This is a genomic window from Candidatus Limnocylindrus sp. (assembly GCF_040397235.1).
Taxonomy (GTDB): Bacteria; Chloroflexota; Limnocylindria; order Limnocylindrales; family Limnocylindraceae; genus Limnocylindrus.
Map to the genome: position 1 here is coordinate 60,724 of NZ_JBBAWH010000005.1, position 45,587 is coordinate 106,310.

Sequence of the window (45,587 nt, forward strand, 5' to 3'; positions counted from 1 at the left end):
GCTCGCGCTCGACCGCATCCGTCGCACCGATGTTATCTAGTGCCAACTGGCGCAACTGGTCAGTTGCAACGGGGAATGGGAGGCGAATCGCCTCGGAGATGCGCGCGACGAGGGTGATCAGCAACACCGGCATTGGGATGATGATGCGGCGCTTCCCAAGGGCACGCGCCACCTCACGCGTGATCTCGGCATACGTCCAGTAGCGCGGACCGCCCAGTTCGAACGATGCCTTGATGCTCCCCTTCGGTGCATCGAGCACCTGCACGATGGCGCGGGCAACATCACCAACCCAGACCGGCTGAAAGCGACTCTTCCCGTTGCCAGGAACTGGCACCGCTGGCGCAGGAATCTTGACGAGCGCCGCAACGATATTGAAGAAGCCGTCGCGCTCCCCCCAGATGAGGCTCGGCTTGAGGATCGTCCAGTCGAGCGATGAGGCGCGAACGAAGCCCTCGCCGCGCGCCTTGGAGCTGGCGTAGTGCAACTCCGGTCGCTCCAGCACGCCGAGCGCACCGAGATGAATGAGCCGCTTGATGCCGGCCGCCTCGGCCGCCGCAACGATCGTGGCGGTACCAACGGCGTTGACGCGCTCAAGGTCGGCGCCGTCGTTCCAGTCGCGTGCTAGTGCCACCAGGTGCACGACCGCATCGCAGCCAACCATCGCCGCGTCGAGTGACGCACGATCGTTCACCGTTCCAATCCTAGTTTCGAATTTGCCGGGCGAGGCGGCGACGCGCGCCTGCAGGGCAGTAGCCCGTGCGTCGCTGCGTACGAGGGCGGTAACGGAGTGTCCGGCGCCGAGGAGTGCTGGCAACACGTGACTCCCCACGAATCCCGTTGCACCGGTGAGAAAGACTCGCGCCATAGAACCCCCTCTTCGCTTCCGGGACCTCTCCGGGCCACCGCTCCACTCTATGATGCACCGATGATTGGCGCACTGCTCGCGGGTATGTTCGCAGGCTACGCAATCGCTGTCCCCGTCGGCGTGATCGCCGTGCTCATCATTGAGACGGGGATGATGGGCGGCCTCCGTCGCGGGCTTGCCGCCGGCGCAGGCGCTGCGACCGTCGACCTACTCTTCTGCTCGTTGGCGCTCGTTGTTGGCGGCCTCCTCAACCAACTTCTTGCCGCTGCCCTGATGCCACTCCAGCTCCTCTCGGGCGGAATTCTGATCTCGATCGGGGTCCGCGGGCTCCTCTCGCTGCGCACCTCAAGCACCAGCGCCGATGCGGCCACCGACCCGCGTGTGCGTGGCAGCGCCCGACAGCTCTACCTCCGCTTCATCGCCCTCACCGCGATGAACCCTGCGACGGTCCTCTACTTCTTGGCGCTCGCCATCGGACTCCCCGGTCTCGGGAGCGACCCGATCAACGCCGTCGCCTTCACCGTTGGCGCGGCGGGGGCGAGCCTCTCGTGGCAACTCTTGCTGGGGGCGATCGGTGCCGCTGCAGGCCGCATCCTTCCGGAGCGCGCGGTCACCGCAACGCGCATCGTCGGCCAGGTGCTGATCATTGGATTCGGTACGAGCATCGCCGTAACGGCGCTGCGCAGCGTCGCTTAGCCGATCACCACGTTGCGCTCCGCGGCAAGGTCGCTGCGCATCGGTCGATCAATGAGCACCCGAATGCGATAACGCACCGTCAACTGCGCTCCGTTAACTCCGTCGAACACAGGTGGGGCGTCACTCGGAATCTCAAAGGTGACGAGACTCCCCTTCGCTAGGTCACTCGTCTGCAACTCTGCTGCGGCGATGCGCACGTCCGGCGCCATCTTCACGTCAACATACAGTTCGACACGTGCGCCGCGGCCACCAGAGGCGCTCGGCCAACGAACGTTGACCTGCAGCGCGCTACCCGGAGCGATCGGTGGTGCCGGTTCAACATCCATGGAGACCTCGCCCTCGGACCAGGCGGCCATCATTGCCGACGGCCCAAGCGACATCACGCCGGAGCGCAGCAGGTCTGGGTTCTGCGCAATGTTGATCACGGCGGCCACGCGCTCGTCACCGCCTGCAGCGATATCCCACTCCACCTGCAGCGTCCACACGACCATGTAGGCACCGAGATGCACCGAGGGTGGCCCGAGTTTTGGAGCGGGAGCAAGGATCTTGAGGTCAATCTCGTCGCCCGGGGCCAGCGTTGCTGGCACGGCGATCTCCATCAGCGGCACGTTGGCGAACTCGCTAGCAAGCACTTCAACCCAAGTTGTGGTGATTTCCTGATCGCCGTTCTTCTGTGTCTGCATTTGCGTGACCTCGCGCACCAGGTGTCCCTTTACAGAGACGCGCGTCCCTCGCGCCTTGATCTCTTTGGTCGCGCGAACACGAAGACGGGCATGAATCTCACCACCGACCAGGCTCCCAGGCGTCACCTCTATCGAGCCCGAGAGCGCGTCGGTGCACGGCGTCAGGAGCTCAGCCCCGGTCAGGAATGCGAGTGGGTGTGCGCCGTCGCGTGCCGCCAACGCCTCGCCGTTCAGTCGGTCGAGTGGGGCGGGGAGCGAACCCGTCTTCCCTGCGTGGCGCTCCCGGCCCGCTGCGCGCCAGAGGTCGAGGAAGCTGTCAGCCACGTGGGACACCGCTCGCAGTAACTGCAGCAAGGATGCCCGCCATCTCTGCCGCATCGCGCGCGACCCAGGTCGGCCGCTGCGCCGCCGGTAGGTCGTCAATCTGTACGGCGCCAACGCCTGCGCCAACGCCCGTCATCAAGAGAATGGAGCGACACCCCGCCGCGTTCGCCGCAGCGATGTCGGTCGCGGGAGAGTCGCCGATCATGATCGCGTCGCGAATGTCGCTCCCGTCGAGCGCCGCCGCCTGAAGCAGTAGGTCGGGCGCCGGCTTGCCGATCGCCGAGGCGCGCACACCGGTCGCCGCCTCAAGCGCCGCCACCGCTGCACCCGTGCCCGGCACGAGGCGACCAGGATCGGGGTAGTTGGCGTCGCGATTCGGCACGATCAGCGGGGCACCGGCGCGCACGGCGTCGGTGGCAACGGCAAGGTCGTGCCAATCAGACTCGCGATCGAGGCCCACTGTCACCGCATCCACTCCCCAAACGGCGAGTGACTCTGGTCCATCGAACTCGGCGGTGCGGCATGCGTCGAGCCCAGCGTCGCGCAGCTCAGCGGCGAGGCCCTCTGCCCCGTAGACCAAGATGTGGCGATAGCCCTCATCAACAAAACGCTGCGCCACAGCTGAGGCGGCGGTGATGATGCCGTGCGTTGAGAGCGGAGCACCACACGCCTCGATGCGTGAGCGATACTCAACACGGCGCAGGAAGCTGTTGTTGGTGACATAGATCACGCGGTCACCAACGGCAACACGCTCGGTGAGGAGTGGGCCAACGCCAGGGACCGGCTCACTGCCGCGGTAGACAACCCCGTCAAGGTCAACACAAAGGAGCATGAGGCGATGGTAGATCAGGAGCGCGTCACCCTACGCAACGCGAAGCGCCTGCTGGTGGACGGCAACAACCTCGTTGGCGGCCGGGATGAGGGGCGCCTCAATAACCTCGAGGCAAAGCTGCGTCGGACCATCACCCCAGGGGTCGCGATCGAGGTCTTCCGTGATGGGGGTGCCCGCTCCGCCGACGACAAGATCGTCGAGGCGATCGGCGCACCAGATCCTGGCTCAGCGGACCGCATCGTTGTCATTACTGACGACCGCGGCCTTGCCGCGCGGTGCACCGCCCTCGGGGCCTCCGTCGTCAGCGCCCGCTACTTCCGCGACGCCATCGGCGGCCCGCCGCGTGCTCCTCTCGCTGGAACGGGCGCACGCCCCCCAAGCATCGGCGGATCCGGCCCGAGGCGTGCGGCGCCGAGTAAAGATGAGGGTGACTCCGAACGACGCTGGCGCCCGGGGCGTGGCGCGACCCAGAAGCGCGGCCCCTCAACGCGTCCGCCGCGCCCCCGCTAGGATTCATCTATGAGTGAAATTGGTGCTCGCATCGCCGAGTTCTTCGCCTGGCTCAGCACGATCGTCCCCGCCTTTGTCACGCCAGACTGGGCCGCCCTGATCGGTCTCCTCCCACTATTTGTCGCCCCCCTCGTCCTGCTCTGGCTCCTTTACACGGGTGGCATCTGGACGCTGGTCGGCATCACCAAGCGCGGCGCGCAGCTCAAGGTCGGCGCACCCCTCCCCACCCCCGCCCCGCTCGGTGCCGATGGGCGACCGCTCTTCCCCGCCGGACGCCCGTACGCCACCAGTGAGGCGGCCATTTACCCAAATGGGAGCACCCGCTCACTCCGCGGCGAGCCGCTGCTGATCGCCTGCCCTAGCTGCCTCGCGGTTCGAGTGGCTGAGCGCAGCACCTGCGATGCCTGCGGCCTCGAGTTGCGCGCCCGAACGCTGATCGCCGTGGAGCGCCCCGCTGGACCGCCTCCTGGCGGCGCGGCTCGCGCCTAAGTGGCAACCCTCTCCTTCTATCTCGTTGTCGTTGGGGCGATTGCCCTCGTCGGCGCCTTCGCCCTCTATGTCGTGCACCTTGTCCTCGTAGCTCAAGGCGACCGCGCCGTTACGCCACGACTCGCTATCGCCGCAGCATCAATGCGCGGCAACCTCGCCGAGCAGCTTGATGGTGGCGCGCCGACCTCCGCCGAATCGACGAGCCCGATCAGTGCGATCGCGGGTGCGCTCGCAATCATTGCAACTGGATCGCTCGGCGTTGCGCTGATCGCACGCGCCATCGTTGTGGGCCGCGGGCCGTGGGGAAATCTCTACGAGTTCACGATCTCATTTGCCTTCGGCATTTGCGCCGCAGCGATCTTCTTCGATCGCAAGCGACGTCTGCCAGCGCTCAGCACTATCGCCTACGGTGTGGCACTCGCACTGCTCGCCTACGCGACGACGCTGCCGAATGCGGTGGTTGATCTAGTGCCAGCGCTACAGCATCCGTTTCTGCTCACCATCCATGTCGGTATGGCAATGCTCAGCTACGGCATCTTCGCCTTCGCATTTGCGGCAGGCGTTGCCTATCTGCTGCAAGGCGACACCGATCGCTTCAGCTGGTTGCCGCCAGCAAAGCGTCTCGATCTTGTTGCGTTCCGCGCCGTCGCCGTCGCCTTCCCCCTCTTCGCCGGAATGCTCATCCTTGGATCGATCTGGGCCTCGATCGCCTGGAGTCGCTTCTGGGGGTGGGATCCGAAGGAGACTTCGGCCCTCGCCACCTGGCTGATCTACGCCGTCTACCTGCACGCCCGCAGCCAGCGCGGCTGGCAGGGTCGACCCGCCGCCCTCCTCCTGGTCATCGGCTTTGTCGCGGTACTGCTGACCTACTCGGGGAACCTCTGGTTCACCGGCCTCCACACCTACTCGGGGCTGTAACAAGGCCCCTCCCTGGCCTAATCAGCCCAGCTGGCGGCCCGCCTGAGCGCGGGCCAAGCGCAGGTCGTGCGGCGAATTATGTAACAAAGTCAGATTGCAGCCAAACCACAACATGTGCGGTAACACTCCCCTTTAACACCACCATATGTAGTGGTTGAGGGGTTGACGCCACACCAGAGTGGGCGTAGGATTCGGCTCCCGCTGCTACACGGCAGGGGCTCTGTGCGCCCAATCGTTGGTTGGGAACGGATGTGGTGGCCTCACATTTTGAGGCAGAAGAGGGAGAGAGACATGGCGGGCTTGGTGGACGCTGCGAAGGCGGCAACAAAGGCAACGATCGAGAAGTCAACGGCGCAGCCGTTGCCACCGTTGAGCTTTGATGGCAAGGGCACAAAGGGCCTCGCCTGGGATCGACGCTGGACCACCGCCGGCACGCATCCATACGACGAAATTCAGTGGGAGATCCGCACCGCATCCATCGGCAACGAGAGCGGTAAGAGCGTCTTCGAGCAGAAGGACGTTGAGGTGCCCGCCTCATGGTCACAGCTCGCCACCAACGTTGTTGTCTCTAAGTACTTCCGTGGTCATGTTGGTAGCCCAGAGCGCGAGACGAGCGTTCGCCAGCTGATCGGTCGTGTAGCCGGTCAGATTGATGCATGGGCTGAGCAGCAGCATTATTTCAAGTCCGATGAGGACCGCGGCGCATTCATTGCCGAGCTGACCCACCTGCTCGTCAACCAGAAGATGGCCTTCAACTCACCAGTCTGGTTCAACGTTGGCGTTGAGAAGCGCCCACAGTGCTCGGCCTGCTTCATCAATGGTGTGCAGGACTCGATGTCATCGATCATGGACCTCGCGAAGACCGAGGCGATGCTCTTCAAGTTCGGTTCGGGTGCAGGTTCCAACCTCTCCCCAATTCGCAGCGCCAAGGAGAAGATGAGCGGTGGTGGCACCGCCTCTGGCCCTGTCTCGTTCATGAGGGGCTTTGACGCCTTCGCCGGTGTCGTGAAGTCCGGTGGCAAGACGCGCCGCGCCGCGAAGATGGTCATCCTCGATGTGCAGCACCCTGACATTGAGCAGTTCATTGACTCGAAGGTCAGCGAAGAGAAGAAGGCCTGGGCACTCATTGAGGCGGGCTACGATGCCAGCTTCACCGGTGAGGCCTACGGCTCAATCTTCTTCCAGAACGGTAACCACTCAGTTCGCGTCAATGACGAGTTCATGAAGGCTGTTGAGAGCGATGGCACGTGGCAGACACGCGCCGTCGTGAGCGGCGAGCCGGTAGAGACGCTCAGGGCACGCGACGTCTTCCGCAAGATGGCGGAGGCTGCGTGGGTCTGCGGCGACCCTGGCATTCAGTACGACACGGCGATCAATGACTGGCACACGTCGTCGAACACGGACCGCATCTATGCGTCGAACCCGTGCTCGGAGTACATGTTCCTCAACGACACCGCCTGCAACCTGGCCTCGCTGAACCTCATGAAGTTCGTGCGACCAGATGGCGAGTTTGACGTGGAGTCCTTCAAGTACGCCTCGCGGCTGACCCTGCTCGCGCAGGAGATCATGGTGGACAACGCCTCGTACCCAACGCCGATGATCGATGAGAACAGCCACCGCTTCCGCCCACTCGGGCTCGGCTACGCCAACCTCGGCGCGCTCTTGATGAGCCGCGGCTTGGCGTACGACTCCGACGAGGGGCGCGCCTACGCAGGCGCGATCACCTCGATCATGACCGGCGAGGCATATGCGCAGTCGGCCGAGACGGCGGCGGCACACGGCGGACCGTTCATTGAGTACAAGAAGAACGAGAAGCCGTTCCTTCGCGTGATCGGCAAGCACCGTGATGCCTCGCGCCAGATCCCAACGGCAACGCTGCCGAAGGACTTGGCGAACGCGGCAACCGATGCCTGGGATCGAGCGCTCGATCTCGGCACGAAGCACGGCTTCCGCAACGCACAGGTGTCGGTCTTGGCGCCAACCGGAACGATCGCATTCATGATGGACTGCGACACGACCGGCATTGAGCCAGACATCGCCCTGATCAAGTACAAGAAGCTCGTCGGCGAAGGCTTCCTCAAGATCGTCAACCAGACGGTCCCAGAGGCGCTCGTGAAGCTCGGCTACAACGCCGAGCAGGTCGCCGCGATCCTCAAGTACATTGACGAGCAGGAGACGATTGAGGGTGCCCCAGGCCTGAAGGACGAGCACCTCTCGGTCTTCGACTGCGCCTTCAAGGCGAAGAATGGCCAGCGCTCCATCCAGTACATGGGCCACGTGCGCATGATGGCGGCGGCGCAGCCGTTCCTCTCCGGCGCAATCTCGAAGACGGTGAACATGCCAGAGGCTGCCACCGCCGAAGAGATTGAGAGCGTCTACCTGGAAGGGTGGAAGCTTGGCCTCAAGGCGATCGCGATCTATCGCGACGGCTCGAAGCGCTCGCAGCCGCTCAACACCAGCAAGAAGAAGGACGAAGCGGCAATTGCCGAAGTCGCCTCTGCGATCTTGCCTGGTGCCGGTGCAGCGCGACGACGCCTGCCAAAGGAGCGCACGGCGATCACCCATCGCTTCGAGATCTCCGGCCAGGAGGGATACCTCACGGTCGGTCTCTATGAGGATGGACAGCCGGGCGAGATCTTCTTGAAGATGGCGAAGGAGGGCTCCACCGTGAGCGGCCTCGTCGACAGCTTCGCGACCTCGGTCAGCGTGGCGCTGCAGTACGGCGTGCCACTCCGTGACCTGGTCAACAAGTTCGCCCACGTGCGATTCGAGCCAAGCGGATTCACCGGCAACGCCGAGATCCCACTGGCGAAGTCGATCGTGGACTACGTCTTCCGTTACCTCGGAAGCCGCTTCCTGCCAGCCGGCGATCGCGAGATCCTCGGCCTGCAGGAGCGCACCGATGGCGGTCCGGTCCTCGGCGCCCTCCCAACCACGGTTCGCGTGGGTGCGGTGGAGTCGTGCGGTCCGAACTGCGCCTGCGGCAAGGGCGGCGGCGCAACGGGGTCGGTCTCGGCTCCCATTGCGATCACAACCCCAGCGCCAGTAGCTGCTCCAGCCGCACCTGCGGCAACGGGCGGTGTGCTGGCGGTCGCTGGGCTCGGCTTCCAGAACCAGTCCGATGCACCGGCGTGCATGGAGTGCGGCGCGATCATGGTGCGCAACGCAGCCTGCTACAAGTGCATGACCTGCGGTACCACGAGCGGCTGCAGCTGATCTAACGCGGAACCTGGTGCAGAGCACGCCCCAGTCGCCTTTGGCGGCTGGGGCGTGCTGCTACAACTGAACGGAGAGGAGGCCCCGATGCGCAACGCCAAAGGGAGCCAGGCTCGTCTCGCCATCGCCACGCTCCTCGTCGTCGCCTTAGCGACCAGTGCCTGTGCGGAGCCGGTCGCCGAATCGCCGAGCCCAACCGCCAGCTTCATCCCCAGCGGCACGATCGACTGGCAGAGCTGTCCGGTCGCCGACCCGGTCATTGGCGGCAACCCAGAACTCCTCTGCGCCACAATCACCGTCCCGCGCGACTACCTGACGCCCGATGGCCCAACGATTGACATCGCTGTAGCCCTCCTTCCAGCCGCCGACCAGGCGAACAAGGTCGGCCCACTCCTTCTGAACTTTGGTGGCCCTGGCGCATCGGGCATCAACATCCTCGCCGAGTCGGGTCGTGGCGTGGTGCCAGCCGAGATCGGCAATCGCTTCGACCTCGTCTCGTGGGACCCGCGCGGCGTCCAGCGCAGTGCGCCCGTCGAGTGCCTCAGTGACACGGAGATGGACGACTATGCGGCAACGCCGGGTATCACCGATCGGCCGACCGCAGCGGACTGGGCCTCAGCGCTCAACGACGCGCAGTGGTTTGCCGACAAGTGCAAGGCGGGCACGGGCGAGATGCTCGCCTACATCGGCACCACCGCTTCAGCACGCGACATGGAGAGCATTCGGATCGGCCTTGGCGTAGCCAAGTTGGATTATCTCGGCTTCAGTTACGGCACCGCACTCGGCGCGGTCTATGCAACCCTCTTCCCCACCTCAACCGGCCACATGATCCTTGACGGCGCCGTTGACATGGCGCCGACCGACGAGTCCGAGTACGGCGAGCAGGGTGTCTCGCTACAGGGGGCACTCAATCGCCTCTTCGCCTGGTGCGATGCCGATGCCGCCTGCCCATTCGGCGACGGCTCATCGCGCGCCGCGTTTGATGCGCTGATGAACAACCTCGATGACCAGCCGATTGAACTCGAAGATGGACGCAAGCTGAACTCTGTGCTCGCATGGACTGGCGTGATCATGACGCTCTACAACCGCGACTACTGGGACTACGCCGTGCAGGGGCTCGCAGGGGCGAGCGAAGGCGATGGATACCTGCTGAGCCTCCTCGCCGACGCGTACATGGATCGTGGCGAAGACGGCACGTATAACTCAAACATCATGGAGGCCTTCCCGGCGATCAGCTGTATTGATTCACCAACCACGCCATCAATCGCGCGCTACAGGGCAATCTACGAGAAGTTCGTCAGCCAGGCGCCAGACTTCGCCGCAGGTCACGCCTCCAGTGGCCTGCTCTGCGGCGTATGGCCGTATACGAGTGCCGACCCGCTACCGACGCTTGTGAATGGCGCTGGTGCCGCACCGATCTTGGTGGTAGGTACCACCGGAGATCCTGCGACGCCATACGCCTGGTCGCAGCGCATGGCAGATCTACTCGAGAGCGGCCACCTGCTGACCTACGTCGGCGAGGGACACACCGGCGTTGGTGGCAAGAGCGCCTGCATTGACGAGGCGGCCATCGCCTTCCTTGTGAGCGGCACCCTGCCCCCTGAGAACACGCGCTGCAATGACTGAGCGCCTCATCGTGGGCGTCTACGGTTCGGCGCGCCTCCCTGACAGTGATCCGCGGTGGGTTGCCGCCTTCGACCTTGGTGCGGCGCTCGCCGAGGCCGGGTTCACGGTTGCCACCGGCGGCTACGAGGGGATCATGGGCGCCGCCTCCCGCGGGGCCAAGTCAAAGGGGGGTGAGGTGCTCGGCTACACGGTGACTTCGTGGGATGGCCTAGAAGCGAATGAGGCGGTCACGCGCCGTGTTGACTCCGCCGACCTCTTCGACCGGCTGCGCCTCTTCTCGGAGGCGGATCTACTGATCGGCCTTGATGGCGGGGTTGGCACCCTCGCCGAGATCGCCGTTGCCTGGAACCTGCTGCAAGTCAGCGATGCGCGGCCACTCTTGCTTGTTGGCGATGCTTGGGTAGAGCTCGTGGATCTCGTTCGGCGTCGCCTGGTGGTTGGCCCCGCCGACCTTGATGTCGTGCACGTGCTGCCGAGCGGCACCCCCACCAGCTTGGTGCTGGCTGAGGCCCGCCTGCTGATCGGGGCGCGACTTGGCCTTGGCGCCCCCTGGGAGGCATCGCACCCCGCACCCTCTCCCGCGGAGCGATAGGATCCTCCAGATGTTGAACCAACCTGCCCCAGCCCCGACGAGTGACGAGAGCACCTCAGTTGTGGTCGCTTCAACGCCCGTGGCTGAGATTGATCCGGGCCTGGTGATGACCTGCTGCGCCAATTGCGGCAAGCAAATGATTGATCGCAAGTGCAAGATGATCTGCGAGTGTGGCTACTTCCTCTCCTGCTCGGACTACTACTGAGATGAGCGAGAAGCAGAAGAGCGGGATTCCGAAGAACCCTGGTCGTCACGAGCTTGGCATGAAGGCCACGATGCTCTTCCCGAACCGCGAGATCGTTGAGCACTCGTATGTGCCGATTATCTACACCGCCTGTCGCACCTGCTACTCCGAGCTGCCACCAGAGGAGATCTATCGCCGCGCCGCAGCGGGTGAGATCGATCCAGCGAAGCAGCGCGAGTTGGTCAGCCGCGTCATTGAGTCGGGTCACGGCAGCACCATCGAACACATCGTCTTCACATTTGCCATTACGGGCGTCACCCGAACGCTCAGCCACCAACTCGTACGCCATCGCGCCGGCGTGGCGTTTGATCAGCAGTCGCAGCGCTACGTGACCTTCAAGAAGGCGGCGACGATGCTCCCTGGATCTATCGCCGAGGCCGATGAGACGGTCCGTGCGCGATTCGAGGAGGCGACCCAGGGTGCGCTCGGCCTCTACGGCGACCTCGTGGCGGCAGGCATCCCCGCCGAAGATGCGCGCTTCGTCTTCCCCAACGCCACGCGCACCAACCTGATCATGACCGTCAACCTGCGCGCACTCATCCACATGTCGGGGCTACGCCTCTGCACCATGGCGCAGTGGGAGATTCGCCGCCTCTTCCAGCTCATCCGCCACGAGGTGTTTGCGGTGAGCCCGTTCCTTGGTAGCTTCCTCGCCCCTAAGTGCGTGCCGCTCGGCTACTGCGATGAGTCGGGAAACAAGGACGGCCACTGCCCAATTCGACCGCATAAGGATGAGGTCCTCGGCGCATGGGCGGCGAAGGCTGCCGAAGCGAAGGTGAAGGGTCGCGCGCTCCCACTGGCTGAATAAGCCGCGAGCCGCCACGCAGCTCCCAGATGGGAGAGGATGGGGGCAATGAAACCCGCCACCGCCTCAAATAATCCCCTGAAGCGTCCACCCCTACGCGCCGCGCTCTTGACTGCGGCCTTCCCTGGACTCGGTCACCTCGCGCGTGGTGATCGGCGCCGTGCCTCACTCTTCGCCGCACCGGCACTCGCCATCATCGGGGCGACGCTGGTTCTGCTGCTCCTTGGCGGCACCACGCAACTCTTGATCATCCTCGTGACCCCAGGTGCCCTCCTCCTCCTGGGGGTGCTCAATCTCCTTCTCGCCGCGTGGCGCCTCGGTGCCCTCGCGCACCTGCTCCGCGGTGCACGGTTGCCGCGGCGCGAGCGCGTGCTGGTCGCCGCTGCAACCCTGCTGCTCGTTGTGGCGCCTCACCTCACCGTGGGCCGCTCGCTGATCGCGTTCGATGAGCTCCTGAACGAAACGTTTGCTGACACATCACCAACGCCTTCGGCGAGTTTCGATCCCACCGCCTCAGGTGCGGGGAGCCCATCCCCAGATGCATCGCCCGTGGCGAGTCCTGGCAGCTCGATAGGACGCGGGAGCGGAACCGGCACGCTCCCCTCCCTCACCGTCACGACGCCGTGGGCGCGACCTGGAGAGATCCCGTGGGGTGATGACGGCAAGTTCGATCTGCTCCTGCTCGGCTCCGATGCGGGCTCAGACCGCTGGAGTCGACGCATGGATGTGATGCTGCTCGTTGAGGTCGATGTCGCCACCGGACGGGTGGCAATGTTTGGCTTCCCACGAAACATGATGAGAGTGCCGCTCCCCCCTGGTGCGGCGCGCAACGCCAGCCCGTGCGGCTGCTTCCAGAAACTACTCAACGAGGTGTACACCGACGCCACCTTCTACTACCCACAGCTCTGGCCCGGCGAGGGGAACATCTCAGGGATCGCCGCAGTCCGCGCAACAATCTCTGAGCTGGCGCAGCGGCCAATTGATGCGGTTCTAGTCGCCGACCTCTGGGGCGTGATCAAGGTGGTTGACGCGATGGGCGGCATTGACATGAACGTTACGGAGCCGATCTACGACAAGAACTATCCGGATCCGGTGCTCGGCTCGATCCAACTGCGTATTGATTCTGGCCAGCAACACCTCAATGGGCGGCTCGCTCTAGCCTACGCCCGAAGTCGCCACCAAGATTCAGACTACGGCCGCATGCGGCGGCAGCAGGCACTACTGCTGGCGATTCGCGATCAGCTCGGCGCTGCAACCATCTTGAACGCCCCGGCACTTGCTGCGGCGGCGAAGGGGTACGTGTGGACCGATCTCCCGCGCTCTTCGTTGCCGAATCTCGTTGACCTCTTCTCGCGCGCCGCCACGGCGCAGGTCCGCCTCTACCGCTTTGCGCCGAGTGCCTATCCGGCATATCTAGACGCGGCCACGATCGCCAAGATCAGAGGGGTAATTGCGAACGCCTTCCCAGCGGTGCCATCACCGTCACCAAGCCCATCGGATTCGCCGTCGATGAGTCCTGACGCATCGCCGAGCGCGCCAGAGAGCACTGCTCCGTAGGGGGTAAGAGTTCACCCGAGAGGCCATCCGATGTTGGGGGCGACGCTTGCACGCCGATTCCCCTCCGCTGTGAGATCGGATCGAGTCGCCCCGGCCGTAAAGCCGAAGCTCCCAGGTGACCCTCCGCTCCGCCGCTACGAGTTGCCTCGCACTTTGGTGGTCATTCACCAGCACCGTCAGTTGCCTGTCGGTTCGATCCCGTCATCGCCACAGTTCGTTCCGCCTGGCCGATTGCTCGGTCGGCGGGTTCACCGCTGGCCCCTTCGGGCTACGAGTAGCATCGCGGGGAGGGACTCGTATCAGAAGGTACTTATCAACGAAGTAGTGCCTAGCGCTGCGGGAGTTCTCCACCGTTTTCACCGAAGTGGGCGGAATTGTGGAAAAGTGCCGCCCTACTCGTCAGCGGCGCCCGTGGCGGCGCGGATGACCTCAACGATCGACGAATCGGCAAGGGTGGTTACGTCACCGAGGTTTCGCCCTTCAGCAATGTCGCGCAGGAGGCGCCGCATGATCTTCCCGGAGCGGGTCTTCGGGAGCTCAGGCACAAATTCGAGATGCTTCGGCTTGGCGATTGCGCCAATGTTCTTTCCCACGTGGGCGCGAAGCTCTTCAAGCAGGGCGGGCGTTGGGTCGATCCCCCTCTTCAGAATCACGAAGCCGACGATCGCCTGGCCGGTGAGCGGGTCACTCTTTCCCACCACCGCAGCCTCGGCGACGGAGTGATGGTCGACCAGTGCGGACTCAACCTCAATAGTGCTGATGCGGTGCGCTGAGACGTTCATGACATCGTCCACACGCCCAAGGAGCCAGTAGTACCCGTCGGCGTCACGACGGGCCCCATCGCCTGCGAAGTACGAGCCGGGGAATCGGCTCCAATACGTCTCTTTGTAGCGCTCTGGGTCGCCCCAGATGCCACGCAGCATCGACGGCCACGGCTTGGTGAGGGTGAGGTAGCCGCCCGAACCGAGCGGAACACTCGCCCCTGAGTCGTCAACGACATCCGCCGAGACGCCAGGGAGCGGGAAGGTCGCAGAGCCAGGCTTCGTGGTGGTAACGCCAGGGAGCGGGCTGATCAGAATCGAACCGGTCTCCGTCTGCCACCAGGTGTCGACGATCGGCGTGCGGTTGCCACCAATCATCTCGCGGTACCAGAGCCACGCCTCGGGATTGATCGGCTCACCCACGGAGCCGAGGAGTCGCAGCGAGCTGAGGTCGTGCCCCTGCGGATGCTCATCGCCCTGACGCATGAAGGCGCGAATCGCCGTTGGCGCGCAGTAGAGGATCGTGACCTTCAGCTCTTCGACGATTGACCACCAGCGATCCCACGCCGGCGTGTCGGGGGTTCCCTCGTACATCACCTGCGTTGCGCCGTTGCTCAGCGGGCCGTAGACGATATAGCTGTGTCCGGTCACCCAGCCAACGTCGGCGGCGCACCAGTAGACATCGTCGGGCTTGATGTCGAAGACGGCGCGATGCGTGAAGGTGGCGCCGAGCAGGTAGCCGGCGCTGGTGTGCATGATCCCCTTCGGCTTCGCCGTTGTGCCGCTCGTGTAGAGCAGGTAGAGCAGTTGTTCGGCGGGCATCGGATCGGCCGGGCACTCAGCCGGCTGACCTGGTACGAACTCGTGCCACCAGTGGTCGCGACCAGCCTGCATCGCTGTTGTTCCGGCGGTGCCTGGCTGGCGACGCTGGTAGACCAGAACGCCCGTAACGGATGGGCTGCTCTTGAGCGCCTCGTCGGCGATCGGCTTCAGCTCAAAGAAGTTTCCCTTGCGGTAACCACCGTCGGCGGTGATCAGCACCTTCGCGGTGGCGTCGTTGATTCGGTCGGCGAGCGCATTCGCGGGGAAGCCGCTGAAGACCACGCTGTGTGCTGCGCCGAGGCGGGCGCAGGCGAGCATGGCGATTGCGACTTCAGGGACCATCGGCATGTAGATGGCAACGCGGTCGCCCTTGGCCACGCCGAGCGCCTTCAGCGCGTTCGCGGTCTTCTGCACCTCGCGCAACAGGTCGTTGTAGGTAACGGTGCGGCGGTCACCTGGCTCGCCGATCCAGTGGAAGGCAACCTTATCGCCACGACCGGCGGCAACGTGGCGATCGACGCAGTTCTCCGACACGTTGAGCTCACCGTCATCGAACCACTTCGCAAATGGGAGCTCCCACTCCAGGGTTTTGGTGAAAGGCTTCCGCCAGGTGAGAAGTTCGCGTGCCTGCTCGGCCCAAAAGGCAACCGGGTCGGCGCTGGCACGCTCATAGAGATCGGCGCGCGCATTTGCCTCCGCAGCGGTTACCGCGTCGGGTGGGAAGGAGAGGCCCTCAGCTTGGAAGGTTTCGATCCCGTGCTGCTCTGGCGCGTCGCCCACTAGCCGGCGGCCTCGTCGTCGTCGGTTACCTCGTGTTCCTGCTCCTCAACATCGCTGTCCTTGAGGTGCGGCACGATGCCGGCGCGGCGCTGGCTGCCGCTCCAGCCCAACTTGGTGCTGATCTGCTGTGCGGCGTCTCGCGCCGCAGTAACGAGGGCAGGAAGGGTCCCAGGAGTGACTCGGGTGGCTGCGCCCCATACGACAACAGTGGCGATCACGGCGCCGCGCGCATCACAGATCGGCACGGCGACGGCGGAGATTCGGTCGTCCCACTCGCCGATCGCCACGGCGTAGCCGCGGCGGCGAATGGTGGCGAGCTCTTCAAGGAGGGCACGCGGTTCGGTAATGGTGCGTGGTGTATAGCGAACTAAACCGCGTCGAGCGATCGAGAGGACGGTGCGCTCTGGGAGTGAGGCGAGGAGCACCTTCCCTGAGGCGATAGCGTGCATGGCGAGTGGTCGCCCGGTGATGTCGGGCATCGGTGTGAGGTTCGGTCCGTCAATCTGGCAGATCGCTACCGATGCAGCGACACCGTCGAAGACTTCGAGGCTGACCGTCTCGTGGGCGACTTTGGCGAGTGCCTCCATTTCGGGGAGGGCGATCGCGCGCAGGTTGAGGGTGCGCTCGGCGGATTGTGCGAGGCGAATGATGCCGACGCCGAGACGGAAGTGCCCACTCTCAAGGTCCTGCTCCACGAGGCCGCGGCGCTCGAGGGTGGAGAGGAGTCGGCTCACTGTGGACTTGTGCAGATCAAGGGAGTGAGAGAGGTCGGTGACCGAGGCGGAGCCGTCGGCGTCGGAGAGGCAGACCAAGAGCGCGGCGGCGCGATCAACGGAGCGAACGGCGGCGTCGTCTGCGCCTGGCGCTACGGCGCCGCTGACATGGTCAAGACCCTCATCAGGGCTCTGGGCGGCGCGGCCGCGTGCCTGCTCAGTACTCATCGGATGGTGTTCCTCCCTTGGGGGCGGATGATCCGCCCGCAGGGCGCTCTCGTCAATGGGAGGCCGTATTCGTGCTCAGCGCGACGCGCGCGAGACCTCTAAGATGGTGTCAACAGGGGGCGCTGCCTCCATGGTGAGCACCCAGGAGGTTCCATGGCGCAGGGGGGTCGACAGGCAATCATCGTGGGGAGCGGCTTCGGCGGCCTCTCCACGGCCATCCGCCTCCTCTCCGACGGCTGGCAGGTCACCATCCTGGAGGCCCGCCCCGAGATTGGCGGCCGCGCCTCGCGCATCCAGGAGGGCGGCTACACCTTCGACACTGGCCCGTCGCTCATCACCATGCCCTGGCTCTTCGAAGAGGTCTACGCCGCAGCTGGCGAGAAGATGTCGGACCACGTCACGCTGCGCCAACTGCAGCCGGGCTACCGCATCTTCTGGACGGGCGAAGATCGCCACTTTGACTTCGGTAGCGACCGCGAGCAGCTGCTCGCCGAGATGCGCAAGTTCTCGAACGACGACGCCAATCAGCTCGAGGCGTTCCTGGCCGCATCGGGCGCGATCCACCGCGAGGGGATTCTCGTCTCCGGTCGCCAGAACTTCTTGAACCTTAAGGACTTCGTCAAGCTCCTCCCGACCATGGCGCGCCTTGATGCAATTCGCTTCCTCCAGGGATGGGTTGGCAAGTTCTTCAAGGAGCCACATGTGCAGCAGGCGTTCGGCTTCCACTCGCTCTTCATCGGTGGCGATCCATCGCGCGTTCCCGCCATCTATTCGGCACTCGCCTACCTGCAGATCGCCGATGGCATCTGGTACACCGAGGGTGGCGTCTACAGCATCATCGAATCGTTCGGCAAGATCATCGCCAAGATGGGCGGCGTGATTCACATCAACAGCAAGGTGGATCAGATCTTGCACCGCAACGGTCGCGCAACTGGGGTTCGCACCGCCGATGGCGAGGTACATAACGCCGACCTCGTCATCTATAACGGCGATGTGACGGCGCGTGATGCCCTTCTTCCAGACGCTCCCGATGCATTCCCATGGCGCCTGCGCCCACTGCGCACCACCATGTCGGCGCACATGCTCTACCTGGGCACCAACAAGAAGTTTGAGAAGCTCCTGCATCACACCCTCGTGGTTGGTGATGACTATTACGGCTTCATTAAGGACGTCACCCGCGAGCGTCGCATGCCACGCAGCAACGCCGTCTACATCCATGCGCCATCGCGCACGGAGCCTGAAATGGCACCGCCCGGTGGCGACTCTATCGCGATCCTGCTCCCCGTGCCGAACCTGCGCTCGGGTGATGACTGGACTGAGGCGGAGCCGCGTATGCGCGACCGCACCCTGGAGTGGCTCGAGAACTGGGGTCTGCCTGGGTTGCGCGACTCCATCGTTGTCGAACGCTCGTGGACGCCGCTCACCTTCCGCGACGAGCTGCTCGCCCCTGACGGGAACGCCTTCGCCGTTGAGCCATCACTCGAGCAGTCGGCCTACTTCCGACAGCCGAACCGCGACCGAACCATCGCCGGCCTCTACTACGTGGGTGGCGGCACGCACCCAGGCGCAGGGATGCCAGGCGCGCTCCTCACCTCCCAGGTAACCCAAGATCTGATTCGCGGGGACTACCCTGCCCCATTCACGTCGCGTGCCACCGGCCCGACCGGAAATCTCGTCCGCCCGTAGCGGCATGACCCCCCAGCGCGATCCGCGCGTGGCGGCACTCCTCCCCGAGGCCCAGGCAACCATCAACCGCGTCGCACGCAGCTTCGCCCTCGCGGCGCGCTTCCTTCCAAGGCAGGTTCGCGACGACATCAACCTCCTCTATTTGGCGCTGCGCCACCTCGATGATCTAGTCGACCTTGAGGCGCCGACTGGCTCCGTAGGGCGCGCCGAGGCCGCGCAACGCCTAGCGGCAATTCGTACCTGGCTCAGCAGCGGAGCAATCGACAGCGCTGATGGCGATGAGCTAGCGATCTTCGTCGACCTGCAGCGTCGCAGCCCAGGGCTCCCCACCGATGCGATCGGCGCCTTCCTTGACGGCATGGAGGGCGATCTCGCCGGCCCTGCGATGGAGAGCGATGCCGATCTTGATCTCTACTGCTACCAGGTTGCAGGCACCGTTGGTCGCCTGATGGCGGCGCTCCTCGGTGTGCACGCTGGCGACGATGCGCAGGCAGATCGTGCCGCCCGTGCCCTTGGTGCGGCAATGCAGCGCACGAATATCTTGCGCGACATCGACGAGGACCTTGCCAACGGGCGTGTCTATCTCCCCGCGAGCGCCCTACGGCGCGCTGGACTCGACCCTGCAGCAACGAGCGGCCCGACCTCACTTCGTGATGGTGATCGGCGCGCGCTCTATTTGGCCGAGATTGCTCGAGCCGATGCCGACTACGAGGTTGGCACTGCAGGGATCCGGTACCTACAGAACGGCGGCCGATCAATTCGCGTGGCGGCGCACCTCTATCGCGAGATCCTGCGACAAATCGAGCGCGACGGCTTCGGCCTGCGGCGGCCTCATCGGCCGGTGGTGGGACGAGCCCGCAAGGCCGCTGCCCTGGTGCGCGCAGTGACGAGCTCCTAGAGGGACCCCTACCTCAGTGCGCGCGGGCGTAGCGCGCGAGGAGCGAGAGCGAGACCACCACGATCGCGGTACCGAGCAGTTGGATCGGGGTCGTCACATCGTTCAGGAAAACCACACCACCAACCAGCGCGACCACCGGTACCAGCGTGCTGAATTGGCTCACCGTTGTCGTAGGGATGCGTCGCGTCGCTTCGAGATAGAAGATGAACGGTGCAGCGCCGCCGAAGACGCCAGTTGCAACTGAGACGGCCCACTGGATCTCGGTTGCTGGCAGTTGAAGGTCGCCGTTAAAGATCGTGACGCGCACGATCAGGAGGGCGAGCGAGGCGAGTGCCGCCACCAGCAGTTGCGATGCGACAAGCGGCAGCACCGGCATGGTGCGCACCAGCTTTGAGGAGATGAGCACATAGGCGGCGCCGCAGAAGAGTCCGAGTGTGGCGAAGATGATCCCCTCCGGCTTGAGCGTGCCCGCGACACCAGCGCCGCCGACCACGAGGGCCACGCCGAAGATCGAGACAACCATGAGGATGGCGGCCTGACGACTCACCCTCTCGCCGAGATATGGGGCGGCCAGAATGGCGATCAACACCGGATTCAGTGACGAGACGAGGGCGACGAAGGCGCCGCTCGAGAAGATGATGCCGACGTTACCGAGGGTGTACGCCCCCCACGGCTCGATGATCCCGGTCGAAGATGCCCGCAGCAGCCCTGGGTGTCGGAAGCCGCTCAGCTCGCCACGGATTGCACCGAGCACGAGCAGCACTAGAAAGCCGACGCCAAGCTCAATAACCAGGAACGTGTCGTTCCCCACCCCCGCCGAAAGGACGTAATCCGACGTTGTCGAACCGAAGCCCCACGCGAGTGAGGCGCCGATCGCGCAGAGGATCCCGACCGTTCGCCGGGAGGTTCCGCGAGCCGCGCCCGCGGTCCCCCCAGCGTTGCTCATGCCTTCGGCTTGACCCAGTTCGGCATCTCGGCCTCAAAGACCGGGAGCGGAATCTGGCCGTGTCCAATGGCGTGATCGTGGAAGGACTTGATGTCGAACTTGTCGCCATCGCGCTTCTCGATCGCGGCGCGCGTGCGTTGAATGGCACGCTGCCCAACCTTGTAGCAGAGTGCCTGCGCTGGCCAGGCGATGTAGCGATCGGTCTCAATCTCGGCGTCGGTTCGCGGCAGCCCAACGGACTCCATGAACGCCACACCCTTATCGCGGTCCCAGCCGAAGGCGTGGAGGCCAGTGTCAACGACGAGGCGCGCCGCGCGGTGCGCCTGACCCTGAAGCATGCCGAAGCGCTCCATCTCGCTGCGATAGAGGCCGAGCTCGTCGGCGAGTCGCTCCGAGTAGAGGCCCCAACCCTCAACGTAGGCGTTCCCCGCAAGGTGCGAGGCGTGCTTGCGCAGGTCTGGCAAGAACTCCAACTCCATCTCGAGTGCGATCTGGAAGTGGTGGCCTGGAATGGCCTCGTGATACGTGGTTGGTGCAAGGGCGTGCAGGAAGCGCGACGGCAGGTCGTAGCCGTTCACGTAGTACGTCCCTGGACGCGAACCATCAGCCGCAGGGCTGAAGTAGTAGGCGGCGGGTGCATCCTTCTCCTTGAAGTCTTCGACCGCCTTCACATCGCAGCCAGCCTTCGGGAAACGCCCAAAGACCTTCCCCGCTTCGGCGTACCCGCGATCAATGTCTTCCTTAATGCGCACGATGAGCGCCTCTTTCGACGCGGCGACGTTCGTTGGATCGCTCTCGGCGGCATCGCGTAGTTTGTCGATGGAGCCGCCGAAGCCAAGCTTCGTCGAGATGACCTTCATCTCCTCCTGGATATCGGCCCACTCCTGCAGGCCGATCTCGTGGAGCTCCTTCGGATCGAGCTGTAGGCCGGTCCAGCTGCGGATGGCCACCTTGTAGAGCTCGGCGCCGTTTGGTGCGGAGCAGAGGCCCGGCACCTCGCGCGCCTTGGTGCGGTAGCTACCAGTGATCGCCTCGTAGTAGCGCTTGATCTGCGGGTCGACATACTCGGCCACGATCGTGACGAGCTCGGCTCGCTCCGCGTCACCGGCAACGTTAGCGGCGGTGACGATCGGTGACTGTTCGGTTGGAATGGCCATCAAGCCGTCGAGCTGGGCGATCAGTCGCTCGGTCGAGATCTTGGAGGCAACAAGGCCACGCTTCTCCGCCTCATGCACGCGTGCGATCGCCTCGTCCATGAACTTCGGGAAGGCCTTGAGTCGGCTCACCAGCTTGGCGAACTTCTCTGGCGTCTTCGCATCCTGGAAGGTGACGATCTGCGGCAGGAGTGTCTGCACGCCATCCATGTGGTCAACCGAGGAGAGAAGGTCCATGCGGTGATCGTCCTTCTCAATGGCGATCGAGCCACCGACGGCGATCAGGTCGCGCGTGATCTTCCACTCGATGTCGAGCCCCTCGTCGCCAATGGCCTTAGCCGCTTTGGCGTACTTCTCCCACATGGCGCGGTCGCGCAGTCGCGCAGCGTCAGAGGTGTCGTCGAGCGCACCGTCGTTCACCTCAATGCCGAGGAAGGTTCCCCAGATTGGAGAGTGCGCGAGCATCTCTTTCCAGAGGTCGTCGGCGAGGGTCTTAACGGCCTGGTCGTTCGCGGATAGTGGCTTCGACACGATCTGGGCTCCTCCCCGGGACTCCGGGACTGCTGCGCCCAAGTGCTGGGCGCCTCCCGCTCAGGATACGGCTTGTGCCCCTTCTCGGGGGCGACGGGGGCGCAGGGCGAGGTGCAGGAGTAGCCCGAGTGGTCCGAACATGAGGGCGAGCGTCAACGCCGCAATACGGAGCGGCGCGCCCACACCTCGACTGAGGCCATCGAGCCAGATGAACCGCCCAGCGATAAGGTCGAAGGCAAGCACATGGAGCCACACAGCGAGGCTCCCCTCTGGGGTTGCGAGTGACGTTGAGATTGCACTCAGTGTTGGATTGAGCAGGGTTCCGAGAATGGCACCAGCGCTGGGAATTACCAGGGCTGCATAAATGAGTCCAATCGCAACAACTGGCCACGGCGTCAGCATGGTGCGTCGGGTGATCTCTGCGGTTGGGCGTACGGCCATCAGGAACCAGAATGGCCCAACGCCAATCGTCGCTGCAAGGAAGAGTGCGCTCAAGATGTCAGCTGAGAGGTTCACGATCAACTCCTTCTACTGCTTCGCTATTGGCAACGCCCCAGCCCATCGAGCTGAGGTCAAGTTGCGCCGCATCTCGCGCCGGCGGTTCGACGCCAAGATGCCCCTCAAGATCGGCGAGCCGCGGTGCCGCGAGACGAGAGAGTGCTGCGACTCGATCGGCCGCCAAGAGGTGCCAGTTCCCCGTCTCCCACGCAGCACTCAGCCGCTCATCGCGCGCCAGGCGGAGTTGCAGCAGCGGTACGAGCGCTGGCGCAAGAACGAGGAGCCGCACGACCTCGCGGTCGCTCGCGATGAGCGCGTGACGCTGCAAGAGCAGTTCGCCAACGGGGAGAGGGCCAGTAACGACCTCGCAGAAGAGCACAGCACGACCGCGGCGGTAGAGCACCGCGTCTACGGCGTCATAGGCGGCGCGATCGGAGCGAAGGCGCAGCGGTGGCGAGCTTTCAATTGGATCAACCGTGGCCCGCGCCCCGAGGGCGCGACCGGCAACAACCGTAGATGCGAGCGCAGGTGCGACCGAAACATGTAGGCCCATGCGGGGGCCAAGCTCCAGCAGCCCCGCAACGATAGTGAAACGTTCACTCGTGAGATCCGCTCGTGATGCGCGCGCCGTTCGAGCGCCATCAACCACGCTCGTATACGCATCCAGCATCGCGCTGCGAGGCTCTGGGCTAACGCCGACCAGATCGGCATCGAGTGCCACAAGGGCCTCGTCAACGCCGTCGCCTGCGCTGAGTGCGTCGACGAGCGCGAAGGCGGCGGCATCGGCGCGATCAGAGGCTGGGGTGGCCAAGCGCTCACGCTCCGCGCGCCCCTCAACAAAGATGCGTCCATCAGCCACGGCAATGAGTTGATCGAATGAGCCGGCGGGGCGGAGCTTCGCATGCAGATCGGCAACGCCGCGCAGCTCTTCGGCAAACGCTGCTGCATCGAGCAGCTCCCCTGCCGCATGTGCTGCACCAGCGCGCGCCGCTGCGTAGGCGGGGAGGATCTGTCGCGGCGTAGCAGGCTCGCCATGAGCGACCACAAGGTCACTCATGAGCGCGATCTGACTGCGGGACTGCAGGACCTTTGCCGGTGGCTCGCTCATTCGCGCCGTCACGGTGAGTCCGGGGGTGCGGCCGTCGTCGAGACGCCGGGCCACGCTGCCTGCAGCGCCCGCAAGGCTGATCGCCGTTAAGACGCCGGCCAGCTGTTCAGCGTGATCATCAAGATCGATCACGAGGAGCGGGTCGTGACGCATCAGTGGATTCATCGCCACGAGGAGTCGCGCCAGGGCGGCGGCGATCGTTACGGCATCGTTTGATTGCAGCGCGGCGAGGAGTGGGTCGGGCTCACTCTGTTCGCCAGCCCAACGCGCGGCAATCGCGCGGTCGACGAGTTCATCGGCGCTGCCGCCCACGGTGACGCGCAGGAGCGCGACACGAATTGCAGGGGTGCGCGTCACGAGCGTTGCCAGCGACGTGCGCGCGGCCGCTCCGCCGCGCAGAACGATCGTGCCGCTCCCTGGGTAGGTGAGCGCGGAGAGGTCGCTACTCATGGTGAGCTGTGGCGGCACCGGCTGGGCAGTCAGGTAGATTCGGCGACGGGTATCGATGGCATCGAGAAGCGCCTGCCATGGCGCGATCTCCCACCAGGTTCGCCCGGCGCGCTGTGGTCGAGCCATCGCCGCCGCCGCTTCGGTCAACGTGAGGCGCAGTGCCCCCAGCATCACGGCGCTCTCGCTCGAGCGCTCTAGGGCACTACTCAGCGCATCAAGCGAGCGCAACTGTCGAGTGCTCCAGCGTGCCGCAGCGCCGTCAACGACGCCAGCGAAGCGACTATCAACTCGGGCACGAACCGCAGGCTCGAGCAGCCCAGCAGAGGCGACCTCGTTCGGCAGCATGGTCGCGGCGTCACCACCACGTCGCCCGAGGGCACGGCAGGCGGCACAGGTGGCGCGACGCGCCGCTGGTTGCGCACGCTCCTGGTCCGCATCAAGCGCCTCCTCCCAGCGCCAGGCGGCGACGCGCACGGCCTGCCCACAGGCGGCACAGCTGCTCTGCCATCCGGCCTCGAGCGCCTCCGATGCCGATGCCAGCAGCTCCGCTGCGGCCGCCTCATAGGCGCGCACCGTTGGGGGGCGAAGCTCGGCAGAGATCGCCCACTCATCCACAGCATCGCGCGCATGAAGGAGGCTGCGATGCTCACGTGAAACGCTCGCCAACGCCAAGGCGCTACTGCGCGCGGTGAGATCAACGGTCAGTTGATCGCGTGCTGATACGACGGGAGTCGTTGCGGACGGCGCGAGTGCGACGGTGAGTCGGGCGGCGCTGCGATCCACGTGAACGCTCTCCGCCTATCTGCGACTAATCGTCGTTGCTGCCAGCCTCTTCGCTGTCAGGAAGGAATGCGTCGTCAGAGGTCTTCTCTGGCGGCGCAACGCTCGGTCGCTCGGCGACTGGCGTCTCATCTTCGTACGAATCCTCATCATCGTCGCCGAAGCCCTCGTCATCGCGGAAGAACGAGCCCTTCGTGTATGGTCGCTCATCGCTGTTACGGGTGGCCGTTGGGAAGGAGACCTTGCCAACATTGCCAGCGCTGACGTGCTTTTCACGAATGATGATGCGAATGTCGCCACCGCTGATTGAAGTGATCCCCGATGTGTAGCTATTGCCATCACCGATCAGTTTGACCAGTCGTGCAGCGATGCGTGGCTCGACGCGACCGATCTCAACACCGTTCGCCTTGGCGATCAGCCGATTGCCAAGAACGATCAGCTCGACCAAGTCGCCAGGATTTACCTGCGCGAGCGTTCCAGCATCGGCAACATTCGTCAGCGCAGCGAACCCGGTGGTGCCCGCCTCTTGAATAAAGATGCCGGCGGGCGTTGTCGCCCCCTCGGTGCTCGCGGTGGTCTTCTTGCCGACCTGCTTAATGAGGCCCTTCAGGCGCTCAAGGTTGCGCTCGGCAATGCGATTGAGTGGATCGAGCGCGAGGGTTGCCTGATACTCCCTCTTTGAGCCGGCGAGGTCGCCCTGCTCCCAAAGGCACTTGGCGAGACGGTTCTGCGCTTCGACGCGCTCCTCAACCTTGATGGCGTCACCGAGGTCGAGGATTGCCGTGTTCGCCTCACTCGCATCTTTCCAACGTCCTTGAGAGGCGGCCTTCAACGCGATTTCAGCCTGCTCCTTGGCGGTGCGGCTCGGCTTCTGGGTGGTTGGGGTCTCGTTGGCGAGGGTCACGGGCTCCTCCTCAATAAAGCGCATGCGGGCTGATGCCCCCCGCTATGCCGTTGGCGAAGGATAGCCGATCGCTAGCGACCGACCCCGATCCAGAGGAGGGCGACCCCCGTGGCGACCGTGAGCGCAAGGATTTCGAAGATGAGCCGCGGGTCACGGCGCTCCCCTTCAGGGGTTGCCGCCCAAATCTCACGGGCATAGAAGAGGACGGCGAGACCCGCCGGACCAGCGAGCCGTGCGACGCCAACCGTGGCGAAGATGATGGATGCGACGCCGTTCAGGGCCGCAGCGCCGAGGGCGTCACGCACGATCGCCGAGGTCCGCTCCCGTCGAAGGCTCGACATGCCTGCGGCAAGGAGGGCGGCCACTGCGGCGCTCCCGATGCCAACGGCAAGGATGGCGAGCGACCCAACGGGGTCTGGACGCGCCGATGGGGTGCTGGGGAGCGTCACGATCCCTGGAACCAGGGCGGAGATGCCGATCGAGGCGGCGAATAGGACGAGAGTGAATACCGCCAGGCTTGCGACACGATCGCGGTGGAGCGAGCCGCTGCCGCTCCGGCGCAGTCGCAGCTCCCATTCGACGGCGGCACGCAGGATGCCGATCCCCGCGGCAATCGCGATCACGGCGCCGATCCCCGTGGGGACAAGGCGCACCACACCAGCAATGGCGAGGGCGATCAGGCCGCCGAGCACCACCTCAGCGCCCATCGGCAGGTCGCGTTCCTCGGCGCGGCGGACGGCGTTCACCCCGACCGCACCGAGCAGCGCGGCGGCGGCGCCAGCCAAGACGGTTCCAGGGCCGGTCGCAAAGTGGGCGACCCCGGCAGCGACAGCAACGGCGACGATCGTCTCCGCCCAGGGGCGCGAGACCTCGACCTCACCAAACTCTGCCGCCGTATCGGTGAGGGCGGCGAGGCGTGCGGCGGCGAGGGAGGGGGCGCGACGGCTGGCCGATGTCGATTGGCTCATACGGTCAGGGTAGCGCGAGCGGGGGCTCCCGCGTAGACTCCTCGTGACCGCAGAAGCCGGCGCACAGCATTGGAGGGCAGCATGCTCCACCTCTCACGACTCATCGGGCAACCCGTGCGCGACAGCAGCGCCGACACGATCGGCGTGATCGACGACTTGATCGCCGCCGTTGGTACGAGCCACCCACCAATCACGGGGCTCGTGGTCCGAACTGGGCGCCGTCGCATCTACCTCGGCTGGGACAGCGTGGAGCGTATGGATGCCGCGGGGGCCACAATTTTGGCGACGCGCGTCAACATCAGCCGCTTCCGAAGGCGCGAAGACGAGATCCTCCTTAAGGGCGACCTGCTCGACAAGCAGATTGTTGACATTGATGGCCGTAAGGTCGTGCGCGCCAATGACGTGATCCTCGACTTTGTTGAAGGGGCGATGCGCCTCGTTGCCGTTGACGTTGGCACCGCCGGACTGCTGCGCCGACTCGGCCTCCCTGACTCCTGGATCAATCGTCTTTCAGGCGAGCAGTCGCGCGTCGCCTCGTACATTGATTGGGAGGATGTTGATCCGCTCGGCTCCACCATCGCCAGCGTACGTCTGCGCGTGCCACACGCCGGCCTCTCTGAGCTGCACCCGGCCGACCTTGCCACCATTGTTGACCAGCTGACGCCGCGTGACCGCGCCGACATCTTCAACACCCTTGACGAAGAGGTTGCCGCCGAGGCGCTCGAGGAGTTGGAGCCAGAGACGCGCACCGACCTGCTCGAAGACTTGGAGCCGGAGCGTGCCGCGGACCTGTTGGAAGAGATGAGCCCCGACGAGGCGGCCGACGCCGTTGCCGAACTCTCGCCGGTCAGCCGCAAGGAGATCTTGCGCCTGATGACGAAAGAAGAGCGCGAGGATGTGCAGGAGCTCCTAGCCCACCCAGAGAAGAGCGCCGGTGGCCTGATGACGACCGAGCATGTGGCGTTGCGTCCGCAGGCAACCGTCGCAGAGGCACTCGCCGCCATTCGCCGTCACGAGCCCGACGCCGAGGTCGCCTTTGCCGTCTACATCGTGGATGGTCGTCGCCGACTGCTCGGCGAGGTAACGCTGCGCGACCTTGTGCTCGCCGCACCGAACACGTCGGTTGGTGAACTGATGGAAGATGATCCGGTCACGGTTGAGCTGCTCGCCCACTCCGATGAGGTGGCACGCGTGGTGACCCGCTACGGTCTCGTTGCCGTCCCAGTGGTCGACGCCAACCACCGCCTGATGGGGGTGATCACGGTGAGCGACGCGCTCTGGGATGTGCTCCCTGAAGAGTGGCGCCGCGAGATGCCGCGCCGCCTGCACGCCGACAGCTTCGCTGCGGGTGGCCCAATAGAACTCCCAACCCGTTCAACGACAAAGCGCGGAACAAAGGCGCAAGCGAAGCCGCGCAAGAGGGGCTCGGCGAAGCATGCTTAATTTGGGCCTTCGTGAAACGTTCCGCCGTCGCCGTGGTCCACTCGCATTCTTGGCAGTCGTTGGGCCGGGCCTGATCGCCGGCGTTGCGGGGAACGATGCTGGCGGCATCACCACCTACGCCACCCTCGGCTCTCAGACCGGGCTGCGCTTCCTCTGGATCCTGCCACTCACCGCACTGCTCCTTGCCCTGGTGCAGGAGTCGGTGGCCCGACTCGGCGTTGTCACTGGGCAGGGGCTCTCAGACCTGATTCGCGAGCGCTTCGGCGTGCGCTGGGCACTCTTCGCCATGATCGTCTTGCTCCTCGCTAACCTTGCCAACACCGTAGCGAACGTTGCCGGTGCCGCCTCCGCGCTAGCAATCTTCAACGTGCCGATCTTGCTGACCGCGCCGCTCTCGGCACTCGCGGTGTGGGTGCTCGTGGTCTACGGCAGCTATCGCAGCGTCGAGCGCATCTTCCTGTCACTCACCGCCGTCTTCTTGGCCTACATCGCCGCCGCACTCTTGGCGAATCCAAACTGGGCCGCCGTCGCCTCATCCCTCACCACGCCAAGCCTCGCCGGAGTTTCGGGGGCTGAGATGCTGCTGCTGGTGGCGGTCGTTGGTACAACGGTGACGCCGTACATGCAGTTCTACCTGCAGTCTGCTGTTGCTGAGAAGGGGATCGGCGTCGAGGAGCTTGGCGCTGCCCGCGCCGACGCCATCCTCGGCTCCATCTGGACGAACTTCATCGCCGCCTGCGTGGTGATTGCGACGGCGGTCGCACTCGGATCACTTGGGAAGCCGATCGGCTCGGCGGCGGATGCGGCGGTCGCACTCGAGCCGCTCGCCGGCGAGTTCTCGAAGATTCTCTTCGGCGCCGGCCTCTTTGGCGCGAGCCTTTTGGCAATGGCGATCATGCCGCTCACCACCGCCTTCGCCCTCTCCGAGGCGTTCGGCTTTGAATCGGGGGTCGACAAGCGCCTGCGCGAGGCGCCGATCTTCTACGGCATCTTCACCGCGATCTTGGCGATTGGCGCCATCGTGGTGATGCTCCCTGGGCTGAATCCGATCGGCGCGATCATCAGCAGCCAGTACCTGCAGGGGCTCTTCCTGCCGATCGTGCTCGCCTTCATCGTGAAGCTCTCGAGCAGCAAGTCGCTCCTCGGTGAGCACGCCTCGCCGCGCTGGTTGCGCCTGGTTGGCTGGGGCTCTGTTGCGATCCTCGCCACGCTAAATGTGGGGATCGTCTTGGTCAACATCCTCGGCCTCGCCGCCTAAGCGCCCCGTTCCGCGCTACGGCGCGACTGGTGGGCCTTCGTTGAGGTGATCTGCGACCGGCCCAAAGTAGGGGGCGAGCCACACCTTGGTGCAGCTGATCGTTGCCGCGAGTTTCGCCGCGGTTGGCGCGAATCGCATCTTGGCGCCCGCGAGCGCACACTTCTTCGCGCTGTCGGTGCCGCCCGTCATCAGGAGTGACTTCCAGCCTCCTGCAATATCAGGGCCGAGCAGAAGGGCGGGCTTCGCATAGGCAATCACATTGAAGATCGCCTCAACGTTTGCAGTCGTAATGGTGCCGCGCACCAGTGGTGGCCCCTTCTTGTACCAACGGAGATTCATCAAGGAGGCGAGTGCCGCCGCACGGAATCGGTCCGCCTCGAGGACCCGGAGTGTGATGCCTGCGACGATTCTTGGATGTCGCAGTGCGCGTGGTCCAACCTCATCATATTTACGCGATCGCCCAAATCCGGTCCACAGGTTACTCGGCACGCGGAAGGAGCAGCTCTCGTTTGTTGCCGCACTCAGCGGGATCGTAATGTCGCAAGAGCCCTCAACGAAGTATGGGCTCGTGGTGCGCACCGTCTTGTTTGTGCTTGGCTCCTTGCAGTTGGCGTAGCTCCAGCCGATCACCTTGCTGCTCGGGTAGTTGTCGGCACGGCCCGGTCGCAAGAAGAGGAGGTCGCCATACATGGCGTTTGAGGCAAGGTTCCGATCGAGGTAGCTTGATCCGCTCCCCTTGATCTTGCGCAGGGTGTCCGTGCGGCAGGCGGCGAATCTCGTCTTCTCGTTGAGTTGCACGATCGTGTCAGCGGGGGCGATGCGATCGAGCACGGCCCCCATGATGTCGGAGGTACCGAACGTCGTCAGGGTCCAATCATCAATTTCAATGCCGAGCCCCCAGGCGATGTTCTGGGCCATTAAGTCTGCCGCAACGATGCTGCGCTCCCAGGCGAGCTTCTTATCCCACGCGGTTCGCTGGCTGGTGGTCATGTTGGAGCGGGCACACTGCTGTGCCCGAACGATCATGGCGTTGATCTTGTCGGTGAAGATCTTGGAGCCGGCGCGGCAGAACGACTTCGCCAGTGCTGGCTTGAGCGGGAAGCCGTAGAGATCCCGCGGAATGCTGTACGCGGCGGTCTGACCGCTGAATGGATCGACGGTGAGGAGCATGATCACATCGGTGCGCTCAGAGCCGAGCTGATCTCGGGACACGCGCGCCACCTTGTCGTTCGCCGGGGACCAGGTCCAGTCTGTGGCGTTCACCACACCTTCGCCGCAGCGCTCCGCGGTCTTGTCGATCAGTGAGCCAGCACAACGCTTATCGCTACCCAAAAAGAGGAGCGTGTAGCGGCCGTCGGTGCCGAGGATGTTGGTCGGCGTGGCGGCAGCGGGGCTCGGTGGCGTGCTCGCCCAGATGACGGTGGCGGTGAAGATCGTCGCCAGCAGGGCGACGGCAAGGGCGTACGGGCGGGCGGTACGGATCACTACATCATCACCAGGCCACCGTCGACGCCGAGCACCTGCCCGGTGACGTACGAGGCCTCGCGCGATGCAAGGTAGACCACCGCGGCGGCGATCTCATGCGGTTCGCCGAAGCGACCGAGTGGAGTTGCGCTCTTCACGCCCTCCTTGATCGCCTCTGGAAGATCGGCGGTGAGTTCGGTGACGATGAAGCCTGGCGCCACCGCGTTGACGGTGATGCCGCGGCTGGCGACCTCGCGCGCGGTCGCCTTGGTGAGGCCGATCATGCCGGCCTTCGCCGAGCTGTAATTCGCCTGGCCGGCGTTCCCCGCCTGGCCCGAGACGCTGGTGATGTTCACGATGCGGCCACTCTTGGCGCGCAGCATCTCGCGCACGGCGGCCTTCGTCATATAGAAGGCGCCCGAAAGATTCGTGTCGATGACCTCGCGCCACTGCTCTGGCGTCATGCGCAAGATGAGGGTGTCGCGTGTGATGCCGGCGTTGTTGACGAGCAGGTCGACCTTGCCGAACAACTCCATCGCCTTGGCAACCACGGCGACCGCACTATCGGGATCGGCGGCGTCGGCCTGCATGGCAGCCACCTTGCGACCCTTGGCGGTGATCTCGGCGACCACGGCGTCGGCGGCGGCGGTGTTCCCCTTATAGGTGATCAGCACGTCGGCACCCGCATCGGCGAGGGCGATGGCGATGGCGCGGCCAATGCCGCGGGCACCTCCGGTGACGATTGCGGCGTATCCGTTCAGCTCAAACATGGAACCTCCTCAACTCAATCTGATGGGGCTAGTGTCGGGCTTAGCGGCGCTTTGCGTCTAGCAGTGGGGCGAGCGCGCTCGGCACGACTGCCGCCTTCGCTCCCCCCTCAGGGCGCTTGATCTTGATCGCCGCCGTATCAACCGCCGCGGCGCGGGCCCCGTTGGCGGGGTCGGCATCCCAGCGCGTCACGAAGGCGCCCGAGGTGTAGCCGCCACCGAAGGCAACGGTGCAGAAGACATCGCCCGGCTTCAGTCGGCCGGCGGCGACCGCTTCGGAGAGGGCGATCGGGATACTGGCGGCAGAAGTGTTCCCGTAGCGGTCGAGGTTGACGAAGATCTTCTCCATCGGGAAGTCGATCGCCTTGGAGACGTGCTCAATGATGCGCAGGTTCGCCTGATGCGGGATCACCAGATCCACCTCAGGAACGGTGAGGCCCGCGCGCTGAATCGCCGTCGTCGCAACGGCAGCCATGGTGCGCGTGGCGTACACGTAGGTCTTAGCCCCATCCATCTTGATCAGCGGATCGGCGTCGTCACCCGAGCCACCAGGAATCCAGAGTGCGAATGCCCCCGACGGATCAGCCGAGAGTTCGAAGCTCAACGTGCCCGGGCGCGTGGCGACGTTCTGGTCGTCGCGCAGGTCGAGCGCGTCGAGGACAATTGCGCCCGCACCATCACCAAAGAGCACACAGGTCGAACGATCGCTCCAATCAACAACGCGCGAGAGTGACTCCGCGCCAATGACGAGTGCACGCTGGCCGAGACCGGCGGTGAGGAAGCCGTGCGCCACGGCGTACGCGTAGGCGAAGCCGGAGCAGGCGGCAGAGAGGTCGAATGCGGCGGCGCGATGGCTGCCAATCGCCTCCTTCACCAACACGGCGGTGCTCGGCATCGGATGATCCGGGGTGAGGGTAGCGACAACGATCAGGTCAACGGAGTCGGCGGAGACACCAGCTACGGCGAGTGCGCGCGCGGCGGCAATCGCACCCATTGATGCCGTTGTCTCGTCTGCGCCCGCGATGTGTCGCTCACGAATGCCCGTGCGCGTGCTAATCCACTCGTCACTCGTCTCAACGATCTTCTCGAGATCGGCGTTGGTGAGCACCGCCTTCGGCACCTCGTGGCCCCATCCAACAATGTGGGTCGTACGATTCGGCAGCGCCGCTAAGCCAGTCTCACCACCAATGCGTGTGGCGTCGCCGTTGGTCAGCGGTCCGCTCATACTGGCTCCACCTCGATGATCGGCGTCTTCGCCTTCACCAGAAGTCCGTCTTGCGCAATGATGCGCACCACACGGCCCGCCTTGTCGCTCTTGATCTCGTTGAAGAGCTTCATCGCCTCGATGAGGCCGATCGGCTGGCCAACTGCCACGATCGATCCGACACTGATCAACGGCGCGGCGCCCGGCGACGACGCGGCGTAGAAGATGCCGGTGAGTGGTGCGTTCACCACCGAGCCGCTCGGTGCGGCTGCGCTCGCTGGCGCAGCGGGCGCTGGCTTTGTGCCCGTTGGTAGCGGCACGGGCGCGGCGCTGGCAAGGCTCTCGGGTGTGCCGGCTGGGGCCGATACGACGTGGATCCCCTGCACCGCGCTACGACTACGCACCACCACCCGGGTGCTGCCCGCAGAGAGTTCGACCTCGGCGAGGCCACTCCCGTCGGCGACCACAGCCAGGCGGTCGATGATCTCAATGAGGGCGGCGTCATCGGAAGTCAGCGGCAGGTTGGCCGGCAGGCGTGCGCCGCTGCGGCTCTCCCCCTTCCGAGGTCGCGGCGGCATGTTCGGCACTGGGGCAGCCGCGGCTGGCAGGGCACTCTCGATGAGTCGTGATGGGTCTCGTGGCGCCAGTCGCTCAATGGCTGGAGTCGACGGCGGAGTCACGTTGCTCGCTGGGGCCACCTCTGGTGCGTCGCCGCGCGCGCGGCGTGCCACATCGCGCGCCGCCTCGAGGGCGCGTCGTGCGCTCTTCTGCAGACGAACGCGCCGCTTCTCGGGCATCAGCGACCCTCCCACTTCGCAAAGAGGAGTGCCGAATTCTGTCCGCCGAAACCGAATGCATTCACGAGCGCCAGGTTGATCTGCTGCGCAGCAGGCTCGCCAGTGACGATGTTCAGTCCAACCGTGGCCGGATCTGGCGCGGTGAGATTGAGCGTTGGATGCACGCGACCGTCGCGCATGGCGCAGATCGTCGCGATGGAGCCGAGGCCGCCGGCGGCGCCGAGCGTGTGGCCGATTGCGCCCTTGGTGGCCGTGACACTGGCGCGTGATCCTTCGCCGAGGATCGTACGGATCGCTTCGAGCTCCGCCTTGTCGCCCTCGGGTGTCGAGGTGGCGTGCGCGTTGATGTGATCGATCTCTGCACCGGTGCGTCCCGCCTTAGCGAGTGCGCGTCGTGCGGCACGAACGGCACCAGAGCCGCCAGGTGCCGGCAGGGTGATGTGCAGCGCGTCGGCGGTGGCGCCGTAGCCAACCAGTTCGGCGAGCGGCGTTGCGCCGCGGGCCAGTGCCAGGTCGAGTCGCTCCAGCAGCAGAATGCCTGCACCTTCGGCCATCACAAAGCCATCGCGCCCGCTATCGAATGGTCGCGATGCGGCGGCGGGGTTGCCGCCGGTGGATGATGCGCCGCTGCGCGAGAGGGCGCGCATGTTGTTGAAGCCGGCGATGACCAAGGGGTGCAGCGCCGCCTCAGTGCCGCCGGCGAGCGCCACGGTGGCATCGCCGCGGCGAATCATCTCGTACGCCTCACCAATGGCGTGACCGGCGGTGGCACAGGCGCTCACCGCGCCGAACGATGGACCCTGCGCGCCAACGTGAATGGCGACCTCGCCAGAGGCCATGTTGCCGATCGCGGCGGGCACGAAGAAGGGCGAGATGCGACTTGCGCCGCGCTCCGCGAAGAGGGCTGCCTGCTCGAAGAGTGTGGTGGCGCCGCCCAAGCCCGAGCCGATGATCGTGGCGACCCCTTCGGACGATTCGCCAGGGGTGAAGCGTGGCGGCAGCCCAGCCGAGGCGAGCGCCTCAGCGGCGGCGGCGATGGCGAAGTGCGTGAAGCGATCGAGGCGCTTGATCTGCTTCGGCTCGAGCACATCTGAAGGGTCAAAGTCGATCGCCTGCCCGCCGAAGTCAACCTCTTGGCCGGTCAGGTTCAAGCCCTGCAGCGCGCGAACGCCGGAGCGTCCGGCGAGGAGGCCCTCCCAGAGTGCGGCGACGCCACGGCCTAGCGGTGAGACCGCCCCCATCCCCGTAACGACGACGCGCCGCTCGTTGCTCATCGCACCAGCTTCCCGGAGCGCAGCGTTGCCGCGCGGTAGGTGTCGCCGGTGAGTGCGCGCGCGCTGATCGCGTCGGCAACCCTCTCGGTGTCGTAGCTGGCACGGTAAATCTCGGCGTTGATGGTCTTCGCCTCGGGGTCAATGTCGATCACGGTAAAGGCGGCGGTGGCGTCGCCGTCGTACGGCAGTCCAACGGAGCCCGCGTCAACGAGCACCTTCCAGCCGTAGTCCTTCACGCGCGCGGTGTGGGTGAAGCCCACGCAGACGACACGTGAGTCGGTCTGACCGAGCAGCTCCAACGTGGTCGAAGGGTCAAGGTCGGCGCTCAACGGAATGGTGCGCGAGCCGGGCGAGGCGTGGCAGAAGGTCACGGCGATCTCGCCATAGCGAATGCGTCGCTCACTCGGCAACGAACGGAGCCACTCAATGCGATCGTCATCGAGCGCATCCGACGCCCACTCCACGGCAGCCTTCAGTCCAGGTGGCAGGCCACCGGCGAGGCTCGGGAACGAGGCGGCGTAGTCGAGGTCGGCCACGGCGATGTCGCCGGTGCCCGCGGTCACCAGGGCGCCCTTCCTCTGCAGCTGCTGAATCAGGTCGATCGTTTCAGAGGGCTGTGGCCCGAAGAGGGCGTGATCGCCGAGGATCGCCACCTGGTCGGGCTTGAGGGCCGGGAGTCGCGCGACGACCGCCTCGAGTGCGGCGAGGTTGCCGTGAATGTCTGAGAGAACGACGACGCGCTTCATATCTTTCCCTTCGCTATTCGGCTGGTCCGGCCGGGCGCGGAAGCGCCGACTCGGGTGGAATCACAAACGTAATCGTGACGGTACAGGCGGCGGCGCCATCAACGCTCGCAATGCCTTTGGCGGTGCCCATGCGTGAGCCGAGCTTCTGCATCTGAATCTCTAGGCGCAACGTCTCGCCCGGAACGACCATGCGGGTGAAGCGGCACTCCTCGATCTTGGCGAAGACGCCGAGGCGGTTGCCGAACCCTTCGGTGCGGGCAACGTAGACGCCCATCGCCTGGGCGAGCGCCTCGACTTGCAGCACGCCAGGCATGATCGGCATGCCGGGGAAGTGGCCAGGGGTCCAGAAGGCGTCGGGGCGCACATCCAACTCTGCAATCAGCGTTTGCGTTGCACGGTCTTCCGACACGATGCGGTCGAGCAGCAAGAACGGAGCGCGATGCGGGATCAGCGCCTCAATGCCGGCCTGGTCGAGCAGTGGGGCGGTCATGCGCGGGCCTTTGGCGCGGCGGCCAGAATGTCAGTGGTGCCAATGGCGTCGAGCATGCCGGTGGTGGCAGTGCCGTTCAAGAACGATGGTGTCTCAAGGAGCCCAAGGAAGAAGTCGCGCGTCGTCGCCACGCCGCCAATCTCTACCTCCCGCAGTGCCGCGCGCGAGCGCGCGATCGCCTCCTCGCGCGTGTTCCCCCACACGATCAACTTGGCGAGTAGGCTGTCGTAATACGGCGGCACCTCATAGCCGGCATACAGATGTGAGTCGAAGCGCACCCATGGGCCGCTCGGTGAGCGGAAGGTCGTGATCTCACCCGCCTGCGGACGGAACTCGTGCACTGGATCTTCGGCGGTGAGGCGGAACTCAATGGCGTGCCCGCGGCGCTCCACCTCGGCCTGCGTCATCGGCATCAGCTCGCCAGCGGCGAGTCGAATCTGTAGCGCGACCAGATCAACACCCGTGACCATCTCGGTAACCGGATGCTCGACCTGAATGCGGCAGTTGATCTCGATGAAGTACGGCTTCCCGTCGGGGCCAACCAAGAATTCCAGAGTGCCAAGGTTGCGATAGCCGGCGGCACCGATCGCCTTGGCTGCGCGTGTCAAGAACTCTTCACGCACCTTTGGTGTCAGCGCCGTTGATGGTGACTCTTCGACCAGCTTCTGGTGGCGTCGCTGCACCGAGCAGTCGCGCTCACCGAAGTGCAGTGTGGTGCCGTTCTTGTCGACGGCAACCTGCACCTCAACGTGATGCGTGTCGATCAGATACTTCTCGAGATAGAGCGAGCCGTCGCCGAACGCCGCCTGCGCCTCTTGGGTGCAGAGCGAGAAGAGCTGCGCGATCTCGTCGGCACTTTGGGCGACGCGCATTCCGCGACCGCCGCCGCCCGCCGATGCTTTCAAGATGACGGGGTAGCCGATCTTCGCTGCGGCCTTCGCTGCGGCCACTTCGTCGGCAACGACGCCGTCGGATCCAGGAATCGTTGGCAGGCCGTGCTTGGCGAGCAGTGCGCGCACCTCGGCCTTGCTCTCAAAGCGCTCCAACACCTCGGCAGAGGGGCCGATGAAGGTGAGCCCGTGCGCGGCGGCCGCCTCGGCAAAGGAGGCGTTCTCGGAGAGGAAGCCGTAGCCCGGGTGAATGGCATCGCAGCCGGTCGCGAGCGCTGCCGAGATCACCGCAGGCGCCGAGAGGTAGCTGCACTTGGCGTCGGCGGGGCCGATGCAGATCGCCTCGTCGGCAACGAGCACGGCGCGCGACTCACGATCGGCCTCGCTATAGGCAACGACCGCCTCGATGCCGAGCTGGCGGCAGGCGCGCAAGATTCGCAGCGCAATCTCGCCGCGGTTGGCAATCAGCACGCGCTTGATCACGCCTTCACCTCACCGACCGACTCAAGCAGGAAGAGCTCCTGGCCGTACTCCACTGGGTCGCCGGTGGCGCAGCGCAGCTTGGCGACGATGCCAGCGTGGTCGGCGCGCACCTCAACGGCGACGCCGAGCACATCAACCGTGGCCACGAGGGAACCCTTGGCGACCTTGCCGCCCACATGAATATCGGGAGCGAGCTTCACAAAGCCAACGGCGGTAGAGCGCACCGGGTGGCGGCGCTCATCGCCGGCGGTTGGCGTAGCGGCACTAGTGGCGGGCACTCCCCCGCGCGATGCGACCGGAGCCGGAGCCGATGGAACGTGCGCGCCAAGATCTTCGGCGCGCACGCGCACCGTTGCGCCGTCGCGCTCAATCTCAATCTCGCCGAGACCGGTCTCATGCAGTCGCTCAACGAGCACGGGAACCAGGGAGTCGAGCAGATCGCCGAGTCGTTCGGTGTCGTGTGCCATCAGCTACGCCCCCGCACTATTGCGCTCGATCTCATCGAGCCACTCGTCGTTGATGCCAGCCGGCACCTTGTCGCGATCCATGCCGAAGATGGAACGAATCGTGCCGACGAGACCCTTCTTCGTTGGGGCCGCCTCATCGAATGCGCCGTAGGCGCGATAGCGTGCATAGCGCGCGTTGAGCAGCGCGTCGAGATCGCTCATTGATTCCAACTCATCGAACGTCTCTGAGACGAGCTCCCACATCGCACGCGCCAGGGTGACGGTGGATTCCGCGGAGAGCGTCTCTGGCTCGGCGATGATGCCGTCGACGACGCCGAGGGCGACCTGCTCTGGCGCGGTGATGCGCAGGGCGCGCGCCGCGGCGGGGGCCTTCTCGGAGGTGCGGAACAAGATTGCCGCGCACCCTTCGGGGCTGATCACCGAGTAGTAGGCGTGCTCAAAGGCGTACACGCGATCAGCGGCGGCAATGGCGAGTGCGCCGCCCGAACCACCCTCACCGGTGACCACGGTCACAATCGGCGTGCGCAGTTCGGTCATCTTGCTGATGGCGGCGGCGATCGCCTCGGCGATGCCGTGCTGTTCCGACTCAGGGCCCGGGTGCGCACCAGGGGTGTCGACCAGGGTGAGCAGCGGCAGGTGCAGTCGTTCGGCTAGTTCAAAAGCGCGCATCGCCTTGCGGTACCCCTCAGGGTGCGGCATGCCAAATCCGCGGCGTATGTTGCTCTCGGTGTCGGTTCCCTTCTGGGTGCCGACCACCACAATGCGTCGCCCATCGATACGCGCAATGCCCGCAATGATCGCGCCGTCATCACCGGCACGGCGGTCGCCACGCAGCTCTACGAATTCGGCACTGAGCGCCTCAAGCAGTTCGGCGGTACGCGGTCGGTTCACGTCGCGCGCGCGCTGCACGTGGCTCCACGCCTCCGCCTCGTCGAGGTGTGGCCCGAGTTCTGGCGCCAAGTGTCGGTCGCGCTGATTTTCGAGAATCTGGTCAGCGCGATTCGCCACCTTCGAAGCGGCGTCGGCAACAGGTGACAACACGGAGCCGATCATCGCGCCAGCGCCCTGCGCCACGCCGGTGACCATGCCGCCGATGAGACCAACACCGGGAATGCCGATCTGTCGATAGAGCGGTACCGCTGGTGCAGGAAGTGGCTGCAGGAGTCCGAGTGCGCGCGTGAGCCAGCCGCGCAGGTTGCCGCGCGGCACGATCGCATCAATGAAGCCGGTCTCGAGCAAGAACTCGCTGCGCTGGAAGCCAACGGGGAGTTCATCGCCAATGGTGCCAGCGGAGACGCGCGCGCCACTGAAACCGATGAGTGCATTCGGTTCGGCAACGTTGAGGTCGCCGAGTGCGCCGAACGAGGCGATGGTGCCGCCGGTAGTTGGATCGGTCAACACGCTAATGAAGGTGCCGCCGCTCGCCTTCAGGCGCGCGATGGCGGCGAGCGTCTTCGGGAGCTGCATCAGGGCGTAGGTCCCCTCTTGCATCCGGGCGCCGCCCGATGCCGAGACGATCACGAGTGGGAGGCGGCGGGCGGTGGCGAGTTCGGCGGCGCGGGCAACCTTCTCGCCTACGACCGAGCCCATCGAGCCACCCATGAAGAAGAAGTCCATGGCGACGAGGGAGACCTCAATGCCGCCAATGAGGGCGGTGCCGCGAATGGCGGCGTCACGCTCGCCGGTGGCGGCGCGGGCGGCGGCGGCACGCTCGGGATACCCCTTGGAGTCGGTAAAGACGATCGGGTCGAGCGAGATCAGGCTGGCGTCAGCCTCAACGAAGCTCCCCTCGTCGACCAGCTGCGCAATGCGCTCGCGGGCGGGCACACGGAAGTGATGGCCGCATGCCGCGCAGACTTGGAGGCTCTTCTCCAAGGTCTTCTTGAAGAGGAGCTCTGAGCACCCGGGGCACCGGACCCACAAATCGGGCTCGGCTCCGGGAGTCGCCTTGCGGCGTTTAAACGGGTTCCGAAAGCTGGGCATTAACCCTCCCCTTAGAGGGAGATGGTACCCGCTATGGGATGGCGATCCGCACGACCTTGGTCACTTCGCCCGCCAAAATGGCACGCTCCGTGCCGTTTACGCTCAGAATCAGCGCCCCCGAGGCCCCGTCGTGCCCAACGACGATCCCCGTGAGGATCTCCCCCGCCGCCACCTCAAGGTCCACCGAGCAGCCCTCGAGCAGCTGCCGAGAGCGCCAGTCGGCGACATCGAACCGCCCATCGGCGAGGGCGCCTAGGCGCCCCTCGAGCCGCGCTACCGCATCGGTAAAGAGTGCCTCACGATCGATTGGCCGGCCCGTCGCAATCTCCAAACTCGTCGCTGTTGCGCTCAGAGCCGGATCGAGTCGCGCCACATCGCCGCGCACATTTAGGCCAAGACCAACGACCAACCAGGCGTCGTCACTGCCGGCATCACCCGCCTCGGCCAACACGCCGCCCACCTTGCGGAAGCTCTGTGTCACGCCGCCTTCGATATTGCGAGCGACTAAATCATTCGGCCACTTCAGGCCAATGGTGCCGATCTGCATCCCTGCCGCATCTTCTATTGCATCGGCAACCGCGAGCGAGAGCTCGGCGGCAACGCGCCACCAACGTTCAGCATCAAGCGGCAGTGGCGAACCAGTGCCTGCACGCATCGCGAGGCTCATCAAGAGACCAGTGCCAGGCGCGTCAAGCCAGGTGCGTCCGCGACGGCCGCGACCGGCGCTCTGCGTTTCGGCGCGAATCAGCAGCGGCGTATCGGCGGCAACGAGGCCGGCCACAAGTCGCTCGCGTGCAACGTCGTTGGTCGAGGAGACCTCGGTGAGTCGCTCAACCGCGATCTGCGTCAGGGCAACTACTCCGCGTCGACTGCGTCGGGCGTTGCCAGGTCGAACGTGTCGTGCAGCGCCTGCAGCGCGCGTGGCGCGTCAGACTCGCTAACGATGCAGGTGATGCGAATCTCGGATGTCGAGATCATCTGAATGTTGATCTTGGCATCGGCGAGTGTGCCGAACATGCGCGCGGCGTAGCCTGGCGCATTCTGAATGCCCGCACCAACGATGGAGACCTTCGCCACGTTCTCATCGATCTCGAGTGCGCGCGCGCCGATCTCGGCGCGAATCTTCTCGAGTACCGGACGTGCAGCGGCAAGGTCGGCACGCGAAGTGGTAAACGAGAGGTCGGTGGTGCCGTCGTGCGAAACGTTCTGCACGATCATGTCGACGTTGATGTTCCCCGCCGAGAGCGGCTCAAACACCGCGCGCGCGATACCGGGCTTGTCGGGCACGGCAACCATGGTCACCTTCGCCACCTTCGTATCGGCCGCAAGGCCGCGAACCTTATTGCGCTTCTCCACCTGCGTATCCTCCTTGATTACTGTCCCTGGCTGCTCCTCAAATGAACTGAGCACCTCAATGGCTACGTTATTGACCCAGCCGAGCTCCACGGCACGCGTCTGCATGACCTGGGCCCCCTGGTTGGCGAGCTCGAGCATCTCCTCGTACCCGACCACCGAGAGCTGCCGGGCGGCGGGCACGGCGCGGGGGTCGGCGGTGTACACCCCCCGAACGTCGGTAAAGATCTGGCAGCGATCGGCCCCCAGGGCAGCCGCCAGGGCGACCGCCGAGGTGTCGGAGCCGCCACGGCCAAGGGTGGTGGTCTCGGACCCCTCGCTGACCCCCTGGAAGCCCGCCACGATCACCACTCGGCCAGCGTCGAGCTCGGCCCGCACGCGCTTAGGCTCAATGCCCGCGATGCGCCCCTTGCCGTAGGTGCCATCGGCCCTGATGCCGGCTTGGGCGCCGCTCAGTGAGATGGCGTCGGTACCGCGCGCAATGAGGGCCATGGCCAAGAGTGCTGCCGACTGAATCTCGCCAGTGGCGAGCAGTGCATCTTGTTCGCGCGCGTTCGGCGGAGCACCGCCCGTTACGGACGATGCCAACGCCAACAAGTCATCGGTGGTGTCGCCCATCGCTGAAACGACCGCCACCACATCGCGGCCGGCGGAGCGATCGCGTGCGATGCGCGCAACGACGGCGGCGATGCGCTCAACGGAGCCGACCGAACTCCCGCCGTACTTCTGAACGAGCAGCTTTGAAGAGACGCTCACTTCACTCCGACCGAACGAAGGATGCGTACCCCCTCTTGGTCGACCTCAATCTGTTCGGCATGGCCACCCACACCCGTTGCCACCGCTGCGGCATTGAGCGCCGCAACCACCGCGGCGATGCCGTCATCACCGCGCTCGTCATCGACGATCGCCAACACCGAAGAGCCGGAGCCTGCCAGGCAGGCGCTCGTGGCACCAGCGTCGAGTGCGGCGGCGAAGAGCTTCGGCAGCGCCGCGTACCTCTTGATCCGATACGGCTGGTGGATGCGATCGTCGGAGAGGATGGCAAATCCAGAGACTTCGCCCGCCTCGAGTGCGGTAATACCCAGGGCGAGTCGCGAGGCGTTGTGTACCGCATCTTTGATTGGCACCGCCTTCGGCAGCGCGGCGCGCATGTCGCTCGTCTCAAAGCGCACGTCGGGGATCAGCACCACCGGAATCGCATCGTGCGGCACATGGATGATGCGCGCGGTGAGTGTGCCGTTTGCGCGACCACTCGCCACACAGCCGCCAAAGATGGCGGCGGCAACGTTGTCGGGGTGCCCCTCGATCTCGTCGGCAGCTGCAAAGAGACGATCGGTGAGCGGATCGCTAAACGACTCGAAGCAGGCGCCACTCGCCCCCGAAGCGCCGGCAGCCGTGCCGGCAAGCGCAGCACCAGCGAAGAGGCCGCCAACAATAGCTGCGGCCGACGAGCCCAAGCCGCGCGAGAGGGGAATGTTGTTGACCGCCGTGACGGCAAGGTCGAGCGCGTCGGCGCCGGTCACGCCGGCAATCGAGAGCCCGCGATAGATGGCATCGAGCGCCATGTTGGTGCGGTCCGGCGCCAGCTCTTCGGCACCCTCGCCCGAGGCGCCGTAGGTCACAATGCCTTTGCCTGAAGCGGAGACGCCGGTGACCTGCACGGTGAGTTCGTTGGTCATCTCGAGGGCGAGGCCGAGCACGTCGTAGCCGGCGCCAAGGTTCGCCACGGTGGCGGGCACCGCAACGGTGACCGATCGGCCGACCAGGTCTGCTGCCTTCATGACGCCTCCTCCGCTACCAACCGAGCGCACGGCGAACGCCGGCGACCGTTGCATCTGACTGCCGAATCTCGCCGATAAGGCGCGACGCGGTGTCGGGGTCCTTCAGGCCGAAGCCCGTCATCACCGCAACAATGCGCTGCGACCCATCAATCGAGCCGTCAGCGATGGCGTTGCGCAAACCGGCAATTGGCGCGGCGCAGGCTGGCTCTACGAAGATGCCAGCCAAGCGAATGATGTCGGCCTGCGCGCGCAAGATCTCGTCGTCGGTGACGGCGCGAATGAAGCCGCCCGACTCGTCACGTGCCGCAATCGCCAGGTCCCACGATGCGGGCTTGCCGATGCGAATCGCCGTGGCGATCGTCTCCGGATTCGAAATCGGCGCACCCGAAACGAACGGCGCAGCACCAGCGGCCTGGAAGCCCGCCATGCGTGGTCGTCGCTTGGTGCTGCCAATGCGCACCGCGTCAGTGAAGCCGCGCCAGTAGGCGCTGATGTTCCCCGCGTTCCCCACGGGGAGCGCCAACACGTCGGGGGCGTCACCAAGGTCGGCAATGATCTCGTGCGCCGCCGTGGCTTGACCCGCGATGCGGTGCGGATTGATCGAGTTCACGATCTCGATACCGCCACCACCGGCGCCGAGCTCGCGCACGATCTCGAGCGCATCGTCGAAGTTGCCATCGATCGAGATGACCTTCGCCCCTGCGGCAAAGGCCTGCAGCAACTTCCCTGCGGCGATCTTGCCCGCAGGCAAGAGCACGATCGCCTCGAGCCCCGCGGCGGCGGCGTAGGCGGCGGCCGATGCCGAGGTGTTGCCGGTGCTGGCGCAAACCACGGCGCGCGCGCCCGACTCTGCCGCCTTCGCAACCGCCATGACCATGCCGCGATCCTTGAATGAGCCGGTTGGGTTCGCCCCCTCAACCTTGAGCCACAGGTCCGATGCACCAATGTCGGCACCGAGGCGCGGCACGCGAACTAGAGGTGTGGCGCCTTCGCCAAGCGTCAGGATCGGTGTGGCAGCGGTAACGGGGAGCAGGTCGCGGAAGCGCTCCAGCAGGATCGGTCGTGCGCCAAACGAGCCGCTCATCGCCACACCCAGCTCGGCAACTCAGGCAGGACCGGCCCCCGCCAGATCCCCCAGTCTTCGCTGGTCATGCCGCCGAAGTAGTTGATGAAGTGCAACCCCTCGCTCTTCCAAGCGGTAGCGAGCTCACGACGCTGCGCCTCGCTCAAACCGCGCACGGCGAGCACGGTGCGGCCAGACTGGCGCGCCCCCTCGTACACGATCAAGTCAGCCGCCTGGTCGGTGCTCAAATGGCGCAGCAGATTCATGAAGCGACTAAAGGCACCTGGACGCGCCAGGGTGGCAACGCTCGGCCCCGCCACGTCGAGCAGCAGCACATCGCGCACACCAGTGAGTTCAGCACACGCGCGACCGCGCTCTGCAACGGCGTCGGTATTCGCAACAGCGAGCAGCCAACCGGTCGGATAGGTAATGCGCAGCGGCCCGTTCACTTCGCACCGCGCTTTGCAGCCTTGATCCATGCCGGCGCTGGCGCCGCGATCGCCGCAGGCAGATCACCCCACGACGAACCCTCACCGCGCGCAATCGCCAACAGGTCGTTCAACACGCCAGAAGCGGTCGAGCCTGGGCCAGCACCTGCGCCCGCCATGGTGAGATCGCCAATCAGATCACCCGAGATCACAATCAGGTTTCCCCCACCAACGGTGGTACCGAGTCGCGAGTCGGCGGGCACTTCGGTCACGCGCACCGACAAAGAATCCTTAGAGGAATCGTCGCCACCGTTCTGCCACTCCGCGATCATGCGCAGTCGCGCGCCGCGCGACGCTGCGTCGGCAATCGCCGCAGGGGTGACGCCCGTAATGCCAGGGGCATCGTCAAATTGCACATGCGAAAGTGCGGGCCAGGCGCCCGCGGCGAGTCGCGCCAAAACTACCAACTTGGCGGCGGCGTCTTCGCCCTCGACATCGCTCTTCGGGTTCGCCTCGGCGTAGCCGACCTTCTGTGCCTCGGCGAGCGCCTGGTCGTACGACCAGCCCTCGCTCTCCATCTTGGTAAGGATGTAGTTGGTGGTGCCATTGATGATGCCGCGAATCGAGGTGATCTCATTCGCCGACATGTCACCAGCCAAGACACCAATCACCGGCACTCCCGCGGCAACCGCAGACTCAAAGCGCAGTGCCGTGTCGGTTGATCGCGCCAACGACTCAAGTCGTGCACCAAAGGTTGCCAGCAGCAGCTTGTTCGCCGTGACGACGGGTCGACCGGCCTTCAGCGCCGCCTCAACGATCGGCATGGCAGGGTCGAGCCCACCCATCAGCTCGACGACAACGTCAACATCGTCGGAGGCGGCAAGTGCCGCAGGGTCGGTGGTTAGTGGTGCAATGCGATCGAGTCCAGCGGCCTGCGCCTTGGCCAGGTCGCGCACCGCGATCCCCGCGATGCCGATCCCCCACTCCTCAGCTCGGCTCGCTAGCCCGCGCGCAACCGCCGCCCCGACCGTGCCCCCGCCAAGGAGTCCGATCGTGAGGCGCTCGCCCTGCCAGCCCGTCTGCTCTGCCATGGGGTAAGGGTAGCGGAGGGG

The 45,587-nt window shown here is 65.2% G+C and carries 41 protein-coding genes (1 of these 41 running past the window's edge); 14 read left to right on the plus strand and 27 right to left on the minus strand.

Annotated features, from left to right (window positions below; all coding sequences use genetic code 11):
* Window positions 1-865 carry the 5' portion of a complex I NDUFA9 subunit family protein gene (locus AC3LB0_RS05175; protein ID WP_488650098.1) on the minus strand. The gene continues 68 nt to the left of window position 1, outside the view, so 865 of the gene's 933 nt are visible here — the first part of the coding sequence; it begins with the start codon at window positions 863-865; its stop codon lies off the left edge, out of view.
* A gap of 60 nt (window positions 866-925) precedes the next feature.
* Here AC3LB0_RS05175 and AC3LB0_RS05180 point away from each other — a divergent pair, with 60 nt between their 5' ends.
* Complete coding sequence (locus AC3LB0_RS05180) at window positions 926-1,561, plus strand: LysE family transporter (RefSeq protein ID WP_488650099.1); 636 nt, start codon at window positions 926-928, stop codon at window positions 1,559-1,561.
* Here AC3LB0_RS05180 and AC3LB0_RS05185 read toward each other — a convergent pair.
* Both AC3LB0_RS05185 and AC3LB0_RS05190 read right to left on the minus strand, forming a co-directional pair.
* Window positions 1,558-2,568, minus strand: coding sequence for a hypothetical protein (locus AC3LB0_RS05185; RefSeq protein WP_488650100.1), 1,011 nt, complete (start codon window positions 2,566-2,568; stop codon window positions 1,558-1,560). The two genes, AC3LB0_RS05180 and AC3LB0_RS05185, sit on opposite strands and share 4 nt — an antisense overlap.
* On the minus strand, window positions 2,561-3,400 hold the full coding sequence (locus AC3LB0_RS05190) for an HAD-IIA family hydrolase (RefSeq protein ID WP_488650101.1): 840 nt from the start codon (window positions 3,398-3,400) through the stop codon (window positions 2,561-2,563). The genes AC3LB0_RS05185 and AC3LB0_RS05190 overlap by 8 nt, the downstream gene beginning before the upstream one ends.
* A gap of 6 nt (window positions 3,401-3,406) precedes the next feature.
* On the opposite strand from AC3LB0_RS05190, the gene AC3LB0_RS05195 reads away from it, so the two are divergent.
* The 9 genes from AC3LB0_RS05195 to AC3LB0_RS05235 all read left to right on the plus strand — a co-directional run bounded on the left by AC3LB0_RS05195 (window position 3,407) and on the right by AC3LB0_RS05235 (window position 13,357).
* Window positions 3,407-3,910: a PIN domain-containing protein gene (locus AC3LB0_RS05195; RefSeq protein ID WP_488650102.1), complete on the plus strand. Its 504-nt coding sequence runs from the start codon at window positions 3,407-3,409 to the stop codon at window positions 3,908-3,910.
* Window positions 3,911-3,919: 9 nt separating this feature from the next.
* Entirely contained in the window at window positions 3,920-4,399 is a 480-nt protein-coding gene (locus AC3LB0_RS05200) for a hypothetical protein (protein ID WP_488650103.1), read from the plus strand.
* On the plus strand, window positions 4,400-5,317 hold the full coding sequence (gene ccsA, locus AC3LB0_RS05205; RefSeq protein ID WP_488650104.1) for a cytochrome c biogenesis protein CcsA: 918 nt from the start codon (window positions 4,400-4,402) through the stop codon (window positions 5,315-5,317).
* A gap of 291 nt (window positions 5,318-5,608) precedes the next feature.
* Window positions 5,609-8,533, plus strand: coding sequence for a vitamin B12-dependent ribonucleotide reductase (locus tag AC3LB0_RS05210; RefSeq protein ID WP_488650105.1), 2,925 nt, complete (start codon window positions 5,609-5,611; stop codon window positions 8,531-8,533).
* Window positions 8,534-8,620: 87 nt separating this feature from the next.
* Complete coding sequence (locus AC3LB0_RS05215) at window positions 8,621-10,159, plus strand: alpha/beta hydrolase (RefSeq protein WP_488650106.1); 1,539 nt, start codon at window positions 8,621-8,623, stop codon at window positions 10,157-10,159.
* Window positions 10,152-10,751, plus strand: a complete 600-nt coding sequence (locus AC3LB0_RS05220; RefSeq protein ID WP_488650107.1) for an LOG family protein — start codon at window positions 10,152-10,154, stop codon at window positions 10,749-10,751. The genes AC3LB0_RS05215 and AC3LB0_RS05220 overlap by 8 nt, the downstream gene beginning before the upstream one ends.
* Before the next feature lie 10 nt (window positions 10,752-10,761).
* Entirely contained in the window at window positions 10,762-10,956 is a 195-nt protein-coding gene (locus AC3LB0_RS05225) for a hypothetical protein (RefSeq protein ID WP_488650108.1), read from the plus strand.
* A gap of 1 nt (window position 10,957) precedes the next feature.
* Window positions 10,958-11,803: an FAD-dependent thymidylate synthase gene (gene thyX, locus AC3LB0_RS05230; protein WP_488650109.1), complete on the plus strand. Its 846-nt coding sequence runs from the start codon at window positions 10,958-10,960 to the stop codon at window positions 11,801-11,803.
* A 45-nt stretch (window positions 11,804-11,848) separates the two neighbouring features.
* Window positions 11,849-13,357 (plus strand): LCP family protein, encoded by a 1,509-nt coding sequence (locus AC3LB0_RS05235; RefSeq protein ID WP_488650110.1) that lies wholly within the window; start codon window positions 11,849-11,851, stop codon window positions 13,355-13,357.
* Window positions 13,358-13,749: 392 nt separating this feature from the next.
* Here AC3LB0_RS05235 and acs read toward each other — a convergent pair whose 3' ends face one another.
* Both acs and AC3LB0_RS05245 read right to left on the minus strand, forming a co-directional pair.
* On the minus strand, window positions 13,750-15,720 hold the full coding sequence (gene acs, locus AC3LB0_RS05240) for an acetate--CoA ligase (RefSeq protein WP_488650111.1): 1,971 nt from the start codon (window positions 15,718-15,720) through the stop codon (window positions 13,750-13,752).
* A complete protein-coding gene (locus tag AC3LB0_RS05245; protein WP_488650112.1) occupies window positions 15,720-16,661 on the minus strand; it encodes an IclR family transcriptional regulator in 942 nt (313 codons plus the stop codon). The genes acs and AC3LB0_RS05245 overlap by 1 nt, the downstream gene beginning before the upstream one ends.
* Before the next feature lie 153 nt (window positions 16,662-16,814).
* Between AC3LB0_RS05245 and crtI the strand changes: the two genes are divergently transcribed.
* Entirely contained in the window at window positions 16,815-18,347 is a 1,533-nt protein-coding gene (gene crtI / locus AC3LB0_RS05250) for a phytoene desaturase family protein (protein WP_488650113.1), read from the plus strand.
* A gap of 4 nt (window positions 18,348-18,351) precedes the next feature.
* Window positions 18,352-19,245: a phytoene/squalene synthase family protein gene (locus AC3LB0_RS05255; protein ID WP_488650114.1), complete on the plus strand. Its 894-nt coding sequence runs from the start codon at window positions 18,352-18,354 to the stop codon at window positions 19,243-19,245.
* Window positions 19,246-19,258: 13 nt separating this feature from the next.
* Here AC3LB0_RS05255 and AC3LB0_RS05260 read toward each other — a convergent pair whose 3' ends face one another.
* The 6 genes from AC3LB0_RS05260 to AC3LB0_RS05285 form a co-directional block, all read right to left on the minus strand.
* Window positions 19,259-20,191: a DMT family transporter gene (locus AC3LB0_RS05260; RefSeq protein WP_488650115.1), complete on the minus strand. Its 933-nt coding sequence runs from the start codon at window positions 20,189-20,191 to the stop codon at window positions 19,259-19,261.
* Window positions 20,188-21,876 (minus strand): DUF885 domain-containing protein, encoded by a 1,689-nt coding sequence (locus AC3LB0_RS05265; protein ID WP_488650116.1) that lies wholly within the window; start codon window positions 21,874-21,876, stop codon window positions 20,188-20,190. Before AC3LB0_RS05265 ends, AC3LB0_RS05260 begins: the two co-directional genes overlap by 4 nt.
* Window positions 21,877-21,936: 60 nt before the next feature.
* Complete coding sequence (locus AC3LB0_RS05270) at window positions 21,937-22,392, minus strand: ABA4-like family protein (RefSeq protein ID WP_488650117.1); 456 nt, start codon at window positions 22,390-22,392, stop codon at window positions 21,937-21,939.
* A complete protein-coding gene (locus tag AC3LB0_RS05275; protein ID WP_488650118.1) occupies window positions 22,376-24,715 on the minus strand; it encodes a hypothetical protein in 2,340 nt (779 codons plus the stop codon). The genes AC3LB0_RS05270 and AC3LB0_RS05275 overlap by 17 nt, the downstream gene beginning before the upstream one ends.
* Before the next feature lie 25 nt (window positions 24,716-24,740).
* Window positions 24,741-25,616 (minus strand): tetratricopeptide repeat protein, encoded by an 876-nt coding sequence (locus AC3LB0_RS05280; RefSeq protein WP_488650119.1) that lies wholly within the window; start codon window positions 25,614-25,616, stop codon window positions 24,741-24,743.
* Between the two features lie 71 nt (window positions 25,617-25,687).
* Entirely contained in the window at window positions 25,688-26,584 is an 897-nt protein-coding gene (locus tag AC3LB0_RS05285) for a hypothetical protein (RefSeq protein ID WP_488650120.1), read from the minus strand.
* Window positions 26,585-26,665: 81 nt separating this feature from the next.
* On the opposite strand from AC3LB0_RS05285, the gene AC3LB0_RS05290 reads away from it, so the two are divergent.
* Together AC3LB0_RS05290 and AC3LB0_RS05295 are read left to right on the plus strand one after the other, a co-directional pair.
* On the plus strand, window positions 26,666-28,027 hold the full coding sequence (locus tag AC3LB0_RS05290; RefSeq protein WP_488650121.1) for a magnesium transporter: 1,362 nt from the start codon (window positions 26,666-26,668) through the stop codon (window positions 28,025-28,027).
* Entirely contained in the window at window positions 28,020-29,285 is a 1,266-nt protein-coding gene (locus AC3LB0_RS05295) for an Nramp family divalent metal transporter (RefSeq protein WP_488650122.1), read from the plus strand. The genes AC3LB0_RS05290 and AC3LB0_RS05295 overlap by 8 nt, the downstream gene beginning before the upstream one ends.
* 15 nt (window positions 29,286-29,300) lie before the next feature.
* Here AC3LB0_RS05295 and AC3LB0_RS05300 read toward each other — a convergent pair whose 3' ends face one another.
* The 16 genes from AC3LB0_RS05300 to AC3LB0_RS05375 are packed head-to-tail and all read right to left on the minus strand — an operon-like array spanning window position 29,301 to window position 45,566.
* Window positions 29,301-30,770 (minus strand): hypothetical protein, encoded by a 1,470-nt coding sequence (locus tag AC3LB0_RS05300; protein WP_488650123.1) that lies wholly within the window; start codon window positions 30,768-30,770, stop codon window positions 29,301-29,303.
* Complete coding sequence (gene fabG, locus AC3LB0_RS05305) at window positions 30,770-31,519, minus strand: 3-oxoacyl-[acyl-carrier-protein] reductase (protein ID WP_488650124.1); 750 nt, start codon at window positions 31,517-31,519, stop codon at window positions 30,770-30,772. The genes AC3LB0_RS05300 and fabG overlap by 1 nt, the downstream gene beginning before the upstream one ends.
* 40 nt (window positions 31,520-31,559) lie before the next feature.
* The gene (locus AC3LB0_RS05310; protein WP_488650125.1) at window positions 31,560-32,741 is read right to left on the minus strand and encodes a beta-ketoacyl-ACP synthase III; all 1,182 of its coding nucleotides are present in this window, start codon (window positions 32,739-32,741) and stop codon (window positions 31,560-31,562) included.
* On the minus strand, window positions 32,738-33,517 hold the full coding sequence (locus AC3LB0_RS05315; RefSeq protein ID WP_488650126.1) for an acetyl-CoA carboxylase biotin carboxyl carrier protein: 780 nt from the start codon (window positions 33,515-33,517) through the stop codon (window positions 32,738-32,740). Before AC3LB0_RS05315 ends, AC3LB0_RS05310 begins: the two co-directional genes overlap by 4 nt.
* The gene (locus AC3LB0_RS05320) at window positions 33,517-34,791 is read right to left on the minus strand and encodes a beta-ketoacyl-[acyl-carrier-protein] synthase family protein (RefSeq protein ID WP_488650127.1); all 1,275 of its coding nucleotides are present in this window, start codon (window positions 34,789-34,791) and stop codon (window positions 33,517-33,519) included. The genes AC3LB0_RS05315 and AC3LB0_RS05320 overlap by 1 nt, the downstream gene beginning before the upstream one ends.
* Window positions 34,788-35,537, minus strand: a complete 750-nt coding sequence (locus AC3LB0_RS05325) for a metallophosphoesterase family protein (RefSeq protein ID WP_488650128.1) — start codon at window positions 35,535-35,537, stop codon at window positions 34,788-34,790. The genes AC3LB0_RS05320 and AC3LB0_RS05325 overlap by 4 nt, the downstream gene beginning before the upstream one ends.
* A 13-nt stretch (window positions 35,538-35,550) precedes the next feature.
* On the minus strand, window positions 35,551-36,027 hold the full coding sequence (gene fabZ / locus AC3LB0_RS05330) for a 3-hydroxyacyl-ACP dehydratase FabZ (protein WP_488650129.1): 477 nt from the start codon (window positions 36,025-36,027) through the stop codon (window positions 35,551-35,553).
* Window positions 36,024-37,400: an acetyl-CoA carboxylase biotin carboxylase subunit gene (locus tag AC3LB0_RS05335; RefSeq protein ID WP_488650130.1), complete on the minus strand. Its 1,377-nt coding sequence runs from the start codon at window positions 37,398-37,400 to the stop codon at window positions 36,024-36,026. The genes fabZ and AC3LB0_RS05335 overlap by 4 nt, the downstream gene beginning before the upstream one ends.
* Window positions 37,397-37,867 carry an acetyl-CoA carboxylase biotin carboxyl carrier protein gene (locus AC3LB0_RS05340; RefSeq protein WP_488650131.1) on the minus strand — a complete coding sequence of 157 codons (471 nt, stop codon included), beginning with the start codon at window positions 37,865-37,867 and terminating at the stop codon, window positions 37,397-37,399. The genes AC3LB0_RS05335 and AC3LB0_RS05340 overlap by 4 nt, the downstream gene beginning before the upstream one ends.
* Window positions 37,868-37,870: 3 nt before the next feature.
* The gene (gene accD, locus AC3LB0_RS05345; protein ID WP_488650132.1) at window positions 37,871-39,850 is read right to left on the minus strand and encodes an acetyl-CoA carboxylase, carboxyltransferase subunit beta; all 1,980 of its coding nucleotides are present in this window, start codon (window positions 39,848-39,850) and stop codon (window positions 37,871-37,873) included.
* A 31-nt stretch (window positions 39,851-39,881) separates the two neighbouring features.
* The gene (locus AC3LB0_RS05350) at window positions 39,882-40,700 is read right to left on the minus strand and encodes a biotin--[acetyl-CoA-carboxylase] ligase (protein WP_488650139.1); all 819 of its coding nucleotides are present in this window, start codon (window positions 40,698-40,700) and stop codon (window positions 39,882-39,884) included.
* 5 nt (window positions 40,701-40,705) lie between these two features.
* Window positions 40,706-41,959 carry an aspartate kinase gene (locus AC3LB0_RS05355; RefSeq protein ID WP_488650133.1) on the minus strand — a complete coding sequence of 418 codons (1,254 nt, stop codon included), beginning with the start codon at window positions 41,957-41,959 and terminating at the stop codon, window positions 40,706-40,708.
* The gene (gene thrB / locus AC3LB0_RS05360; RefSeq protein WP_488650134.1) at window positions 41,956-42,984 is read right to left on the minus strand and encodes a homoserine kinase; all 1,029 of its coding nucleotides are present in this window, start codon (window positions 42,982-42,984) and stop codon (window positions 41,956-41,958) included. The genes AC3LB0_RS05355 and thrB overlap by 4 nt, the downstream gene beginning before the upstream one ends.
* Window positions 42,985-42,997: 13 nt before the next feature.
* The gene (gene thrC, locus AC3LB0_RS05365) at window positions 42,998-44,068 is read right to left on the minus strand and encodes a threonine synthase (protein ID WP_488650135.1); all 1,071 of its coding nucleotides are present in this window, start codon (window positions 44,066-44,068) and stop codon (window positions 42,998-43,000) included.
* Window positions 44,065-44,496: a hypothetical protein gene (locus AC3LB0_RS05370; protein WP_488650136.1), complete on the minus strand. Its 432-nt coding sequence runs from the start codon at window positions 44,494-44,496 to the stop codon at window positions 44,065-44,067. The genes thrC and AC3LB0_RS05370 overlap by 4 nt, the downstream gene beginning before the upstream one ends.
* Window positions 44,493-45,566 carry a homoserine dehydrogenase gene (locus AC3LB0_RS05375; RefSeq protein ID WP_488650137.1) on the minus strand — a complete coding sequence of 358 codons (1,074 nt, stop codon included), beginning with the start codon at window positions 45,564-45,566 and terminating at the stop codon, window positions 44,493-44,495. Before AC3LB0_RS05375 ends, AC3LB0_RS05370 begins: the two co-directional genes overlap by 4 nt.
* Window positions 45,567-45,587: the final 21 nt, after the last annotated feature.

Bases quoted from the DNA above. Each gene is read 5' to 3' on its own strand.
- AC3LB0_RS05180 (WP_488650099.1), top strand. From the start codon at position 926: ATGATTGGCGCACTGCTCGCGGGTATGTTCGCAGGCTACGCAATCGCT.
- AC3LB0_RS05190 (WP_488650101.1), bottom strand. From the start codon at position 3,400: ATGCTCCTTTGTGTTGACCTTGACGGGGTTGTCTACCGCGGCAGTGAG.
- AC3LB0_RS05195 (WP_488650102.1), top strand. From the start codon at position 3,407: ATGGTAGATCAGGAGCGCGTCACCCTACGCAACGCGAAGCGCCTGCTG.
- AC3LB0_RS05200 (WP_488650103.1), top strand. From the start codon at position 3,920: ATGAGTGAAATTGGTGCTCGCATCGCCGAGTTCTTCGCCTGGCTCAGC.
- AC3LB0_RS05210 (WP_488650105.1), top strand. From the start codon at position 5,609: ATGGCGGGCTTGGTGGACGCTGCGAAGGCGGCAACAAAGGCAACGATC.
- AC3LB0_RS05215 (WP_488650106.1), top strand. From the start codon at position 8,621: ATGCGCAACGCCAAAGGGAGCCAGGCTCGTCTCGCCATCGCCACGCTC.
- AC3LB0_RS05220 (WP_488650107.1), top strand. From the start codon at position 10,152: ATGACTGAGCGCCTCATCGTGGGCGTCTACGGTTCGGCGCGCCTCCCT.
- AC3LB0_RS05225 (WP_488650108.1), top strand. From the start codon at position 10,762: ATGTTGAACCAACCTGCCCCAGCCCCGACGAGTGACGAGAGCACCTCA.
- thyX (WP_488650109.1), top strand. From the start codon at position 10,958: ATGAGCGAGAAGCAGAAGAGCGGGATTCCGAAGAACCCTGGTCGTCAC.
- AC3LB0_RS05235 (WP_488650110.1), top strand. From the start codon at position 11,849: ATGAAACCCGCCACCGCCTCAAATAATCCCCTGAAGCGTCCACCCCTA.
- AC3LB0_RS05245 (WP_488650112.1), bottom strand. From the start codon at position 16,661: ATGAGTACTGAGCAGGCACGCGGCCGCGCCGCCCAGAGCCCTGATGAG.
- crtI (WP_488650113.1), top strand. From the start codon at position 16,815: ATGGCGCAGGGGGGTCGACAGGCAATCATCGTGGGGAGCGGCTTCGGC.
- AC3LB0_RS05255 (WP_488650114.1), top strand. From the start codon at position 18,352: ATGACCCCCCAGCGCGATCCGCGCGTGGCGGCACTCCTCCCCGAGGCC.
- AC3LB0_RS05260 (WP_488650115.1), bottom strand. From the start codon at position 20,191: ATGAGCAACGCTGGGGGGACCGCGGGCGCGGCTCGCGGAACCTCCCGG.
- AC3LB0_RS05285 (WP_488650120.1), bottom strand. From the start codon at position 26,584: ATGAGCCAATCGACATCGGCCAGCCGTCGCGCCCCCTCCCTCGCCGCC.
- AC3LB0_RS05290 (WP_488650121.1), top strand. From the start codon at position 26,666: ATGCTCCACCTCTCACGACTCATCGGGCAACCCGTGCGCGACAGCAGC.
- AC3LB0_RS05295 (WP_488650122.1), top strand. From the start codon at position 28,020: ATGCTTAATTTGGGCCTTCGTGAAACGTTCCGCCGTCGCCGTGGTCCA.
- fabG (WP_488650124.1), bottom strand. From the start codon at position 31,519: ATGTTTGAGCTGAACGGATACGCCGCAATCGTCACCGGAGGTGCCCGC.
- AC3LB0_RS05310 (WP_488650125.1), bottom strand. From the start codon at position 32,741: ATGAGCGGACCGCTGACCAACGGCGACGCCACACGCATTGGTGGTGAG.
- AC3LB0_RS05315 (WP_488650126.1), bottom strand. From the start codon at position 33,517: ATGCCCGAGAAGCGGCGCGTTCGTCTGCAGAAGAGCGCACGACGCGCC.
- AC3LB0_RS05320 (WP_488650127.1), bottom strand. From the start codon at position 34,791: ATGAGCAACGAGCGGCGCGTCGTCGTTACGGGGATGGGGGCGGTCTCA.
- AC3LB0_RS05325 (WP_488650128.1), bottom strand. From the start codon at position 35,537: ATGAAGCGCGTCGTCGTTCTCTCAGACATTCACGGCAACCTCGCCGCA.
- fabZ (WP_488650129.1), bottom strand. From the start codon at position 36,027: ATGACCGCCCCACTGCTCGACCAGGCCGGCATTGAGGCGCTGATCCCG.
- AC3LB0_RS05340 (WP_488650131.1), bottom strand. From the start codon at position 37,867: ATGGCACACGACACCGAACGACTCGGCGATCTGCTCGACTCCCTGGTT.
- accD (WP_488650132.1), bottom strand. From the start codon at position 39,850: ATGCCCAGCTTTCGGAACCCGTTTAAACGCCGCAAGGCGACTCCCGGA.
- thrB (WP_488650134.1), bottom strand. From the start codon at position 42,984: ATGAAGGCAGCAGACCTGGTCGGCCGATCGGTCACCGTTGCGGTGCCC.
- thrC (WP_488650135.1), bottom strand. From the start codon at position 44,068: ATGAGCGGCTCGTTTGGCGCACGACCGATCCTGCTGGAGCGCTTCCGC.
- AC3LB0_RS05375 (WP_488650137.1), bottom strand. From the start codon at position 45,566: ATGGCAGAGCAGACGGGCTGGCAGGGCGAGCGCCTCACGATCGGACTC.